55 protein-coding genes, 1 other RNA gene and 4 other annotated features (2 of these 60 cut by a window edge) are annotated in these 57,671 nt (G+C 37.3%); of the genes, 8 read left to right on the top strand and 48 right to left on the bottom strand.

The features are described from left to right. The 8 genes from alaS to cymR form a co-directional block, all read right to left on the bottom strand. Nucleotides 1-2,255, bottom strand: partial view of an alanine--tRNA ligase gene (gene alaS / locus KGF86_RS04640; protein WP_211741265.1) — the 5' portion only. The gene continues 388 nt to the left of window position 1, outside the view; the window shows 2,255 of its 2,643 coding nt (coding positions 1-2,255); its start codon is at nt 2,253-2,255; the stop codon falls past the left edge of the window. Between the two features lie 129 nt (nt 2,256-2,384). Beyond that, nucleotides 2,385-2,588 (bottom strand) — a binding site (T-box leader). Nucleotides 2,589-2,630: 42 nt separating this feature from the next. Then, nucleotides 2,631-3,698: an AI-2E family transporter gene (locus KGF86_RS04635; RefSeq protein ID WP_186870327.1), complete on the bottom strand. Its 1,068-nt coding sequence runs from the start codon at nt 3,696-3,698 to the stop codon at nt 2,631-2,633. 45 nt (nt 3,699-3,743) lie between these two features. Beyond that, nucleotides 3,744-3,938 (bottom strand): hypothetical protein, encoded by a 195-nt coding sequence (locus KGF86_RS04630; protein ID WP_211741264.1) that lies wholly within the window; start codon nt 3,936-3,938, stop codon nt 3,744-3,746. A 74-nt stretch (nt 3,939-4,012) separates the two neighbouring features. Next, nucleotides 4,013-6,337 (bottom strand): SF1B family DNA helicase RecD2, encoded by a 2,325-nt coding sequence (gene recD2, locus KGF86_RS04625; protein WP_186870325.1) that lies wholly within the window; start codon nt 6,335-6,337, stop codon nt 4,013-4,015. Nucleotides 6,338-6,366: 29 nt separating this feature from the next. Then, on the bottom strand, nt 6,367-7,023 hold the full coding sequence (locus KGF86_RS04620; RefSeq protein WP_211741263.1) for a tetratricopeptide repeat protein: 657 nt from the start codon (nt 7,021-7,023) through the stop codon (nt 6,367-6,369). An 11-nt stretch (nt 7,024-7,034) separates the two neighbouring features. Continuing rightward, nucleotides 7,035-8,147: a tRNA 2-thiouridine(34) synthase MnmA gene (mnmA, locus tag KGF86_RS04615; RefSeq protein ID WP_186870323.1), complete on the bottom strand. Its 1,113-nt coding sequence runs from the start codon at nt 8,145-8,147 to the stop codon at nt 7,035-7,037. Between the two features lie 10 nt (nt 8,148-8,157). Then, nucleotides 8,158-9,300, bottom strand: a complete 1,143-nt coding sequence (locus tag KGF86_RS04610; protein WP_211741262.1) for a cysteine desulfurase family protein — start codon at nt 9,298-9,300, stop codon at nt 8,158-8,160. 26 nt (nt 9,301-9,326) lie between these two features. After that, nucleotides 9,327-9,746 (bottom strand): cysteine metabolism transcriptional regulator CymR, encoded by a 420-nt coding sequence (gene cymR, locus KGF86_RS04605; RefSeq protein WP_211741261.1) that lies wholly within the window; start codon nt 9,744-9,746, stop codon nt 9,327-9,329. A 181-nt stretch (nt 9,747-9,927) separates the two neighbouring features. Between cymR and KGF86_RS04600 the strand changes: the two genes are divergently transcribed. Together KGF86_RS04600 and KGF86_RS04595 are read left to right on the top strand one after the other, a co-directional pair. Continuing rightward, complete coding sequence (locus KGF86_RS04600) at nt 9,928-11,211, top strand: replication-associated recombination protein A (RefSeq protein ID WP_211741260.1); 1,284 nt, start codon at nt 9,928-9,930, stop codon at nt 11,209-11,211. A gap of 256 nt (nt 11,212-11,467) precedes the next feature. Beyond that, nucleotides 11,468-12,133, top strand: a complete 666-nt coding sequence (locus KGF86_RS04595; RefSeq protein WP_211741259.1) for an RsfA family transcriptional regulator — start codon at nt 11,468-11,470, stop codon at nt 12,131-12,133. 151 nt (nt 12,134-12,284) lie between these two features. Here the strand turns inward: KGF86_RS04595 and KGF86_RS04590 are convergent, their stop codons facing one another. From KGF86_RS04590 to KGF86_RS04565, 6 genes are all read right to left on the bottom strand, one after another. Further along, nucleotides 12,285-13,148, bottom strand: coding sequence for a PP2C family serine/threonine-protein phosphatase (locus KGF86_RS04590; protein ID WP_343221421.1), 864 nt, complete (start codon nt 13,146-13,148; stop codon nt 12,285-12,287). Then, complete coding sequence (locus KGF86_RS04585) at nt 13,115-13,555, bottom strand: HIT family protein (RefSeq protein WP_186870318.1); 441 nt, start codon at nt 13,553-13,555, stop codon at nt 13,115-13,117. Before KGF86_RS04585 ends, KGF86_RS04590 begins: the two co-directional genes overlap by 34 nt. 232 nt (nt 13,556-13,787) lie before the next feature. Beyond that, a non-coding RNA gene (gene ssrS, locus KGF86_RS04580) (6S RNA) lies at nt 13,788-13,977 on the bottom strand. 125 nt (nt 13,978-14,102) lie between these two features. After that, a complete protein-coding gene (gene aspS / locus KGF86_RS04575; protein ID WP_186870317.1) occupies nt 14,103-15,866 on the bottom strand; it encodes an aspartate--tRNA ligase in 1,764 nt (587 codons plus the stop codon). 1 nt (nt 15,867) lies between these two features. Continuing rightward, nucleotides 15,868-17,148 (bottom strand): histidine--tRNA ligase, encoded by a 1,281-nt coding sequence (gene hisS / locus KGF86_RS04570; protein ID WP_211741258.1) that lies wholly within the window; start codon nt 17,146-17,148, stop codon nt 15,868-15,870. A gap of 140 nt (nt 17,149-17,288) precedes the next feature. Continuing rightward, nucleotides 17,289-17,513: a binding site (T-box leader), on the bottom strand. Between the two features lie 56 nt (nt 17,514-17,569). Continuing rightward, a complete protein-coding gene (locus KGF86_RS04565; protein WP_186870315.1) occupies nt 17,570-17,743 on the bottom strand; it encodes a hypothetical protein in 174 nt (57 codons plus the stop codon). A 107-nt stretch (nt 17,744-17,850) separates the two neighbouring features. Here KGF86_RS04565 and KGF86_RS04560 point away from each other — a divergent pair, with 107 nt between their 5' ends. Further along, nucleotides 17,851-18,912, top strand: coding sequence for an N-acetylmuramoyl-L-alanine amidase family protein (locus tag KGF86_RS04560; RefSeq protein WP_211741257.1), 1,062 nt, complete (start codon nt 17,851-17,853; stop codon nt 18,910-18,912). A 291-nt stretch (nt 18,913-19,203) separates the two neighbouring features. Here KGF86_RS04560 and dtd read toward each other — a convergent pair whose 3' ends face one another. The 7 genes from dtd to KGF86_RS04525 form a co-directional block, all read right to left on the bottom strand. Further along, nucleotides 19,204-19,650 carry a D-aminoacyl-tRNA deacylase gene (gene dtd, locus KGF86_RS04555; RefSeq protein WP_211741256.1) on the bottom strand — a complete coding sequence of 149 codons (447 nt, stop codon included), beginning with the start codon at nt 19,648-19,650 and terminating at the stop codon, nt 19,204-19,206. 219 nt (nt 19,651-19,869) lie between these two features. Then, complete coding sequence (locus KGF86_RS04550; protein ID WP_186870312.1) at nt 19,870-22,068, bottom strand: RelA/SpoT family protein; 2,199 nt, start codon at nt 22,066-22,068, stop codon at nt 19,870-19,872. 234 nt (nt 22,069-22,302) lie between these two features. Then, a complete protein-coding gene (locus tag KGF86_RS04545; protein WP_186870311.1) occupies nt 22,303-22,815 on the bottom strand; it encodes an adenine phosphoribosyltransferase in 513 nt (170 codons plus the stop codon). Then, nucleotides 22,805-25,141, bottom strand: coding sequence for a single-stranded-DNA-specific exonuclease RecJ (recJ, locus tag KGF86_RS04540; RefSeq protein ID WP_211741255.1), 2,337 nt, complete (start codon nt 25,139-25,141; stop codon nt 22,805-22,807). Before recJ ends, KGF86_RS04545 begins: the two co-directional genes overlap by 11 nt. Before the next feature lie 65 nt (nt 25,142-25,206). Further along, nucleotides 25,207-25,536, bottom strand: coding sequence for a lipopolysaccharide assembly protein LapA domain-containing protein (locus tag KGF86_RS04535; RefSeq protein WP_186870309.1), 330 nt, complete (start codon nt 25,534-25,536; stop codon nt 25,207-25,209). Nucleotides 25,537-25,626: 90 nt separating this feature from the next. Then, nucleotides 25,627-27,885, bottom strand: coding sequence for a protein translocase subunit SecDF (gene secDF, locus KGF86_RS04530; protein ID WP_211741254.1), 2,259 nt, complete (start codon nt 27,883-27,885; stop codon nt 25,627-25,629). Nucleotides 27,886-27,938: 53 nt separating this feature from the next. Then, nucleotides 27,939-28,226 (bottom strand): post-transcriptional regulator, encoded by a 288-nt coding sequence (locus KGF86_RS04525; RefSeq protein WP_186870307.1) that lies wholly within the window; start codon nt 28,224-28,226, stop codon nt 27,939-27,941. Between the two features lie 120 nt (nt 28,227-28,346). On the opposite strand from KGF86_RS04525, the gene spoVB reads away from it, so the two are divergent. Both spoVB and KGF86_RS04515 read left to right on the top strand, forming a co-directional pair. Next, nucleotides 28,347-29,903, top strand: a complete 1,557-nt coding sequence (gene spoVB, locus KGF86_RS04520) for a stage V sporulation protein B (RefSeq protein WP_211741581.1) — start codon at nt 28,347-28,349, stop codon at nt 29,901-29,903. 122 nt (nt 29,904-30,025) lie between these two features. Continuing rightward, nucleotides 30,026-30,403: a TIGR04086 family membrane protein gene (locus KGF86_RS04515; RefSeq protein ID WP_186870305.1), complete on the top strand. Its 378-nt coding sequence runs from the start codon at nt 30,026-30,028 to the stop codon at nt 30,401-30,403. An 82-nt stretch (nt 30,404-30,485) separates the two neighbouring features. Here the strand turns inward: KGF86_RS04515 and yajC are convergent, their stop codons facing one another. From yajC to KGF86_RS04395, 24 genes are all read right to left on the bottom strand, one after another. Then, nucleotides 30,486-30,746, bottom strand: coding sequence for a preprotein translocase subunit YajC (yajC, locus tag KGF86_RS04510; RefSeq protein WP_186870304.1), 261 nt, complete (start codon nt 30,744-30,746; stop codon nt 30,486-30,488). Between the two features lie 59 nt (nt 30,747-30,805). Next, on the bottom strand, nt 30,806-31,948 hold the full coding sequence (gene tgt / locus KGF86_RS04505) for a tRNA guanosine(34) transglycosylase Tgt (RefSeq protein ID WP_211741253.1): 1,143 nt from the start codon (nt 31,946-31,948) through the stop codon (nt 30,806-30,808). 15 nt (nt 31,949-31,963) lie between these two features. After that, nucleotides 31,964-32,992: a tRNA preQ1(34) S-adenosylmethionine ribosyltransferase-isomerase QueA gene (gene queA, locus KGF86_RS04500; RefSeq protein ID WP_211741252.1), complete on the bottom strand. Its 1,029-nt coding sequence runs from the start codon at nt 32,990-32,992 to the stop codon at nt 31,964-31,966. Nucleotides 32,993-33,013: 21 nt separating this feature from the next. Continuing rightward, entirely contained in the window at nt 33,014-33,205 is a 192-nt protein-coding gene (locus KGF86_RS04495; protein ID WP_211741580.1) for a DUF2905 domain-containing protein, read from the bottom strand. Nucleotides 33,206-33,207: 2 nt separating this feature from the next. Further along, a complete protein-coding gene (gene ruvB / locus KGF86_RS04490) occupies nt 33,208-34,212 on the bottom strand; it encodes a Holliday junction branch migration DNA helicase RuvB (protein ID WP_186870300.1) in 1,005 nt (334 codons plus the stop codon). 15 nt (nt 34,213-34,227) lie between these two features. Then, the gene (gene ruvA, locus KGF86_RS04485; RefSeq protein ID WP_186870299.1) at nt 34,228-34,842 is read right to left on the bottom strand and encodes a Holliday junction branch migration protein RuvA; all 615 of its coding nucleotides are present in this window, start codon (nt 34,840-34,842) and stop codon (nt 34,228-34,230) included. Between the two features lie 176 nt (nt 34,843-35,018). Beyond that, a complete protein-coding gene (locus KGF86_RS04480; RefSeq protein ID WP_211741251.1) occupies nt 35,019-35,576 on the bottom strand; it encodes a YhcN/YlaJ family sporulation lipoprotein in 558 nt (185 codons plus the stop codon). A 119-nt stretch (nt 35,577-35,695) separates the two neighbouring features. Then, nucleotides 35,696-36,652 carry a phosphotransferase gene (locus tag KGF86_RS04475; RefSeq protein ID WP_186870297.1) on the bottom strand — a complete coding sequence of 319 codons (957 nt, stop codon included), beginning with the start codon at nt 36,650-36,652 and terminating at the stop codon, nt 35,696-35,698. Next, nucleotides 36,649-37,848, bottom strand: coding sequence for a SafA/ExsA family spore coat assembly protein (safA, locus tag KGF86_RS04470; protein ID WP_211741250.1), 1,200 nt, complete (start codon nt 37,846-37,848; stop codon nt 36,649-36,651). The genes KGF86_RS04475 and safA overlap by 4 nt, the downstream gene beginning before the upstream one ends. Before the next feature lie 228 nt (nt 37,849-38,076). Continuing rightward, on the bottom strand, nt 38,077-39,357 hold the full coding sequence (gene obgE / locus KGF86_RS04465) for a GTPase ObgE (protein WP_186870295.1): 1,281 nt from the start codon (nt 39,355-39,357) through the stop codon (nt 38,077-38,079). A 14-nt stretch (nt 39,358-39,371) separates the two neighbouring features. Beyond that, nucleotides 39,372-39,914, bottom strand: coding sequence for a Spo0B domain-containing protein (locus tag KGF86_RS04460; protein WP_211741249.1), 543 nt, complete (start codon nt 39,912-39,914; stop codon nt 39,372-39,374). 125 nt (nt 39,915-40,039) lie between these two features. Continuing rightward, the gene (rpmA, locus tag KGF86_RS04455; RefSeq protein ID WP_010098994.1) at nt 40,040-40,330 is read right to left on the bottom strand and encodes a 50S ribosomal protein L27; all 291 of its coding nucleotides are present in this window, start codon (nt 40,328-40,330) and stop codon (nt 40,040-40,042) included. Between the two features lie 11 nt (nt 40,331-40,341). After that, nucleotides 40,342-40,671 carry a ribosomal-processing cysteine protease Prp gene (locus KGF86_RS04450; RefSeq protein ID WP_186870293.1) on the bottom strand — a complete coding sequence of 110 codons (330 nt, stop codon included), beginning with the start codon at nt 40,669-40,671 and terminating at the stop codon, nt 40,342-40,344. Nucleotides 40,672-40,681: 10 nt separating this feature from the next. Next, complete coding sequence (rplU, locus tag KGF86_RS04445) at nt 40,682-40,990, bottom strand: 50S ribosomal protein L21 (protein WP_186870292.1); 309 nt, start codon at nt 40,988-40,990, stop codon at nt 40,682-40,684. A gap of 13 nt (nt 40,991-41,003) precedes the next feature. Next, nucleotides 41,004-41,079 (bottom strand) — a sequence feature (ribosomal protein L21 leader region). Nucleotides 41,080-41,139: 60 nt separating this feature from the next. Further along, complete coding sequence (locus KGF86_RS04440; RefSeq protein ID WP_211741248.1) at nt 41,140-42,006, bottom strand: site-2 protease family protein; 867 nt, start codon at nt 42,004-42,006, stop codon at nt 41,140-41,142. Beyond that, nucleotides 41,993-42,763, bottom strand: coding sequence for a M23 family metallopeptidase (locus KGF86_RS04435; RefSeq protein ID WP_211741247.1), 771 nt, complete (start codon nt 42,761-42,763; stop codon nt 41,993-41,995). Before KGF86_RS04435 ends, KGF86_RS04440 begins: the two co-directional genes overlap by 14 nt. Nucleotides 42,764-43,155: 392 nt before the next feature. Further along, nucleotides 43,156-43,953, bottom strand: coding sequence for a septum site-determining protein MinD (gene minD / locus KGF86_RS04430; RefSeq protein ID WP_211741246.1), 798 nt, complete (start codon nt 43,951-43,953; stop codon nt 43,156-43,158). Then, nucleotides 43,946-44,638, bottom strand: a complete 693-nt coding sequence (gene minC / locus KGF86_RS04425; RefSeq protein WP_425516472.1) for a septum site-determining protein MinC — start codon at nt 44,636-44,638, stop codon at nt 43,946-43,948. The genes minD and minC overlap by 8 nt, the downstream gene beginning before the upstream one ends. Nucleotides 44,639-44,707: 69 nt before the next feature. Next, the gene (gene mreD, locus KGF86_RS04420) at nt 44,708-45,229 is read right to left on the bottom strand and encodes a rod shape-determining protein MreD (RefSeq protein ID WP_186870288.1); all 522 of its coding nucleotides are present in this window, start codon (nt 45,227-45,229) and stop codon (nt 44,708-44,710) included. Further along, nucleotides 45,226-46,104 carry a rod shape-determining protein MreC gene (gene mreC / locus KGF86_RS04415; protein WP_186870287.1) on the bottom strand — a complete coding sequence of 293 codons (879 nt, stop codon included), beginning with the start codon at nt 46,102-46,104 and terminating at the stop codon, nt 45,226-45,228. Before mreC ends, mreD begins: the two co-directional genes overlap by 4 nt. Before the next feature lie 12 nt (nt 46,105-46,116). Next, entirely contained in the window at nt 46,117-47,160 is a 1,044-nt protein-coding gene (locus tag KGF86_RS04410) for a rod shape-determining protein (RefSeq protein WP_281413761.1), read from the bottom strand. Between the two features lie 236 nt (nt 47,161-47,396). Continuing rightward, a complete protein-coding gene (radC, locus tag KGF86_RS04405) occupies nt 47,397-48,068 on the bottom strand; it encodes a RadC family protein (protein WP_186870343.1) in 672 nt (223 codons plus the stop codon). A gap of 195 nt (nt 48,069-48,263) precedes the next feature. Next, nucleotides 48,264-49,172: an SPOR domain-containing protein gene (locus KGF86_RS04400; RefSeq protein WP_211741245.1), complete on the bottom strand. Its 909-nt coding sequence runs from the start codon at nt 49,170-49,172 to the stop codon at nt 48,264-48,266. 117 nt (nt 49,173-49,289) lie between these two features. Further along, the gene (locus KGF86_RS04395) at nt 49,290-50,567 is read right to left on the bottom strand and encodes a bifunctional folylpolyglutamate synthase/dihydrofolate synthase (protein ID WP_186870284.1); all 1,278 of its coding nucleotides are present in this window, start codon (nt 50,565-50,567) and stop codon (nt 49,290-49,292) included. Between the two features lie 62 nt (nt 50,568-50,629). On the opposite strand from KGF86_RS04395, the gene KGF86_RS04390 reads away from it, so the two are divergent. Together KGF86_RS04390 and KGF86_RS04385 are read left to right on the top strand one after the other, a co-directional pair. Beyond that, complete coding sequence (locus KGF86_RS04390) at nt 50,630-51,529, top strand: ATP-grasp domain-containing protein (RefSeq protein WP_211741244.1); 900 nt, start codon at nt 50,630-50,632, stop codon at nt 51,527-51,529. Beyond that, nucleotides 51,522-52,385 (top strand): ATP-grasp domain-containing protein, encoded by an 864-nt coding sequence (locus KGF86_RS04385; RefSeq protein ID WP_211741243.1) that lies wholly within the window; start codon nt 51,522-51,524, stop codon nt 52,383-52,385. The genes KGF86_RS04390 and KGF86_RS04385 overlap by 8 nt, the downstream gene beginning before the upstream one ends. A gap of 29 nt (nt 52,386-52,414) precedes the next feature. Here KGF86_RS04385 and KGF86_RS04380 read toward each other — a convergent pair whose 3' ends face one another. Continuing rightward, nucleotides 52,415-55,057, bottom strand: a complete 2,643-nt coding sequence (locus KGF86_RS04380) for a valine--tRNA ligase (RefSeq protein ID WP_211741242.1) — start codon at nt 55,055-55,057, stop codon at nt 52,415-52,417. Nucleotides 55,058-55,187: 130 nt separating this feature from the next. Continuing rightward, nucleotides 55,188-55,416, bottom strand: a binding site (T-box leader). 139 nt (nt 55,417-55,555) lie between these two features. Between KGF86_RS04380 and KGF86_RS04375 the strand changes: the two genes are divergently transcribed. Next, nucleotides 55,556-55,744 carry a hypothetical protein gene (locus KGF86_RS04375; protein WP_186870280.1) on the top strand — a complete coding sequence of 63 codons (189 nt, stop codon included), beginning with the start codon at nt 55,556-55,558 and terminating at the stop codon, nt 55,742-55,744. On the opposite strand, the gene KGF86_RS04370 is transcribed toward KGF86_RS04375, so the two are convergent. Continuing rightward, complete coding sequence (locus KGF86_RS04370) at nt 55,741-56,760, bottom strand: phosphotransferase (protein WP_186870279.1); 1,020 nt, start codon at nt 56,758-56,760, stop codon at nt 55,741-55,743. The two genes, KGF86_RS04375 and KGF86_RS04370, sit on opposite strands and share 4 nt — an antisense overlap. 68 nt (nt 56,761-56,828) lie before the next feature. Continuing rightward, nucleotides 56,829-57,671: the 3' portion of a stage VI sporulation protein D gene (spoVID, locus tag KGF86_RS04365; RefSeq protein WP_211741241.1), read on the bottom strand. 180 nt of this gene lie beyond the right edge of the window; the window shows 843 of its 1,023 coding nt (coding positions 181-1,023); its start codon lies beyond the right edge, outside the window — the gene reads right to left on this strand; the stop codon is at nt 56,829-56,831.

Raw genomic sequence — 57,671 nt, 5'->3', positions numbered from 1 at the left:
CTTAATGATTCATTTTCTTTTTGTAATGTTTTGATCTCTTGGAATAGTGCCTCGACACGTTCTGGTACTTTCTCATCTTTCGTTTTCACTAATTGAGCTGTATTTTGGAGAAGATTTACCTTCTCTGACAAGAATTGATAAGCAAATTTACTTGTTACTGCTTCAATACGGCGCGTACCTGCACCAATTCCACCTTCTGAAACGATTTTAAATAGACCTATTTCTGAAGTGTTTCCAACGTGTATACCACCACATAATTCAAGACTGTAATCACCAATACGAACAACTCGGACAACCTCACCATATTTTTCTCCAAATAAAGCCATGGCTCCCATTTCTTTTGCTTCTTTTAGACTCTTATAGCTAATATCTAAAGGAATGGAATCCCAAATTTTTTCATTAACAATTTTTTCAATTTGGTTTAACTCTTCTATAGAAACTGCATTAAAGTGAGAGAAGTCAAATCGTAGTCGATCAGATGCAACTAAAGAGCCGGCTTGATTGACATGTGTTCCAAGTACATCTTTTAACGCTTGGTGAAGTAAATGGGTTGCTGTATGGTTCTTAATCACTAAGTTTCTGGATTCAGAATCCACCATCGCTTTAACAAGATCACCAACACGTAGTTCACCATCTTCTACAACAGCACGGTGAATGTTTTGTGATTTAGGTGACTTTTGTACATGTTTCACAGAAGCATTCCCATTACTGCTACTGATTATTCCATGGTCTGCAATTTGACCGCCACTTTCCGCGTAAAATGGCGTTTCTTGTAGGAAAATCAATACTTCTTCATCTTTCTTAGCACGCTCTACTAATTCTCCATCCTTCAATAATGCCACTATCTTCGTATCGGATTCTAAACTATCATATCCGATAAATTCACTCTCCACGTCTAATTTACTAAGCACTTCATCTTGAACATGCATAGAATCTACCTTTTGTCGAGCGTTTCTAGCGCGTTCACGCTGTTTTTCCATTTCTCTATCATATCCAGCTTCGTCTATACTAAATCCTAATTGTTCCACATATTCTGCTGTTAATTCTTTAGGAAAACCATACGTATCATAAAGTCGGAATACTTCCTCACCTGGGAAAACAGTTGAACCTTTCCCTTTTTCTTTCTCAATAATAGTAGTTAGGATATCTAGCCCTTCATTCAAGGTTTCATGGAAGCGTTCTTCTTCTACTTTGATAATATTTTGTATAAAGTCATGTTGCTGTAGGACAGTAGGATAGAAATCTTTCATGATTTCTCCAACCGTTTTAACTAATTCGTACATAAATGGTTTTTCGATTCCAATTTCTTTCGCAAATCGAACTGCTCGACGTATTAGTCTTCTTAATACATAGCCTCTTCCATCATTTGATGGTAGTGCCCCATCACTAATAGCAAAACTTACCGTTCTGATATGGTCAGCAATTACTTTATACGCTGTATCACTCGTTTTCGCTACCCCATACTTTACATTTGCTAATTGCTCTGTTTTCTTAATAATTGGCATGAATAAATCTGTTTCAAAGTTAGTTGGTACATCTTGAATTACGGAGACAATACGTTCTAATCCCATTCCTGTATCGATATTCTTCTTAGGAAGTGGTGTATACGTATCATCTGGATTATGATTGAATTGTGAGAATACTAAGTTCCACACCTCTAAGTATCGGTCGTTCTCCCCACCGGGATATAATTCTGGATCATTTGGATCTTTGCCATAGCTTTCTCCACGATCATAGAAGATTTCAGTATTCGGACCACTTGGACCCTCACCGATATCCCAGAAGTTTTCTTCTAAACGAATGATTCGTTCTTTCGGCAGCTTAATATCGTTTAACCACATTTCATACGCTTCATCATCTTCCGGGTGAACAGTTACAGATAGCTTATCTGGATCTAAGCCTAACCATTTTTCACTCGTTAAAAATTCCCATGCGAATGCAATGGCTTCTTTTTTAAAATAATCTCCAATAGAGAAGTTCCCTAACATTTCAAAGAATGTATGGTGTCTTGCTGTATACCCTACATTTTCAATGTCATTTGTACGGATTGATTTTTGAGCGTTAACAATCCGGGGATTTTCTGGAATGACACGACCATCAAAATATTTCTTTAATGTCGCTACCCCACTATTTATCCATAATAATGTTGGATCATCTTGTGGGACTAGTGAAGCACTTGGTTCCACTCTGTGGCCTTTTTCTTGGAAGAAGTCCAAATACATTTGTCTAATTTGAGCAGATGTTAAATTTTTCATCTATATCCTCCTTTTAAAATTATTCATAATTGATTTTTCGGGTGTCCAATGCATATTAGCACGCTACAGTTCATTTACATGCTATAAGTAGAAAATACACCAATAAAAAAATCTCCTCTCTGCAATATTTGCAGGGACGAGATTATTCGCGGTACCACCCTAATTATGGACATTACTATCCATCACTTAAGCATGATAACGGTATGAAACCGACGGGGATTAGCCGTACTCAGGTTTAGCTTTCCATGGTTCTAATTTAAGATTTCTTACAGCCTAGGAAACCTCTCTCTAGAAAATCGAGTGCCATGTACTCAGAACCTTCATCGTATTAAATAATTATTGATAGCGATATTATAGATAACTTTACCTAAAAAGTCAATTTTCTCTAATCATAATCCAAGTATGTTTCATAATGACCCGCAATATCGTAAATGCAGGTACCGCCACTACCATTCCTAAGACGCCACCAATTTTACCACCTAGTAATAAAGCGAAAATGATGACAACCGGATGAATTCTTGTACTTCTACCAACGATGTATGGGGAGAGTAAATTACTCTCAATTAATTGAATAACAAATACACCAATAACGATGAACAGGACCATTTTTCCCGAAACGGTTAAACCAATTAATACCGCCGGAACTGCTCCTATAATTGGTCCAAAATATGGTATGAAATTCATAATGCCCATAAATATAGCAAGTAGCAAGGCATAATTCAATCCCAAAAATTGAAACACAATATATGACGCTATGGCAACAAATAGACTAACTAATAATTGCCCACGCAAATATCCACCTAAGCCTTCATCAATGGCATGGACAAGATTACTAGAATTATCGCGATACTTAGACGGTATAAATCGTTTGACATATCCTTTGATTTTCTCATAATCCTTTAAGAAATAAAAAACTAATACCGGAATAACCGTTAACAAAACAATAAAATCGATAATTTTGGTTACGCCTCCAACTAACTTACCTATCCATCCGTCAAGACTCGATTCAATCGACAGAATAGTCTCTTCAATCCTATCATGGACGGTTTCCGGTAAAAATGAGGTAGAAGCATAAACTTGATAGATAAGATCTTGATACATAGCTATCAACTGTGGTAAATACGCATTTAAATCCCGTAATTGTGCCACAGCTGCAGGATAGACACGATAAATTAAATAACCAAGTCCACCGAAAAATAGAATGTATATCAATAAAATTGCAATACTTCTAGGAATATTGTATTGATGAATTTTCTGGACAATAGGATACAGTAAATAGGCGATTAAACTGGCAATCAAAAAGGGTGCTGCTACATGCAACAGGAAGGAGAAGAACGCCTTATAATAAGGAAAAAGCTTTACAAGCAAATAAATAAATAAAAATACAAATATCCCTGTCACGATATAATAAAGAAAATGAATCGGTTTTTTTTGAGAAAACATCTGGTACACCCCTTTAGTCAGGAATTTTTGTTCAAAACTAAAGGATTACCATTCTAGTTTTCTTTCTTTTTCTGTAAATAAATCATTGAGCGAGCTTAAACTTCCATCCGCTTCAACTTGATGCACGGTTAATTCATTACCTGATACAGACATTTCTACAAAACAATTCCAGCAATAGTACTGCTGTGAACCAATTTTTCCTATATCTTTACTACTACAATTCGGGCATCGCATTAACATAAATACTAATCTCTCCTGGAAATAATTTATAAGTATTATGTTATGCTTTCCCTTTTTCTCCAAAATATACCTACTTACATGAAATCATAAGGGGAAATGTCGTATTCCTCTTCTACTGTATCCCCACTTGAAACTTGTACGTCTCCTAATCTTTCGATTAACTGTTCTTGCAAGGATGTATACCGTTTATTCGTATCCTTCGTCTGAATTCCTCGTAAAAAGGCTTGTTTCTCACCACATACTATAAGTGATTTCTGTCCTCTTGTAATTGCAGTGTATAATAGATTCTTCCGTAACATACGGTTATACGTGGACACAACAGGTAATATAACAATAGGAAACTCACTTCCTTGGGATTTATGGATAGAGATACAATATGCCAGCATTAAGTTGTCATAGTCTTTTCGCTCATAGACGACTTCCCGTTCATCAAATGACACCACTAATTGCTCCACATTCTCTGTATTTTCATTTTCTCTGAAAATAGCAACTACCTCACCAATATCCCCATTATACACATGATCTTCTGGTTGATTGACTAATTGGATTACTTTATCTCCAATTCGAAATAGGGTGTCATGATGCCTAACTTCACGCTTACCTTTTCCTTTTGGATTAATTAATGCTTGTAAGGCATTGTTAATGATAGTAATTCCTGCCTGGGACTTATACATAGGTGCTAATACTTGAATATCTCGAACATCAAGTCCTTTATTCATCGCCTTCTCAAACACCTTGGTAATGACGTCTACGACTTGATGCTCCCGACATGCAATAAAACTAAAATCTTTATCATTCGTTAAGCTATCCACTGAGCACGTATCATTCTTTATACTATGAGCTAATTGGATTATCTTTGAACCTTCTTTTTGCCGATAAACTTCATGTAGGCTTACTTTTGGAATATGATTATTTTCCAACAAATCGGTTAACACCTGTCCCGGACCAACAGATGGAAGTTGATCTTCATCTCCAACGATTAGTACTTGCATATCCGTAGGGATGGCTTTAAATAGATTATTAGCTAACCATATGTCTACCATAGAAAACTCATCAATTATGAGATACTTTCCGTTCAAAGGCTCATGCTCGTTCTTCTCAAAGCCTTCACTACCATTCCAACCTAGGAGGCGGTGTATCGTAAGAGCTGGAAGACCTGTCGATTCATTTAATCGTTTTGCTGCTCTCCCTGTTGGTGCAGCAAGGACAAAAGGAAAGTCCTTCTTATGCTCATAGTCTGCTGTTTCTACCGAAAGATTATGAACAGCCGCATATGCCTTAATAATCCCTTTAATAACGGTAGTCTTACCAGTTCCAGGACCACCTGTAAGAATCATCAGTTTTGATTTTAGTGCCTGTTCGATAGCAGCAAACTGTTCCTTTCCATAGCTAAGGATTTCTTCCTCTTCAATTTTGCCGATAATCTTCATTAAATCAGCTAGCGTAGTAGCTTCATCCATCTGAGAAGAAATTAATCGTTTAACACTAGAGGCAAATCCATCTTCTGCATAATATAAAGACGGTAGATACACTTTGCCTTTATATAGGATTACATTCTTTTCCTTATTTAACTTTTCTATCGTACTTTTGATTTCGTCCTCTGTTAGGACATACTCCTGATTACTTAATAACGCACTGACCTCATCAAGGCATTGGTTTAATGGCAAGAATGCATGACCATCCTGCACACTTCTTTGCAATATATAAATACATCCAGCTCCAATTCGATTTGGACTGGATAGAGATAATCCATTCTTCTTTGCAATCTCATCTGCTGTATGAAATCCGAAACCCTCCACATCAAATACTAAGCGGTATGGATCATCTTCTAATAACTCTATCGTTTCATCCTTATATTGTTCATAGACTTTCTGCGCCATTTTAAGACCAATATTATACTTTGCTAAGTAAACTACTACATGTTCAAAGCCTTGATTCTCTTGTAATGTCTTGACAATCGTATTAGCAGCTTCTTTCTTTAACCCTGGGACGGAATCTAAAACAGAAGGATTGTTTAATATAGAAGAAACAGCAGATTCTCCTAAATGGTCAACAACCTTCTTAGCAGTTCTTTTTCCGATTCCATAGAACATATCACTAGCTAAATAAGCGATTAGTCCTTCCTTTGTATCTGGAATAAATGTTTGATAGGAAATAACACTATATTGCTGTCCATATTTAGGATGCTTTTCAAGTTGACCAATAAACCGATACACAGTCCCTTCCTGCAATTGGGAAAAGTAGCCTTTTATGACAATTTCTTTCTCATCATAGTTTAGATTAGTATCTAGTATTTTTACCTTGGCAATGGAAAAATGCTCTACATCATTATGAAAAATTGTATAGAGAAGCTCTCCCTTTATATATTCTTCGATTTCCACAGGTTGAAGTTGGTCCATACTAAATACCTCACATTCCCATACCGCAATTAATTTATTGCTTCCTCTGCTACCCGCTTTCCATTCGCTGCTAGCACATGATTCGGATTATATTTTAGTGCTTCATCAAAATATGCTACTGCACTAGTTACGTCTTCTTCGAATAATGAAATGACGCCTAAGTTATATAAAGCATCACTGTGGCTTTCATTTAATTCTAACACCGTTTCGAAAACCTTTTTAGCATCCGATAACAATTCACTCTGTGCTAAAGCAAGTCCATACTGAAACACGACCTCCTCATCTTGAGGTGTTATTTCCTTGGCTCTTAAAAGATACGGCAAAGCTAATTTAAATTGCTGTTGGTTTTGATGAGACATTCCGAGCATAAAATATACGTCTGCTTCTTCTAATCCCAATTTAATCGCTTCAAGAAAGTTCTGCTGTGCTTTTGGAAAATCTTCCATTTCAAAATAAGCATTTCCAATCCCATAATAGGCTGTAGCGGTTGTATCATCTAACGATAAAGCCTTTTGAAAGAAATTAATGGCACTTTCATGCTCACCAATATGCAATAATAAATTACCAAAGTTTATAAACCCAACCGGATCATTAGGATTTTCTTCGATATATTCATTAAATAGATTAGCTGCTTCTTCATATTTACTTTCTTTCATTAATTCGACTGCTTCTGCAATTTTACTCATTGTCGTACTCCCTATCCAACATAATCTAATACGTTGTTTTGTTTCTTTACTTTGTCTATTGTTCCACCACCAAGACATACCTCACCATCGTAGAATACAACAGCTTGGCCTGGTGTAATAGCGCGTTGACTCTCATCAAATACTACCTTTAAGTCACCGTTATCCAATACATGTACGGTTACCCCACTGTCTTCTTGACGATAGCGGAATTTTGCCGTACACGTAAAGGTTTTCTCAACTGTATCAGGATTAATCCAATTAACATCTGTCGCTAGTAGTTCATCAGAATATAGATATTCATTACTAAAGCCTTGTTCCACATAAAGAATATTTTTCTTTAGATTCTTACCAACAACAAACCATGGATCACCTGAACCACCGATTCCTAGTCCTTGACGTTGACCAATCGTATAATACATCAATCCATCATGCTTTCCCTTCACCTCTCCATCAAGGGTTTGCATTTCACCAGGTTGTGCAGGTAAATATTCACTAAGAAATTCTTTAAAGTTACGCTCACCGATGAAACAAATTCCAGTGCTATCTTTTTTCGTAGCAGTAGCTAAGCCGTGTTCTTTGGCAATTTCACGCACTTTAGATTTTGGTAAGTGACCTAGTGGAAACATAACTTTTTCTAAAATATCACTAGTTAATTGATTTAGGAAATATGTTTGATCTTTATTTGAATCTACCCCGCGTAACATTTCATACTTTCCATTATGTTCACGAACTTGAGCATAATGTCCAGTAGCTAAATAATCCGCTCCTAAATCTAGTGCATAATCTAAAAATGCTTTAAACTTAATTTCCTTATTACACATTACATCTGGGTTAGGTGTGCGCCCTGCTTTATATTCATCTAAGAAATACGTAAACACTTTATCCCAGTATTGCTTTTCAAAGTTAACTGAATAATACGGGATATCCAATTGATTACATACACGAACAACATCTTCAAAATCTTCTGTTGCGGTACAGACACCAAATTCATCGGTATCGTCCCAGTTTTTCATAAAAATACCGACTACATCATACCCCTGTTCCTTTAATAGTAGTGCAGCTACTGATGAATCGACTCCACCACTCATTCCTACAACAACACGTATATCTTTATTTTCTTTCATTATGAACACCCTACTTTACTAATCGTTTTATAATTTTGGCAACACGATGTGCTGCTTCTTCGACATTTTCACTAGTATTGGCAGCTCCAAAGCTAAATCGAATCGAGTTAGTTGTGCATGGGTTATTTTCACCATAAATCGCTGTTAATACATGTGAGGGTTCCACCGAACCTGCTGTACAAGCACTTCCGCTAGATGCTGCTACTCCAGCTAAATCAAAATTAGCAAGTAACTTTTCTACATTACCACCTGGAAAGCTTACGTTCACAATCGAAGCAATGGTGCTGTTTATATCCCCATTCACACTAAAATTAATGCCTTGTTCTTTCAATACCTGTAAAAACTGTTCCTTATATGCTGCATACTTAGTATTACGAATTTCTCTTTCTCTAATCATTACTTCTACTGCAGTCTGAAAACCGACAACGCCAACAACATTCTCAGTCCCTGGACGGCGTTTTCGCTCTTGCTCGCCACCGAATTGCAAGGCATTTAATTTAATCCCTTCTCTGACATATAAAAAGCCAATTCCTTTTGGACCGTTTATTTTATGTGCGGAGACAGATAATAAATCCACACCAAGCTCTTGTACGTTTATCTCTATTGTGCCATAGGCTTGGACAGCGTCGGTATGGAAATATGCTGGATGATCCTTTAACAATCCCCCGACTTCCTTAATTGGTTGGATGATTCCCGTTTCATTATTCACATACATAATCGAAACAAGAATCGTGTCATCTCTTAAAGCTTTTTTAAGGTCATTAACGGAAATCTTCCCCTCCTCATTAACAGGAAGATATGTTACCTCAAAGCCTTCTTTTTCTAAATACTCAGCAGTGTGCAATGTTGCATGATGCTCCATAGCCGTCGTAATGATGTGTTTTCCTTTATGCTGGTTCGCTTTTGCTGTTCCAATTAAGGCAAGATTATCTGCCTCGGTTCCGCCACTAGTAAAAATAATTTCTTTTTCATTAGCATGGATACTTCCAGCAAGAACTCGCCTACCTTCATCTAATAATTGCCTCGCCTTTCTGCCAAACAAATGGACACTCGAAGGATTTCCAAACACATCTTCATAAACCGGTACCATTGCATCAATTACTCTTTTATCCATAGGTGTAGTTGCAGCATGATCTAAATATATATGTTCCATTACGCTCGTCCTTTCTAGTCATAAAATCAAATGTAAAACATATATCCTTCTAATGGGTCATCTTTCTCATGGTTGACCAAATCTTCCAATGTAGTCTTATCTAAGACATCTTTAACAGCCTCTGTAACACGCTTCCATAATGCCTGCTTGGCTGGTTCCTCATCTTCGATTCCCTCTACTAAGACAATCGGTCCCTCTAGTACTCGAATGATATCCCCTGCACTAATCTCTTTTGGATCCTTTGGTAAGATATATCCGCCATACGCTCCTCGAATACTCTTAATGAGTCCGGCATTTCTAAGTGGTGCAGCCAGTTGCTCTAGGTAATGTTCTGACAAATTATTTTCTTTTGCAATTGTTTTTAATGGAATTGGGCCTTCTCCATAATTACGTGCTAGCTCCAGCATAATTGTCAGCCCATAACGTCCTTTAGTTGAAATTTTCATTTACAATAACTCCTCTGATCCTTACCGTTTTTCCTATTACTTCTATATTAACTATACCATTATCATCTTAAACTTTAAAATACATGGTATTATAGCATGAAGTTAGTCTTCTTGCATTTTTTTCGAATCAAGCTTAGGCTAAGATTACCAAACTATTATAATTTATAAAAGGACGATGAAGATGAAACATCAACCACTAGCCTATCGACTAAGACCTAATCATATAAGTGAAATCATTGGACAAGAACATTTAGTTGGGGAAGGAAAAATCATAAACCGAATGGTAAAGGCGGAGAAGCTGGCATCGATGATTCTTTATGGGCCTCCGGGTACTGGTAAAACATCGATGGCAACAGCGATAGCAAAGACGCTTAAACTTCAAGTTAGAAAATTAAATGCAGTCATTGATAAAAAGAAAGATATGGAAATTGTTATAGAAGAAGCAAAAATGTCCGGTTCCATGGTATTAATCCTAGATGAGGTACATCGTTTGGATAAGGGAAAGCAAGATTTCCTACTTCCTCATTTGGAGAGCAACTTAATAACATTAATAGGCTGTACGACGAGTAATCCCTACCATGCAATTAACCCTGCCATTAGAAGTCGTTGCCACATATTTGAATTACATGCCCTAACACCATTGGATGTAAAAAAAGCAATCCAAAGAGCACTAACTGATCCAGACAATGGATATGGTAATGAAGATGTTACCCTTACTGATGAAGCGCTAGAACACTTTTCACAAAGTTCTGGTGGCGATATGCGCTCTGCTTTAAATGGATTAGAGTTAGCTGTGGCATCAACACCGTCAAATGAAGATGGTGAAATTGTTATCCATATTGACATAGCAGAGGAATGTATGCAACGCAAGAGCTTTTCCCACGATAAAGACGGGGATGCTCATTATGATGTATTATCAGCTTTCCAAAAGTCGATTCGTGGTAGCGACGTTGATGCGGCATTACATTACTTAGGTAGATTAATTGAAGCTGGTGACTTAGATTCAATCGCTAGAAGAATGATCGTTATTGCCTACGAAGATATAGGACTAGCCAATCCGCAAGCAGGTCCTCGTGCAGTTGCGGCAGTAGAGGCGGCAGAAAGATTAGGCTTCCCAGAAGCAAGAATTCCGCTTGCAGTTGCAATTGTTGAACTATGTTTATCGCCGAAATCAAATACAGCATATCAGGCTCTCGATGCTGCAATTGCTGATATTCGCAGTGGTAAAAGCGGTGATATTCCAAAGCATTTAAAAGATGCTCATTATCAAGGAGCGTCCAGTCTAGGTAGAGGTGTAGACTATAAATACCCACATGATTATCCTGGCGGTTGGGTTTATCAACAATATTTACCTGATACAATAAAAAACAAACAATACTACACGCCAAAGGAAACCGGAAAATTTGAACAAGCTATGAAACAAGTGTATGAGAAGATACTAAAAGAGAAAAAGAGTCATAATTAAAGAGGTATAAGCTAGGCATCCTTAATTGATGCCTAGTTTTTTTATACATCTCCATATAACAATCCGTTAAAAATTATATCCTCCTAACGTATAAAAAAATCATCTCCCGTCTAGACTATGTAAAAGGAAATAATGTCCTAAAAGTCAATTCTAAAACTGTCTATCTAATGAACTGACTTTTTGACTTAGAAAATTTACTAGTTAAAAAATCTATTGTTTTGATTAGGTAGTTATGGAAAAAGGAGATGAAACATACATGACAAAAGTTAGACAGGATGCATGGTCACACGAGGACGACTTACTACTTGCAGAAACTGTACTGCGTCATATTCGTGAAGGAAGCACACAATTAAATGCCTTTGAGGAAGTCGGAGACAAGCTTAATCGCACATCAGCAGCTTGTGGCTTTAGATGGAATGCTGAAATCCGAAAAAAATATATTAATGCGATTGATTTAGCTAAAAGGCAACGTAAAGAGAAAAAACGAGCCATTGAGAAAGCGAAGAAGGCGAATAGAGCACCAGTTATTGCCTTTCAACAAAACTATGAAACCCCTGTAACAGAAGATACTAGTAGAGAATCAGAATATACTACACCATCGGCTATTACATTGGAAACAGTAATTCAATTTTTGAACCAACTCAAAAAAGACTATTATGCTTCCAATCAATCAAAAGTATCTCTTGACCAAGCACAGAAAGAGAATGCTTTACTAAAAGAACAGATTAATAAACTTGAAAAGGAACTCACGGAGACGAAACAAGAGCTATCTACTATTCAAGAAGATTATAAAGTATTCGTCCAAATCATGGACCGAGCAAGAAAGATGACGGTATTAGAAGACCAAGGCTCGTTTAAAGCTCCTGCTTTCCGTATGGACAAGAATGGTAACCTTGAGCAAATTGCCCAGGGATCTAACTAAGCAACATATAACCCAGTCGATATAAGATTTGTTTGTAATAAAAGCATAGTAGATATAGAAAAATCCGAACTACTTATCACGATTCTATTAGAAGAATTTGAATTAGTTCGGTTTTTTCTTTTTGCGCTTTTTACCCCAAAAGAAACTAGGCTTAGCTTTGTTCCACATCTACTTCATCACTAGGTCTTGTCACAGCTGAATCGACCGTGACCTCCCAAGTAATAATCGTGGTGCTATCTCTAACATTATGATGTTGTATTGTTTGCAGTATTTTTTGAATGCCTTTATGATTGGAATGTTTACTCATCATTCGATAGATATCTACAGGAGATGCAAATGGATCATTAGGGCACTCAATTAATCCATCAGTCGTTAAAAAAATTCGATTTAACCCTTTTCTTAGTTCTCTGACACCACTACTATAACAGGGAACAGATTGCTCAAATGTATTAACTTTCCCTATCCATTCATAAAAATGCCGTTGGTTAACTTGATATTGACCTAATTCGGCAAGCTCCGGATGAAATACATAGCAAAGACAATCCCCAACAGAAAACCACCATAGATACTTCTCTTTTCTTAATACAAGTAAACACGCCGTCTCTCCTTTAACTTTCCGACATGCTCTGAGAAATGCCCCATCCATAAACATATTAACTATGGTATGCTCTATATCCTTTATCCCTTTAATAGATGGGTCATTGCATAGATCTTGTATATGACTTTTATTGGCATTTATTTGATTCATCACTAATTCTGCACTTTCCGCTGAATGATGGGCATCTAATAAAACAGCAAACTCCCAACATTTATTTTGATCAGTCCATACGAGACATCCATCCTCATTTTTATATTGACCTGCAGAAGAAATTCCACCGAAGTTCCCTATTACGACATGACTAAGTTGCTGAACATTAATCTGATCTACATAATCTATTTGACTTCCTATCCAGGTGTATTCCTTTATCCTACCCTCCATCATTACTTCTCCAGATACGCTTTTATTTTTTTGCACAGCTGAATCACCTCTTCGTTATCACCAAAAGGTGCTTCCTTCCAATCGTAAACCGCCATTGGTCCCCAATAATTTTCAGGCGTATTTGGATAACGTGCAACTAGATGCATATGAAGGTGTGGAACGCTATTTCCCGAAACTAGTGAGTAAACATGCTCTGCCCCAACACTTTGAACTAAAGCTTTACTGACACGTGCCATCATAACCCCAAATACTTTTGCTTCCTCTATCGTCAAATCAGCAAGGGTTGGAGCATGTCGCTTCAAATCAATCATAATATGACCTAGATAATTCGGTTTTCCATTTTGATCGATATGTCCAACATACACGACATCATCCTCATAGATGGTTACGCCCGAAGTAGAAATTTCCCCCGTATGTTTAGCACAAATAAAACAATCTTCCATTTCCATCCCCCCCATTATGAATACCATTTCCTAAACTTCGCTCACCTGTTAATCATAAATTAATTCTATTTATTAATAATGTTTCGAAAATACTATATGAAATTATCTAAAAAGTCAACACTTCCTTAAAGTATTACGTTCATGATTGTAGTATCCAGATATAACGATTATTCCAAACCGCAAAAAAATAAGACTAGCTTCTCTGCTAGCCTTACCTATTATTTATGTATACATCAATCCCAATAATGCCGCCTATAGTAAGTTTTGATCCCCGCTACGAGCAGGTGGGTGCCTTGTTTCGTATTTTATACGTCCTCTCGTTAGTCGAAAACGAGGCATGTATGCCACACGAAAACTGCTAAGCTCCCTATATAAAACTGTTCGGTCAAAACATATGATATAGGCAAACATATCAGGATTGATTCACTTTCGTAATGCATTACGTTTGTAAAAATATATTAACATACGTATTCCACGTATTCAATATCCCTTTATATGAAGTATTCATTACAATTGTTACAAAATTTAAACATTATCAACAATAAAGTTATTTATTTTCATTTAGCTGAATAGATAATTCAGTTAACTGTGCTTTACTCACTTCACTTGGAGCTTCTGTTAGCAAGTCTGATGCTGATGCAGTTTTCGGGAATAGTATCGTATCTCTTAGGTTACTTCTACCTGTTAGAAGCATAACAATACGATCCAGCCCTAACGCAATCCCCCCATGTGGCGGTGCACCATATTCCAAGGCTTCCAGTAAGAAACCAAATTGTTCTTGTGCTTCTTCTTCTGTAAACCCTAGCACCTTAAACATTTCATTTTGTTGTTCACGTTTATAAATACGAATAGAACCTCCACCCAATTCATATCCATTCAGAACTAAATCATAAGCATTTGCACGAACACTTGCTGGATCAGTTGCCAGCTTTTCAACATCTTCCTCAAACGGCATCGTGAATGGATGGTGGGCTGCAAAGTAACGGCCAAGTTCTTCATCATATTCTAATAATGGCCAATCGGTAATCCATAGGAAGTTATACTTACTTTCATCTATTAGACCAAGCTCTTTACCAAGCTTAAGGCGTAAAGCTCCTAGGCTATCGTATACAACAGAGGTCTTATCCGCAACGAATAATAGTAAATCCCCATCTTCTGCATTTGCTAGCTCTAGTAAGCCTTGTTTTTCTTCCTCTGAAATAAACTTAGCAATTGGTCCTTTTAATTCCCCATCTTCTACCTTGAGCCAAGCAAGTCCCTTAGCTCCATAGACATTGACGAACTCAGTAAGTTTATCAATATCCTTTCTGGAGAAATTAGTAGCTTCTCCTTTGACATTTAATAATGCAACCTTTCCACCCCGCTCGATTGCACCTTGGAATACTTTAAAGCTAGAATTGGCTAGTAGATCCGAAACATGAATAAGTTCTAAGCCAAAGCGTGTATCTGGTTTATCAGAACCGTAACGCTCCATTGCTTCCTTGTATGGCATTCTTGGTAATGGTAATGGAATATCAACCTGATTGACTTCTTTCATCACCTTCTGCATCATTTTCTCTGTCATTGTCATGATTTCATCACTTGTCATAAAGGAGGTCTCAATATCAATTTGAGTAAATTCTGGTTGTCTGTCAGCACGTAAATCTTCATCACGGAAGCAACGAGCAATTTGATAGTATTTTTCAAAGCCACTCATCATAATCAATTGTTTAAACAATTGTGGTGACTGTGGTAATGCATAGAATTCGCCTGGATGTACACGACTAGGAACTAAGTAATCACGGGCTCCTTCTGGTGTACTCTTCGTTAAAATCGGTGTTTCCATTTCTAGGAATCCATCATCGTTTAAGAAGTTACGCACAACCTGTGTGATTTGATGGCGCTTTTTAAAGGTCTCTTGTAATGCTCCACGACGTAGGTCCATATAACGATACTTCAGACGTAAATCTTCTGACACATCTGTATCATCTTGTATGAGAAAAGGAGGGTTTTTCGACTTATTTAATATGGAAACCTCTGTAGCGATAACCTCTAGAGTACCAGTCTCCATATGGGGATTTATCGTGCTCTCGTCACGAAGCACCACCTTCCCTTTTACTTCAATAACGTATTCACTACGAACGGATTCTGCAATTGTTAAGGCATCTTCGTAATCAGGATTAAAAACTACCTGTACAATGCCAGATTTATCACGGAGATCAATAAATATCAGACCACCTAGATCACGGCGTTTTTGAACCCATCCTTTTAGTAGAATTACCTTTTCAACATCTTTTTCTTGTATCGTTCCTGCTAGTATTCTTTCGCTCATCCTATTTTCCTCCTAAAAGCTTTTCCTTCATTGTGAGAGTTAATTGATCTAAAGGAATCTCTACTTGTTCACCAGTAGCCATTTCTTTTACATTTATGACATTCTTTTCAAGCTCCTCTTCACCTAAAACTAACACATATTTAGCCTTGTATCGGTCGGCCGCTTTAAATTGAGCTTTAATTTTTCTACCTTGGTAGTCTTGATCGACTTGGATACCATGTTGACGTAATTCATGTGTAATACGAACTACTTCCGATTTTGGCTCTTCTCCCATCGATACGATAAAGCAATCTAACGCTTCTTCTAACGGAATTTCAACATTTTCGGCTTCTAATGCCATTAATAGTCTTTCAATTCCCATTCCAAACCCAATACCTGGTGTAGCTGGACCACCTAGCTGTTCTACTAGTCCATTGTATCTACCCCCACCAGCAAGTGTTGTAATGGCTCCGAAACCTTCCGCCTCACTCATAATTTCAAATGCCGTGTGATTATAGTAATCCAAGCCTCTTACAAGATTAGGATCAACTTCATATTCAATTCCCATCAATTCAAGATATTTTTTAACCTTTTCAAAGTATTCAACCGAATCTTCATTCAGATAATCTAGAATAGAAGGTGCTGTTTTCATGGATGGGTGGTCTCTGTCGACTTTACAATCTAGAATTCTCATTGGATTTTGCTCTAATCGAGACTGACAATCTTCACACAGTTCTTCCTTGTATGGAGTAAAGTGTTTAATTAGTGCATCGCGATGCCTCTTTCTACTCTCAACATCACCTAACGAATTAATTACTAGTTTTAAAGATGTTAATCCCAGTGACCGATATACAGTCATCGCTAAATCAATCACTTCTGCATCAACCGCTGGATCTGCACTTCCTAATACTTCTACCCCAAACTGATTCAACTGACGCATTCTGCCTGCCTGAGGTCGTTCATAACGGAACATTTGCATAAAGTAGTATAGTTTTACAGGTTGATTAGCCTCCCCGTACAACTTGTTCTGTACAAAAGCTCTCGTTACAGCAGCTGTACCTTCTGGGCGAAGTGTAAGACTTCTACCGCCACGGTCTTCAAAGGTATACATCTCCTTTTGCACAATATCAGTTGAGTCTCCTACCCCACGTGAAAATACTTCTGTATGTTCAAATACCGGTGTACGAATTTCTTCGTAATGGTATTTATCACAGATCCCCTTTATTTTATTCTCAACAAACTGCCATTTTTTAGCATCCTTTGGTAGAACATCTACCGTACCTCTAGGCGCTTTAATATTCATTCTTTTATCCTCCTAAAACGATTATGAATTCCAAAGTCATGTAATGGTTAACTTTTCTCTTATTTCATATCCACGGTGTATGTATGATTCACTTGATCCTTGTTGCTATAAAAGTATACAAAAAACTCCCGTCCCTATAAAAAAGGGACGAGAGTTACCCGCGTTGCCACCCTAGTTGACGCAATTCCATTGCATCCTCTTTTCACAGTTAACGCCTGCAAAACGTCTATATTTACTAGTCATAACGTTCAATATAGATCCTCAGGATTGTCTTTCACTAGGTTGCCATGCAAAATGCTTCCAGCCAAAGGCATTTTGTCTCTGCTCACGCAAGTACTAGTTACTTTTTCCTTCATAGGATATTTCTTGTTCGTTCAAGATACTTGAATGAATATTATCATAATGTTTTGCTTCCTGATTGTCAAGAGCGATTAATCTTTTTCTTTAATGCTTTTACCTCTCCTAGTGATATCCCTAACTCCTGTGCTATTTCCATATGTCCAGAGGACTGTTCCATTTCGATAAACTTATGCAAGTTTACACCAAAAATATCTCGATTATTATGGGAACTCCAATGCTTTTCAGTCATTCGCAATTAGATCGCCTCCTTTTTCATAAGACTAGTTTTGCCTAATTCGACAATATTTATTAAAATAGAAAAAGAAATGTCATGTGGTTTACGAATTATTAGGAGGAAATCTATTGGGCTATAAAAAAACAATTGGAATTACACTTTGCCTACTACTGATTACATGGTGCTTTCCAGTAACAGCTAGTACAAAAGAGGTCATTGTTAACGAAAATTATTTAAATCTACGAAGTGGTCCTGGTACGGATTACGATAAACTAGGACAAGTCCATCAAAATGAACAATACCCCATTGTCGGTCAAGAAGGGGATTGGGTTGAGATTCAACTTGATGGATATACTGCTTGGATTTCGACGGATTATGTAACTATTCAAGAAGATTCGTCTGAACAAGAAGTGAAAGATGTTGGGCTTGATCATTCTGTTGAACAGACTTCCATTACCATCCCATTTGAGAAAACTCATATTAGAAATGGTCCGTCATCTGATGATGAAATTGTCTATTTTGCTGAAGAAGGGGAAACTCTTTCTGTAACCGGCAAAACGGATAATTGGTTAAAAGTGGAAAATGACACGATAGAAGGGTATGTATTATCAGACTTAGTTAAAGATGAAATCAAGGAAACGAGCGAAGGATTAAAAGGAAAAACAATCGTTCTAGATCCAGGTCATGGTGGATTTGATTCAGGTGCTATTAGTCCTACAAATGTACAAGAAAAGGACTTAGCCTATAAAACAGCAGATATTCTAGCTCAGGAATTAACGATGTTAGGTGCTATCGTTATAACTACTAGAGAGGAGGATACATTTGCCTCATTAGCAAGTCGGGCAACGCTTTCTAACACGGTTAATGCTGATGCTTTCATAAGTTTACACTATAATAGTGTACCCGATCTTCCTACAGTCACCGGCATAAGTACCTATTATTCCCATGAGCAGTATGCAGAATTAGCACGTTATATTCAGCAAGAGATTATTAAAGAATCAGGTGACAGAGATCGTGGTGCGGAATTTGGTGATTTCCAAGTAATTAGACAAAATCTGATGCCTGCTGTACTTATTGAACTAGGGTTCATGTCCAATCCTGAAATGGATACTCTAATGACGACAAATGCCTATCAGAAAAAACTCGTTTCTGGTATTGTAAATGGATTACAGCGTTATTTTTCTAATTAAGTAGAGGCTGGGACAACAGAATTTATCCTAAAAGCAAAACCGAATGATGAGCAAGGACCCTGCTCCGGAAATATACTTGCGGTTACTTCCAGCACAGGGGCGACATCTGCTCGAAAAGGCCAAAGCAGTGGTCTACCTTGCCACCGGGCGGCTGGTGAGCCTCCTCGTACTACTTCTTTAGGGGTCTCAAGCTTGCCCTGTCCTCCCGCAGGAGTCTACGTATATTTCCGGAGCTAGTATTGAATATCATTCGGTGTTACCTTTAATTCTTTTTGTTACGCCCCTGTCTCGTTATCTATTTTTACTATCTAAAATTAAAGTTACAGGACCAACATTGGTAAGTGTAACATTCATCATTGCTCCGAATCTACCTACCTCTACCTTTATTCCCTCTTGACGAAGCATTTCATTGAACTTCTCGTAAAGCTCATTTGCTTGCTGTGGCTTCGCTGCTTGCATGAAGTTTGGTCTTCTGCCCTTTCTAGTATCGCCATAAAGGGTGAATTGGGAAATCGATAAAATTTCGCCATTTACATCTTTTAATGATAAATTCATTTTTTCTTGTTCATCTTCAAATACACGTAGGTTGACCATTTTATTTGCTAGATATTGTGCATCCTCTACTGTATCTTCATGGGTAACTCCAATTAACACGACAAAACCATTATCGATTTTGCCAACTATCTCATCTTTTACGGTAACACGTGCATCTCTAGCACGTTGAATAATAGCCCTCATGTTTCAAATCTCCTTTTACTAGTACTATAGAGGTTGAGTTAGAAATGTTTATGATAAAGGAAAAACCGAATAATTAGCAAGCCACCGCTCCGTGGATGGTTAGTAGACTGGAGGTTCATCCAAGGTCTGGATCCTTGCCTTTCGTCTACCTATCTTTACGGAGCTAGTGTGATGCCTTATTCGGGTTTACATCTCTAACTTTTTAGTTTTGTGCCAGTTTCATTGTAGTGTACGTGTAACTGCATAAACATCTTTGATCTGCTTAATCCGTTCCACAATTTTTCTTAAATGATTCGTATTATGAATCAAAATCGTAATTTGAATAACAGCCATTTTATTACGATCAGACCTGCCATTTACATGGGTAATATTTGTTTTCGACTCATTCACTGCTTGTAATACTTCATTTAATAAGCCTCTACGATCATAACCTGAGATTTCTAGATCCACATGATATTGCTTTTGTGTTTGATCTTCTTCCCATTCCACATGTAGATGTCGTTCTCTTGCTTCCTCTGTTTGTACATTTGGACAGTCAGTTCGATGGACGGATACGCCTCGACCTTTTGTAATATACCCAATTATTTCATCACCAGGGACAGGATTACAGCATTTGGATAGACGTACAAGTAGATTATCAATGCCTTCTACAATCACACCAGAGTCTTTCTTATGTTTTTTAAATTCCTTATACTCTGTTTTTGTCCCTTCTAATGTTTTGGCAAGGTCTTCTTCTTTTTGGCGAGATTGACGTATTTTTTCCGTTAATCTTGTTGCGACAAGCGCTGCAGTAATACCCTGATAACCTACAGCGGCATATAAATCTTCCTCAGAAACAAAGTTAAATCGTTCGTAAACGCGTTTTAAATTCTCTTCTGTCAATGCTTCTTTCGGCTCGATATCAAATGCCCGAATCTCTTTTTCGACTAAGTCCTTACCCTTTGCTACGTTTTCTTCACGGCGTTGCTTCTTGAAAAATTGTCTAATTTTATTCTTTGCCTGTGATGTTTGGGTGATCTTTAACCAATCTTGAGAAGGTCCATAGGAATGTTTCGAAGTTAGTACTTCGATTATGTCGCCATTTTTTAATTTGTAGTCTAATGGCTCCATTTTCCCGTTAATTTTTGCCCCGATTGTCTGATTACCGATTTCCGTATGAATTCGGTAAGCAAAGTCAAGTGGAACAGAACCAGATGGTAGTTCTATTACATCTCCTTTAGGCGTAAAGACATAGACCATATCGGAAAATAAATCCACTTTCAGAGATTCAACGAATTCCTCCGCATCATGCGTCTCATTCTGCCATTCTAAAATTTCACGGAACCACGTTAACTTCTCTTCAAAGGATTTCTTATCTCGGTTAAGTTGCTTACCTTCCTTATACGCCCAGTGAGCAGCAATCCCGTACTCGGCAATCTCATGCATTTCCTTCGTTCTTATTTGTACTTCTAAAGGATCTCCTTTAGGACCAATTACCGTTGTATGCAAGGATTGGTATAAGTTTTGCTTTGGCATTGCAATATAATCTTTAAATCTACCAGGCATTGGCTTCCAACACGTATGAATAATTCCTAATACCGCATAACAATCTTTAATGCTGTTGACTAAAATACGAACTGCCAATAAATCATAGATCTCATTAAACTGTTTGTTTTGTTTTATCATCTTCTGATAAATACTATACAAATGTTTCGGTCTACCTGAGATTTCTGCTTCTATATTTATTTCTTCTAACTGTTTATTTACTTCTTGAATAACTTCATCAATGTAAGATTCTCGTTGTTCCCGCTTTTGCTTCATTAACTGAACAATTCGGTAATATTGTTGGGGATTTAAGTAACGTAATGAGATATCCTCTAGCTCCCATTTAATCGCAGAAATTCCTAAACGATGTGCTAATGGAGCAAAGATTTCTATCGTTTCATTCGCTTTGATACGTTGCTTTTCAGGTGGTAAGAACTTTAAAGTTCTCATATTATGCAATCTATCCGCTAGCTTAATTAATATAACACGTATATCTTTCGCCATAGCGACAAACATTTTTCGGTGATTTTCAGCTTGTTGGGCTTCTTTTGACTTGTATTTGATTTTACCTAGCTTTGTAACCCCATCAACAAGCATGGCAACTTCCTTATTAAATTGTTCTTCTATTTCTTCTAATGTTATTTCGGTATCCTCTACAACATCATGCAAGAATCCACCCGCAACCGTCACTGGATCCATTTTTAAATCTACTAATATGCCAGCAACTTGAATAGGGTGTATGATATACGCTTCTCCTGATTTACGATACTGGTCCCTATGTGCTTCTTCTGCGTACGTATAAGCACGCATAATAAACGCAACATCGTCCTCCGATAAATACGTGCTAGCTTTTTCTTGTAATTGTTCAATTGTTATAATGTCATTTTTCGCCATATTATCACCTTTAATTGTAGAAGATACTTTCTTTCTAGTATCAAAAAAATTTATTAAAATGTAAAGAAAAAATACCTTTACATTTTCTGGTAACTCACCTAGTCATGTTCTCAATATCACTTATCATTAGTAGAACATTTTAGAACTTGTATTAAGCAAGCTGTCGTTACGAGCTAATCCTTTTCCGAATTACAAGAGGTCTGATGAAGGATTTCTCCACCAGACCTACAAAAATTAATATTTCATTAAGGATAGGACATCATATCCTTTAAGTTTATCCAAACCATTTAAATACGATAATTCGATTAGGAAGGCACAGCCAACAACAATTCCACCTAATTCTTCCACTAATTTAATTGTTGCTTCAATAGTACCACCTGTTGCTAATAAATCATCGGTAATTAGAACACGTTGACCTGGTTTAATAGCATCCTTATGAATGGTTAAGACATTTTGTCCATATTCTAAACCATAGTCTACTTTAATAACCTCACGTGGAAGCTTACCTTCTTTTCTAACCGGTGCAAATCCAACTTCAAGTGCATAGGAAACAGGACAACCAACAATAAAACCTCTAGCTTCAGGTCCTACCACTAAATCAATTTGTTTATCCCTAGCAAATTCTACAATCTCATTTACTGCAGATTTAAATGCTTTTCCATTATCCATTAATGGCGTAATATCTTTAAATTCGATACCTTCTTTTGGCCAATCGTGTACAATTTTAATATATTTTTTATAATCCATGGGTCATTTCCTCCTTAGGTTTATCCATCAGTCCCATACAATCTTCAAACCATCTTGTTAATTCTTCATACGTTGCGTAATAAAGCATTTTTTCAATTTCTGTTTGCTTCACACGTTCCTGATAGATGTGTGCTTCTTGTAAATCCTTTTTTTGTGGCGATGAATTTAATGCAATAATTCCATTACTAATATTAACAAATTCAAGCTCAGAAAACACCTTTAACATAAACATAATTGAATCCTTAGTCCAGCCCTTAGCATTTATAATGGCTTGTAAGTCTTTACGGATATTCAGTTCTTTTCTCTTCCATATTAACGAATATAACCATTTAAAATCTTCTCTTGAGGGAAAACTAGATAAGTATACACTATTTTCTATATAAAAACACGCATGAATGACGCAAGGCTTAACTTTATTCACGATTTTTCTCAATTCATCTAGATCTGCCGGTAGATCAAAGAGATGAAGTACATCTATCTCCTCATGATAAGTCAGTGCTTCTTTATATGTTAACGGCATGATTCCTTCTGGAAAATCATGGTTATTAGAAAAATTCTCATTATACAATAGCATATGTCTATCAAACTGATTAAGGAAATTCGTTATGTCTACTTGTTTTTTTCCTCGGTGATCAAATAATTGCCAATGATCAATTCGCATATCTTCCACGACGAGTTGTGGCTTACGAATGCCATTCCATTCATTCATACCTAGTTCTCCGACTACGGATAGCGTGGCTTTGGGCGAAATATAATGATATAATTCTCCCATTCCAAACGCGATTCCTTCTAAAGAGCTTCCGTTTTCCTTAAATAGCAGTTTCAAATGTTTTTTCATATTACCTAATTGACGGACTTCATTAGGCTTTGCTTCAATCCGAAATTTAGGCTTTGGATTCGCCATTCCAAATGGTGCTAGCTTACCTATCTCATCAATTAATGTTTCACTAATATCCGATAACGTAAGCGTTTTGCTAATGAGGACCTCTTGCTTAAAGTCTTCACTCGTTAATTCCTGTTGAATCAAATGGTCTAGTTCTTTTTCTAGTATTCTCACATTTTCAATTGGTAATGTCATCCCAGCTGCTTGTGCATGCCCACCAAAGTGAGTGAACACTTCTTTAAATTTCATACAGCTTTGAAATAAATCAAAGGCAGGGATGCTCCTTGCTGAACCCTTAGCAGTACCATTTTCTTCGTTGATTGACAGTACAATTGCCGGTCGGTCATACTTTCTTACTAGTCTAGATGCAACAATACCCAGAACCCCTTCATTCCAGCCTTGTTTTGCAACGACAATAACCCCTTTTTCTGGGTCAATTGTTTCAAGTTGCTCCACTTCTTTTACAATAGATGCAACAATTTGTTGTCGCTCTTGATTTAGTTGCCCTACTTGTTCTGCTAATTCCTCGGCTTCTTCCGGAATATCGGTTAAAAGTAGCTGAACAGCTAAATCAGCATCTTGTAATCGCCCTACCGCATTTAGCCTTGGTCCAATTAAGAATCCGATGTCTTCTTCTGTCGTATTCCCTTCAATCTTACATTGCTTCTTTAAGGCAATTAAACCTTCCCGCTTTGTAACGGATAGCTTCCGTAACCCATAATAAGTTAATATCCGATTTTCTCCAACCAAAGGAACTAAATCTGCAACCGTACCAATGACAACTAAATCTAATAAATGCTCTGGGAAATAACCTAGTAAGCTTTGTGCAAATTTAAAGGCTACTCCTGCTCCAGCTAATTCCTTAAAGGAATATTGTGGAGAACATTTTGGATGTATGATAGCAAAAGCATCCGGTAATGCTTCTTGTGGTTCATGGTGGTCGGTAATGATTAAATCGATACCTAGTTCCTTCGCTACTTCTGCTTCATAAACAGAGGCAATACCGGTATCGACTGTAATAATAAGTTTATATCCATTTTCACAAGCCTCTCTGAAGGCAGCTTCATTAGGACCATATCCTTCTGTAAAACGATTCGGTATATAGAAATTGCAATTAGCACCTAGTTCTTCTAATGCTTTAATAAGTATCGTTGTCGAGCTAACCCCATCCGCATCATAATCACCAAATACAAGAATTTTTTCATTGGCGCGAATGGCTTGATGGACTCGTTCTGTAGCAATATCCATGGAAGCTAACTTCATAGGACTAATCAAGTTATCAATAGATGGCATTAAGAACTCTTGCGCTTCTTCATATGATTGAATACCACGCTGTACTAATAACTCTTTTATCACGGGGGATAATTCTATTGAGTCATCCATCCACTGGTCTTGATATTCATCTGTACGCACAAATTTCCATTTTGACTTGCTTTGTAGCATATATTCACCCCTGACTAATCTATTATACACAAATAGAGTCAGGGGTAGCAATGAGAATTTATCGTTTAGTCTTCTCGTTTGACATCAATTGCTTTAGAAGCTTGTGTGCCTCCATTCGTTTCAGCTACATTCTTGTCTTCTACTAGTTGAGATAATGCTGCATTCTTCCTTCTTATTACTTTTATCTCTTTTTGAAGCTTAAACATTCTTACCATACCGACAGCAGCCGTAATAATTCCCCCCATTAAAACAGAGAAAAGTATTACTAAAATTAATGGTGATTCTACTTGCCAAAAAAAATAGGTAACCTGTACAGGACTAACATTCATTACAGCAAATATAGCAACCAGTATAACAAAAATAATCGCTACAATCACATACGTTTGTCCCCTCACAATGATTCCTCCTAGTCTGTTTTCGCTACCCTTTATTTTATACAAGTAGAAAAAAACAATCCCTCTGCAACTTGCAAAGGGATTGTTTCGTTAAACCTGTGGTCCTTCCACACGTTTTTTCTTTCTAAAGTCGACTGGCTTATCCTTGATATTCTTTCCTCGCCATACTAACCATAATTGTGTTGCTAGGAATAAAGATGAGTAGGTACCTGCAATGATTCCAATGAGTAAGGCAATACCAAACCCACGAATCGGCTCTGCACCTAAAATTAAAAATGCGACTATAGCAATTAATGTTGTAATATTAGTATTTATCGTTCTAGTCATCGTTTGAACAATACTTCGATTAACAATACTGGAAAGCTCCTTAAAGGATTTTATCACCCGATTTGATTGTGCAGCATTTTCACGAATTCGATCAAATGTAACAATGGTGGAGTTGATTGCATATCCGACTATCGTTAGGATTGCAGCAACGATAGTAACATCAAATTCAATCTTGAAAATACTAAATACCATTAACATAATAAATACATCATGGAGTAATGTTAGGATCGCCATAACTGCAAAGTAGAACTCAAAGCGGAATGCAACATAAATAATCATTCCTACAGCAGCAATTGCAAGGGCATAAATGGCATTTTTCACTAATTCTTGCCCAACTATTGGCGAAACAACACTAACACCGGGCTCTACATTATATTTATCATGAAAATAAGTGGTCAGTTCACCAATTTTATCTTCTGGTATCACATCCTGGTAGCGAATTACTGCAATTTCATTATTTTCACCAGAAAGTATGATAGATCTTGCCTCTAATCCTAGTGCTTCTAAATCTGACTCAATTTCTGTTTCACTTAACGGTTCATCCGCCATAATCTGCACTCTAGAACCACTTGTAAAGTCAATTCCAGGAGTTAATCTAAATATACCAAAAGCAATTACACCAATAACCGTTAATATAATCGTGATAACAAAAAACTTCTTACGATTATCCACTACATTCCATTCTTTACCTAAGAATGTTGCTGGAACTTCACTATTATCACGGATATCTTTTATATCTGATTTCTTTACGCCAAACCAACCTGGGTTATTTTTGAAGAATTTAACTTTAATCCATAATTGGAGGAGTAATTTAGTTCCATACACTGCCGTTAAAAAGCTTACTACGATACTAATAATCAACATCGTCGCAAACCCTTTTACAGAACTAGTACCAAAAATAAATAGTACTGCCGCCGCTAGTAGTGTTGTAATATTAGCATCTAGAATTGCCCGTAAGGAGTTACTTGTCCCTTTTTTGAAGGCTGCCTGTAACGATTTACCTTCTCGTAATTCTTCCTTAATACGTTCAAAGGTAATAACATTGGCATCTACTGCCATACCTACCCCTAATATCAATGCTGCTATACCAGGTAATGTTAGTACACCTCGTAGACTTTCAAATATAGCAAGTACTAAGAATATATAAGCACTTAATGATATAACAGAAATAAAACCTGGAAAGCGATATACTGCTATCATAAACACAAATATAATACTGATTCCAACTATTGCAGCAAGTATGGTTTGATCTAAAGCTTGCTGACCAAACTGTGCTCCTACAGAAGTAGAGAATATCTCCACTAAATTAACTGGCAGAGAACCAGAATTAATAATGCTCGCCAAATATTGTGCCTCTTCAACAGTAAAGTTTCCGGTGATCATAACATTACCGCCAGGAATTGGTTCATTTACGGATGGTGCTGAGACAAATTTTGGTTCTTCTTTTAATGCTTCATCTTCAAAAGAATCCCCCTCTTCATAATCCATCCATATAACTAGTAAATTTTCACCTGGGCTTTCTTGCGATAACTCTCGCGTTACCTGGGCAAATTTACTTGCATCCTTTACTTGCAGGGTAACAATAGGCTGATTCGTATCTGGGTGGAAATCTTGCTTAGCACTTCCCTCCTTCACATCAGATCCATCTAGCAATACCGTATCATGGACATCGCGAAAGGTCAGTCTAGCTGAGGTTGCTAACATTTCACGGGCTTGTGTTTGATTTTCAACACCAGCTAATTGAACGCGAATACGGTCTTCTCCTTCGATATCAATTACCGCTTCACTTATCCCTAACTTATTTACCCGATCATTTAATAATTGAACTGTAGCTTCCAATAAGCTCCGATCGACTTCCTGGGTTTCATCAATTGGTTCTACTGTATAAAGGACCTCAAAGCCCCCTTGCAAATCCAGTCCAAGATTAATGCTTTTCGTAACACTTGGTGTAAATAATCCAATAATAAGTCCTAATGCAATAACAATTAGGAAAAAGGATGCAATCCGTCCTTTATTTTTCATAATAAAAAGTTCCTCCCTTTTATGTATCAAACACATATGTAACGCTTAGGGGTTTAGCTATTGCCAGTTAAGGCAGCGATCGAAACCATCAAATCATCATCTTGGTACGCATCTATGGTCAAATAGCTCATATATGTACTCGAGCTAAGGTGTAGTATATCTTGGACAACTTCATAAAGTCTTTTCTCTGGATTGCCTTTCCACACTTTCTTCATCAGGCATTTCCAAATATCTTCTTCTGTTGCTCGAGAATACCCCATCATTTGAAATTCTTGCGTCTTACTTTCCAAAGCTGGTCTTAACTCCTGCTTCCATGCTTCAACAGTCTTCCTTATCTCCAAGACCTTCACCTTCCTAGAAAGATTGTAATAAGATTGTACAAGTTGTCATGCTTGGCTACACCAATCGCATATATATCATTGTATATGAAATTTTATTATTTGAGAAGGCAGGTCGTCGATGTGTCTAAACAAACTTTTCTCCAAGGGACACTCATCTTAATAGCAGCAGGCATGATTACTCGTTTTCTAGGCTTTATTAATCGTCTTGTAGTTGCCAGACTTATGGGAGAAGAAGGTGTAGGGCTATATATGATGGCCCTTCCTACTCTATTCTTAGTCATGACGCTTACACAACTTGGACTGCCTGTTGCTATATCAAAACGTGTAGCAGAAGCAGATGCACAGCAAGATCATGCGAAAATAAAACGAATATTAGTAGTTTCGATTATTATTACCTCCATTTCTAGTATTATCTTTACAACAGTAATGATCTTTGCAGCACCTTTTATCGCCACTACATTATTAACAGATGAACGTACACTTTATCCGTTAATCGCAGTTGGCCCGATCATTCCTATTGTGGCGGTTTCATCCGTTTTACGCGGTTATTTTCAAGGGAAACAAAACATGAAACCACAGAGCTATTCACAGGTTATTGAACAAATCGTACGTATTAGCTGTGTTGCCTTATTTGTACATTTACTACTGCCTTATGGAATAGAGTACGCCGCTGCAGGAGCCATGATTAGTGTTATTTTAGGCGAATTTGCTTCCCTACTCTATATGATATATCAGTTTAAACGCAAAAAAACAATTCGTATACGGCATCGTTTTTTTGCCTATGTAAAAGCAAGCAAGCAAACCGTGAAAGAGTTATTCTCTATTGCTCTACCGAGTACTGGTAGCAAAATGATTAGTTCATTCTCTTATTTTCTTGAACCCATTATTGTAACGAACAGTCTAGCTCTCGCAGGTATATCAGGTGCATTAGCTACAAAGCAGTACGGAGAATTAACTGGGTTTGTTTTACCGCTTCTGTTTTTACCAACCTTTATTACCCAGTCATTATCTATAGCACTCGTTCCCAATATCTCAGAAGCAGATGCAAGGCAAAATACTAGCCTTATACACTATCGCATCCATCAATCCATTCGGATATCATTTGCTTCGGGAGCAATTGCTACGGTCGTATTAACGATTTTTGCCGTTCCAATCCTATCTTTTATGTATGGTACAGCTAATGCAAGCAATATTCTTATATTTATGGCACCATTCTATATTTTACTTTATATCCAGTCACCATTACAAGCTGCGCTTCAGGCATTAGACTTAGCCAAGGCAGCAATGTGGAATAGCTTAATAGGTGCTGTAGTAAAATTCATTGTTCTATTTATTCTAGCCTCAAATGAAAGCTTTGGCATCATGGGAGTTGCAATCGCCATGTCAGTCGGTGTCATTCTCATAACGTTATTACATTTAGCCTCCTTACGTCAGGCTATTAATTTCTACATTCCAATCAAAGACATCGCAAAAATGATTGTCTTAATTCTCGCAACTTGGTTTACTGGTAAGTTACTTTATGACTTTTATATAAATTACGATCCAAACCTATTTCTATTTGGACTATCATTGATTGCCTTATCAGCTATCTATGTCATCTTACTATTTATTTTGCGATTTATCACGAAGGAAGAACTAGAACAAATTCCATTTTTACAAAAATGGATTAAGTCATAATTTTGACAAGGGAGTGCACTAGTGCATTTCGTTGATAGTAAATAAATCTATAAAAAACTCGTCTACTTTTCAACGGACAAGAATATGAATACTATAAAAGGACTTTTGTGAGGGGGATTCTCATGCGAAATCAACAATTTACAGCGTTACTTTACGGATGGATTGTTGTACTTGGATTAATTCTTGTTTCTAGTATGGCATTGGCTCTATTATTAAGATTCTCTACTTTTAATGAACCTGCAACAGATTGGGTAACACTTGTTATCGGATTAATCTCCTTATTTATTGGTGGGGCTGTTGCCGGGGCGAAAGGAAAACAGAAAGGGTGGATAATCGGAGCGATTACCGGATTAGGATTTACGGTGTTCACTTTCCTAGTTCAATACCTCGGATATCAAGTTGGCTTCAACTTACAACAAACCATCCATCATTTCTTTTATATTTTAGCAGCGCTATTCGGTGGGGCTGTCGGTGTCAATATTACTTCCAATCAGGAGTAGAAGACCATTGCTTAATTAAACACATGCTACTAGATTCTAAAATAAAAGAGACTAACCCAGGTCAGTCTCTTTTACTTTTTGATTATACAGTTTTAACTTCACGAATCGCAGAACGATCATATGTAAGTTTAGAACCGTCTCCCGCTTGTAATACTACCGTGTCTTCATCTAAAGCATGAATCACGCCATGAAAACCACCTATCGTCACAACAGAATCACCTTTTTTAAGTTCAGACTGCATTAGCCTTACTTGTTTCTGACGCTTTTGTTGCGGACGAATCAGCAAGAAATAGAAAATTACAAACATAGCTATTAAGGGTAATAACGTAATTAAACTCTCCATATACTTGTCCCTCCTTTCCAATACATTCGTTTAAAAAATCATGATTTTCTAAACGCTCATTAAAAATTCTTGGCATCCGGTTTATTTAATCCGTATTGCTCGAAGAATTCTTCTTTAAAGTCACCAAGTCGATCTTCGCGTATAGCTTGTCGTACTTGCTCCATTAATTTTAACAGAAAATATAAGTTATGATAAGTAGTAAGTCTAAAACCAAATGTTTCATTACATTTTATTAGATGTCTGATGTAGGCACGAGTATAATTTCGGCAAACATGACAGTCACAGTTCTCATCAATTGGACCGAAATCGCGTGCATATTTGGCATTCCTCACTACTAACCTTCCTGATGATGTCATACATGTACCATTACGGGCAATTCGAGTCGGCAATACACAATCAAACATATCAATCCCACGTATTGCACCGTCTATCAAGGAATCTGGTGAACCAACCCCCATTAGGTATCGTGGTTTATTACTAGGCATTAATGGTGTCGTAAACTCTAATACTCGATTCATAACATCTTTCGGTTCCCCAACCGAAAGTCCCCCAACGGCATAGCCAGGTAAATCAAGCGAAATTAAGTCCTGTGCACTCTGTTTACGCAAATCTTCATACTCTCCACCTTGAATAATCCCGAATAACCCTTGAACATCTGGTCTGGCATGAGCGGCTAAACATCTCTCTGCCCATCTAGAAGTTCTTTCCACAGATTGCTTCATATATTCATGTGTTGCTGGGTATGGTGGACATTCATCAAATGCCATCATAATATCAGAGCCTAAATCATTTTGAATTTGCATCGCTTTTTCTGGGGATAGGAATAGCTTTTCACCATTTAGGTGGTTACGGAAATGTACACCCTCTTCCGTAATTTTTCGCATATCACTCAAACTAAATACCTGGAAACCACCTGAATCGGTTAGGATTGCGCCATCCCAATTCATAAACTTATGCAGTCCACCAGCTTCTTTGATGATATCTTCACCCGGGCGCAACCACAAATGGTACGTATTCGATAGAATAATATTCGCTCCCATCGACTCTAAATCCTCAGGACTCATTGTTTTTACAGTCGCGAGAGTTCCTACCGGCATAAATGTCGGCGTTTCAAATGAACCATGTGGTGTATGAACGACTCCAAGTCTTGCTCCTGTTTGTTTATCTGTTTTAATTAATTCATAACGTATCGGTGTTGTCATCGTATCTTTCCTCTTCTACATAATTAACATCGCATCGCCAAAACTAAAGAAGCGATATTTTTCTTTAACTGCCTCATGATAAGCTTTCAGTATAAAATCTCGATCAGCAAACGCGCTGACTAACATAATTAACGTTGATTTTGGCAGATGGAAATTTGTTATTAATCCATCAATTGCCTTAAATTCAAACCCCGGGTATATAAATATATCCGTCCAACCACTGGATTCAACAAATTGTCCATTATTATCACGTGTAATGGTCTCTAGTGTTCTTGTTGAGGTTGTACCAACCGAAATGATTCTACCACCATTTTCTCGTACCCGAGTCAGTGTTTCTGCAGTCTCACGTGACATCACATAAAACTCAGAATGCATTTTATGCTCATCAATATTATCTACAGATACGGGTCTAAATGTTCCAAGTCCGACATGAAGTGTAATAAAAGCAATCGTGACACCCATTTCTTTTATCTCTTCTAGTAATTCAGTAGTAAAATGTAATCCTGCTGTTGGAGCCGCTGCTGACCCTTTTTCTTTAGCATATACGGTTTGGTAACGTTCTTTTTCTGGTAATTGCTCTTTTATATACGGTGGTAAAGGCATTTCCCCTAGCTCCTCCAACACCTCATAAAAGATCCCCTCATAGTCAAATTGTAATATACGGCCACCATGTTCTAAAGAACCTGTACATGTTGCCCGTAACTTGCCCTCACCAAAGGTCAGGGCACTACCTTCTTTAATGCGTTTAGCAGGCTTAGCTAGAACTTCCCAAGAATCCCCTTCTAGTTGTTTGAGCAGCAGAATCTCTACTTTTCCTCCCGTATCCTCTTTTACACCATATAATCTTGCAGGTAAGACACGCGTATCATTTAATACTAAGCAATCCCCTGCTTTTAAATATTGCTTAATATCTGAGAACTGTTTATGTGCTATTTCCTTCGTATCTTTATTTAAAACCATTAATCTAGATGCACTTCGCTCGCGCAATGGTGTCTGTGCGATTAATTCTTCTGGTAAATCAAAATCAAAATCTTCTATATTCATGGTGTTTCTCCTTTAAACAGATTAACGAAATCGTCCTAAAATAAAAAATAGTAATGATAAGATAATGCTTACTATAATAGATGTCATGATTGGAAAGTAAAAGGTAACATTTCCTTTTTTAAACGAAATATCACCAGGTAACCTACCAATAAATGTCCATATTAGCCCTATAACAACCAATATAATTCCAATTATAATAAATATCTTACCGATATTCACGTTTCATCATTCACTTTCATACCAAAATGTTGATATGCCTTTGGTGTGACAACTCTCCCTCTCGGAGTTCGCTGAATAAAACCAATCTGTAATAAATAGGGTTCATACACATCCTCAATGGTTTGTGACTCTTCACCAATGGTTGCTGCAATCGTGTCTAACCCAACTGGCCCTCCTTGAAACCCTTCGATAATGCCTTTTAAAAGTTTATGATCAATATGGTCTAATCCTTGATCATCCACTTGTAGCATTCCGAGGGCTACATCAGTTGTTTCTACACTTATTTCCGCTTCACCTTTTACTTGGGATATATCCCGAATCCTACGTAAAAGTCGATTGGCAATACGAGGTGTCCCTCTGGAACGTCGGGCAATTTCTATCGCAGCCTCTTTTACTATCTTCGTATCAAAGATTTCTGCTGTCCGTTCTACAATCGCTCGTAAATCCTTTGTTTCATAGTATTCCAACCTTGAAAGAACGCCAAAACGATCACGTAAAGGGGCCGAAAGTAAACCTGCCCTCGTAGTTGCACCAACTAGTGTGAAAGGTGGTAAATCAATTCTTACCGACCGGGCACTTGGTCCTGTCCCGATAACAATATCAATAAAGAAATCTTCCATAGCGGAATATAATACTTCTTCCACTGCTCGTGGCAATCGATGAACCTCATCAATAAATAAGACATCACCAACCTCTAAGGAAGTGAGAATTGCTGCCAGGTCGCCTGCACGATCAATTGCAGGTCCTGATGTTGAACGAAAGTTAACACCCATCTCATTCGCAATAATAGCAGCTAATGTCGTTTTACCGAGCCCTGGTGGTCCATATAACAACACATGATCCAATGGCTCATTACGCATCTTAGCCGCTTGGATAAAGATTGTTAAGTTTTCCTTTACCTTGTCCTGACCGATGTACTGATTTAGTGTTGTGGGGCGAAGACTAAGTTCAACATAGGATTCTTCCTCATGTAATTCACCTGTAACCATTCTCTCATCCATTACATTGCCCCCTTCCTACTTTTTCATAAGTAAGCTTAATGCTTTTCTAATAATTTCATCTGTATTAGTTATATCAGTTAGAGATTTTTTCAATGCTGGTAAGATTAATTTAATTTCTTTATCCATATACCCCAATGCTTTTAAAGCCTCGATAGCCTCATTTAATTCATCAGAAGAAAGGCTAGTAGAAGTCGTTTTATTTTCTACCTCGACATCAGAAATAGTGAAGTTCGCAGTTAGTTTACCTTTTAGATCTAAAATAATTTGTCTGGCTGTTTTTTTACCAACACCAGGGAAACTAGTTAGGAATTTATCATCCTCACGTTCCACTGCGGCAACAAAATCAGGAATATTAACCCCCGCAAGAATAGCTAAAGCACCTTTAGGGCCGATTCCTGAAACCGATAGTAGTCTAGTGAATAAATATTTCTGGTCCTCATTTTTAAAACCAAATAAAATATGCGCATCTTCCCGAACATGGAAAAAAGTATGTATTTGAAATTCCTTGTTTAAAGAATCTTGAAAGGCAAATGGATTTGGACAAACCACTTCATAGCCAACCCCATTAACATCAATTATAATTGCTTCATCTTGTATGGAAACTAAATTTCCTCTTAAGTACGAAATCATACTATCTTCTCCCCACTATAAATCCTTTTCCTATTCTAACACAATTTCTACTAACCAGCATACACAAGAGCCCATGAATAGAGCTGTCACAGTTGCCGAAATATTACCAAAAGAAGAAAATAAAAAAGCCTGACAAAGATTTCTCTCTGTAGGCCGAGAATTACTTATCCTGACTTTTATTCGTTTCCATAAAAATCATTTATATTATTTTCCACTTCTTCTTCAAGTTGAGTTGGGTTAGGGTTACTATTTAGGTTACGTCTACGATCCCACCAGGTTGACTCTGAGTATACAACAATTTCTTTATCTGAGACAATTTGCTTAACTTCTTCCTCGATATTATCTGCTAAATTTGGGTAATATTTATTTCCCGTCATGATTGCAACAATAATTCGATCATCCGTCTCTGCCACCTGTGCTTGAACAATTTCTTTTCTTTCTGATAAATATTCTGAAATCTGTAACGTCCTTTCGCTCGTGAAACGATCCTCATTTTCAGCTGCTAAATTTTTATCACCTTCGTTAACATATTCTTGTTCACTTTGTGGATAGCCACCTAATTCTCCAATTGTTTTCTCCTGGTTATTTATTCGTTCTTTTTGTTCCTGAGGTGTTTCATAATTAATTGGTTGGATTGAATTATTGGTCGTATCATTCATTCCTTCTTCTGTTTCATTACCACAAGCAGCCATTAGTATTAAACCCACGAATGCAAGAAGTAATTTCCTACGCATAATAAAACCTCCCTTACAGCTAGTTTGCTACTAGAGAGGTTATTTAGAAGCGGATATACTATCCTTTTTATATAATTTATGGAAATAGATTTATACCGATAACAAGACCATATATCCCTCTACCCAATAATCCGCTTCGACTCCGTTAGAAATTCTTTACGATTTATCCATTCTTGTTCCATGGATTGTAAATACATTTCCACACTAATCCGCCGTTTTCTCGTTAAAAAATGTAACCATTCCCGTAACATATCACTTGGAATAAAAGTTGTCATTAAGTACCGTTCCACTGCTTCTTCTCTTACCATATTATAAGATAATAAAGTGTCTACTTCCCAATTAATAGCAGGTAAAAAACGTTGTGCTAGTTGGATGTAATCGTAATCCTGAAATGTACATTGTAATAAATCGAAATCAATGATAAATGTGTTGTCATGATGAATAAAATTATGTGATGCAACATCCCCATGAACCCAGGTTCCGTTTCTTTCTGCCATTAATTGTTCTTTGTACCATGGATAATTGGAGACCTTTTCTAAATAGTGCTTCATCGATACCGTTATATCCTGAAATAAGTTTAAATACCGATATTTTTCAAAAAGTTGCTTGGTTTCTATAAATTTCATTAGTCTTGCATGCCATCGTTTTACAAATAATTGTTTTCTAACCATATTTTTCACATAGATTTGATTGGCTGCAGCATGAAAATGTTTTAATGTATTCACTGCTTTTTGCCTATCACTCTCTACTTGATAATTTAATTTTCTACCGGAAACATAAGGTGAAATCGTCCAATAATAATTTGTTCCCGTTGAGATTTCCTTTTTTCCATTCGGATAGCGTAAAAATGGTACAATTTCCTTAGATTGAACACGTTCAAAAAATTCCCATTGTTGTTTTAGATTCATGACATTGGAATGACCTTTTAAGACATATTTATCTCCTGAGTTTGTTTCGATTAAATAAATATTACGTTTAATTGGATGAATCTTTCTCGCTTCAATACTCCCCTCCCAATATAAAAAAGAAGAGAGACGATTGATTCGTTGATCGTCTCTACTTGATTGTTTACTCAATCCGCTGACTCTTCCTCATTATCCGCTCTTAATTCACCGAATCCGGGAGGGGTAGGAAAACCATTTTCAGGAAAACCCGACATAAATGGATACGTCGTATTCGGTTCCATTTGTGGCATATTAGCTTGCCCTTGGAACATACTTGTGTCAAATTGTGGCATCATCGGTTGGCCTTGGCCCTGCATCACATTTGAATCGAATTGCGGCATCATCGACTGATCTTGGCCTTGCATCATATTTGGATCGAATTGTGGCATCATCGGCTGACCTTGGCCTTGCATCATATTTGGATCGAATTGTGGCATCATCGGCTGACCTTGGCCTTGCATCATATTTGGATCGAATTGTGGCATCATCGGCTGACCTTGGCCTTGCATCATATTCGGATCGAATTGTGGCATCATCGGCTGACCTTGGCCTTGCATCATATTCGGATCGAATTGTGGCATCATCGGCTGACCTTGGTACATAGCAGGATCAAATGGGGATACATCACCCATTGGTGGGATTTTTGGAGCGCCGCAACCACAATCACCCGTTACATCTTCCACCATTGGCATTTGTTGTGGATAAACCATGTGTGCTGGTAAAGGTACTGGATGAATTGGAACCACCGGATGCATTCCCCAGCAAGGATTGATAGGATAACAAGGAATCATCTGAAGCGGTTGATGCATCGGTTGTGAAATCGGTTGATAGCTTATCGGCTGTTGTTTCGGTTTAGCATGATGTACTTCTTTCTCTGATGATTCTTTACTCTCAGAGCTTTCATCAATATTAAAGGTCATATTATACGTTGTATGCTTTTCCTGTTCGATTTTCGGAGCTTGCATTAGTGGCATCGTCATTTGTGGAATTTGCGGCATCTGAGGCATTGGAAGTTCGGGTTTTACGACCATTTCAGGTTTCTCATCATCTTCTTTAATAACTGGAAGTGGTTTAGGACTGATATCCTTAAACGGTGTCTCTACTTGTTTTTCTTTCTTGACCTCTTTTTTCACTTCCTTCACTTCTTTTACGGGTGCCTCTTTCTTTACTGTTTTAGCATTAGTTGGAATACGTATTTTCATACCAGGCATAATCATATCTGGACTAGAAATATGTGAATTTGCAGCTTTTAATGCTTCAAAATCAACTCCATATTTTTTAGACAGCTCCCACATTGTATCTCCCTTTTGTACAATATGAATTTTCAATGTTCAACGAACTCCTTTCACTTCTCGAATTCTGGGCTAATCACTCTATATCAAGATATGCAACTTAAATGGAAATGTTGAACTTTATTCGAAAAGAATGAAAATCATCTGAGTTCTGATTGTTTATGATCGTAGTCCTTAACGATTATTTCCATATCTACTCCTGACGGCAAGGATTTTTTTACTTACCTATCAGGCAAAAAAAGCCATTCTCTAGGGAGAATGACTCTAGTCAACAAATTCAAATTCGAATTGTAATATACGTATTGTGTCGCCGTCTTCTGCTCCTTTTTTACGAAGTTCTTCATCTACTCCCATGGAACGCATTTGACGTGCGAAACGACGAATTGCCTCTTCACGATTAAAATCTGTCATCTTAAATAATTTTTCAATTTTTGGACCTGAAACAACAAAGGCACCATCATCCTCTCGAGTAATGGTAAATCCTTTATCTTCTTTTTGATAACGATAAACAACCTTTTCTTCCGTTTCCTCCAGTTGTGGAGCATACTTCGGTATTGTTTCTAGAAGGTCTGCTACGGCATATAAAATATCTCTTAAGCCATCCTTCGTAAGAGCAGATACTGGATATACAGGAACATCTTCACCAAGCTGTTCTTTAAATTTCTCTAAATTCTCCTCCGCACCCGGCATATCCATTTTGTTTGCCGCAATAACCTGTGGTCTTGTCATTAGTTTTTCATCATATTCCTTCAGTTCTGTATTAATCTTTACATAATCTTCAAAAGGATCTCTTCCTTCTGTTCCTGCCATATCAATAACATGGATAATTACTCTTGTTCGCTCCACATGGCGTAAAAATTGATGCCCTAATCCTATTCCTTGGTGGGCTCCTTCAATTAATCCAGGTAAATCTGCTAAGACAAAGCTTCTTTGATCTCCAGTATCAACAACTCCTAAATTAGGAGCTAATGTAGTAAAGTGATAATCAGCGATTTTTGGTTTAGCTGCACTTACAACGGATAAGAATGTAGATTTTCCAACACTTGGAAATCCAACAAGTCCCACATCTGCAATAAGCTTTAATTCCACTTTTATGTTTTTCTCTTCACCAGGCTCACCATTTTCCGCAAAATCTGGAGCTGGATTTCTTGGCGTTGCAAAACGAGAATTCCCTCTACCACCTCTACCACCTTTGGCAATGACAGCCTCTTGCCCATGAATGGTTAAGTCGGCAATGACTTGATCGGTATCCTCATCCATTATGGTTGTTCCTGGTGGTACTGACACAATTAATGGTGCTGCATTTTTACCATGTTGGTTCTTGCTCATCCCATTTTCGCCACGTTTTGCTTTAAAATGACGGTTGTAACGTAAATCCATTAATGTATTTAATCCTTCATCTACCTTAAAGATGACGTCACCACCATTCCCGCCATCTCCACCCGCTGGTCCACCCAACGGTACATATTTCTCTCTACGATAAGCGACAAGACCATTACCACCATCTCCAGCCTTTACGTAGACACTGACTTGATCGACAAACATATTACTCACCTCATCTATTCAAGCGAGGATAGCGAAAAACTAAACCTAACACTAGATTCCAGTTCCTCTGCTTGTATCCACACATTATTTAGCTTTTTAGCCATTCCATTTTGCCATCTTTCCGAGTTAATTGGCGGACCACTGAGTGTCACAACCAACTTAATGAAAGAATCCTCTTCAATAAGCTGTAATACACCATTTATTATTTCTAATTTATCCGCTAAAATGTAATCAACTATTGTATTTCCGATATCCGTTAACACCTTATCATAGGCTTGTAGATTTCTATTACTTGTACCTATTTCATATGTAAATTGGATATGATTATGTTGTAAATTCGTCTGTATTAACCATAATGCAAAGTTAGGGCAACTATTATTCATCAATAATCGCTCACGATTTAACCCCTCAATTATCTCGTCTACCTTTACTTTTACTTTATCCACCTTACCCATACTTAAGTATCCATGCACGATTTGTAAATCATTCATTAAATCATGCCTTTGTAATCGTAATAATTGAATCACTTCATTAGCGTCCACATTATCCTCCCCCATTATGTAGAATTATAGCAGAAAATGGGCATTCGTACATTAAATGGAGAGCAAGATGGATAAGATGCTTATTTATATCTAATAAAAAAACCCCAACCATCTAAAATGATTGGAGTTTGTATGTCATATTATGCTTCTTGAGCAACTGGGTATACACTAACTTTTTTGCGGTCACGACCATAGCGTTCGAATTTTACAACACCGTCGATTTTAGCATAAAGTGTGTCATCACCACCACGGCCAACGTTTTCACCTGGATAGATTTTTGTACCGCGTTGACGGTAAAGAATAGATCCACCAGTTACGAATTGACCATCAGCACGTTTAGCACCAAGACGTTTGGACTCAGAGTCACGACCGTTCTTTGTACTACCTACACCCTTTTTAGATGCGAAGAACTGTAAATCTAGACGTAGCATTAGAGCACCTCCTATTTACTTTGTATCATTATAAACTGACTATAATCACGTTCAATCGTTTGAAGTGATACAATCATACCTTCGAACAAAAGTTGTACGTTATCCATTATTTCTGACGGAACAGAATCTGGAATCGATACGCGAAGATAACCACCTTCACTACCTTGTTCAATTGCTAAATCGATATCTGTTAATTCCAAAACAGCATTTACTGCTCCAAATGAAACCGCAGATACCCCAGCACAAACCAAATCATATCCGTAGGGTCCACTCTCTGCATGTCCAGATAATTCAAAGGTTTTTATTTGATTATTATCTCGGTATACAGTTATTTTTATCATAACAAGACCCTTATTGGTTAATTTTTTCGATTACTAATTTAGTATAAGGCTGACGATGACCTTGCTTCTTATGATAGTTTTTCTTAGGCTTGAACTTGAATACAGTGACTTTCTTTTGACGACCATGTTTTTCAACTTTAGCCGTAACAGTAGCACCTTCAACATAAGGAGAACCAACTTGAACGTTTTCCCCACCTACGAAAAGAACTTTGTCAAAAGTAACAGTTTCATCCACGTCTGCTGTAACTTTTTCAACGTAAATTACTTGGCCTTCTTCAACTTTAACTTGCTTACCACCTGTTTCGATAATAGCGTACATAACTGCACCTCCTTAATTAACTCAGACTCGCCATACAGGTAAACTATTATAGTTTTTCCATGACCTGTTCTGTGCGGTTGTAGCAACGGGTGCTACGATGAATAACATAAAAATGTTATCATGTATGCTTATCTTTGTCAAGAAACTTTCTATATCGTTGTATATGTCGCCACTTCACCGACCGTTTTATTGTAGTTTTGATCATAAAAATAGCTTTTTAAGCATTCCGTTTCATCAATTGCTAGTCTTTGATTATCAGGCATTTGTATGTAAATAGCGTGCTTTACATCTCGCTTAAACTGCGAGAACACATCCATAAGCGTATACTGGAATGGCACTGTTATTGGGCTTACTGATTTTATCCAGTTGTTCCCTTTATACCGATTTAAGAGAAAACGAATGAAAACAAAATGTCTCTTCTTCCAATCGGCTCTGTTTTCTAAAAGTAAAAATACCATAATTAATAAGGCACTGAGTGTAAATGGGAAAAATAATAACTGAATTACAATAATTACCAAACAGATTATAATAGAAGAAACTAATGCCGTATTATACGCGCGTTGAAACGAGTACCTTTGGGATAGCAAAAAAAATAATAGCTTTCCTCCATCCAGTGGCCATATCGGTAGCAAATTAAACACTAGAATTGTAGTATTATAAAATATGATCGTATCAATGATTGAACTTGGTAGCAAAGAAAAAAAGGATGAAAAAAACATGAGAACATAAATAACCAAATGTTGAATGGGACCTGCTATCGTCACAAGAAATTCTTCTTTTACAGGTCTACTGCCTTGTTCATCCGTATCCATTACACCCCCAAAAACCCATAACATGACTTGCTTAATTCGCCAATTAAAGTAGGAAGCTGCCATATAATGACCTAATTCATGTAATAAAACAATCATTAAAATGATAAACATTTCTACAAATGTACCAGTTAAAAAGGAAATAATAATAAAAACTAATAATAATGGATGAATGTGTATAGGCGGTATCAGTTTACGGATTGTCATCAACTTCTATCACCTGAACAGGATCAACATATTCATTGTCTTTTTCAATCGCAAAATATACCATTTCATTATCCGCTGTAGGTGTAAACTCCCCAAGCCTATGCTGGCTATTTACAACTTGATACAGATGAACATCAATGGAACTTAAGAAACCATATGTTGAAGTGGATCCATCGGCATGCTGAATAATTACTGTTTTATCGGTATCTTGTTTTTTCCCCGCAAATATAACAACACCTTCACTTAATGCAGCGACAGCTGTAGTTTCTTGAGGCGCAATCATAATTCCTTTACCATTAGATTGAAAAGTCTCCATCACATTTCCAGAGACTGGTAATACGAGTGCTGCTTCTTCCACTTCCTCTTTATCGCTAGGCGAGAAAGCAAGAGGAGTACCAAAAGAATCTTTATACCATTTATAAACACTAGCAAAAGGAAAATCCTCAGTCAGCACATTGCTCGTCCATTCTCGTGGTTTATCAAAAAATTCCGCATCATTTTGCCATATAATGGCGATAGAGAAAAACAACATGACAGAAAAAATACCTTTTAACATAATACCTGTGATAGCATTACTTCTTGTCTGATTAGAGGATGAAGGATCAATAAAGTTTGGATAAAACCCATGTCTTTCTTCATCCTGTGGTAAAGAAGGTATGATGGTACTCATTTTATTAGGATTTGATTTGGTTGGGATTCCTCGTGATTTTTTCCGTTCATTGATTGATTTTCTAACATCTTTTATTTCTTTCTTCATTCGTCCTCATTCCTTCATTCATCGTTTATACAATTGTATGAAGGGCTAGGACAAGATATGATTGTCCGAACTTAATTTAGTCTGATGAGAGAAACAAGCTTTACACGAATACTTGGATTTACTGCTCAATCAAAAAAGAGGATGGAACAAAACGAAAACAAAGGGTAATAAAAAGCGAACAATCACCACATTAGCCCCGGAAATATACGGAGACTTCTGTAGGAGGAAAGGCATCGGTGAGACCCCAGGGGAGCTTTAGCTCTGAGGAGGCTCACCAGCCGCCCACGGAAAGCGGAGTATATTTCCGGGGCGGGTTTGATGCGGTAACTTTCATGTTCGGTTTATCCTATGTTAAAAATAGTTTTGTTCCATCCTCTTTCATCTTCTTACTACTAGCTCCTAATGCCAAAGAACTTTTTAACTTTCTTGAACATACCTGTTTCGTCTTCTAGTGATTGTAATGGTACAGATTCTCCTAGAATTCTTCTTGCAATATTTCGGTATGCTATAGAAGCTTTTGTGTTTGGTTGGAATGCAACTGGTTCTCCGTGATTGGATGCTTTAATAACTTCATCGTCATCTAAAACAATTCCAATTAGATCAATCGATAAAATTTGTACGATTTCATCGATTTCAAGCATATCGCCATTCTTCATCATATGCTTACGTATTCTGTTAATGATTAAGGAAGGTGGGTCCATATCCTCTTTTTCTAGTAGACCGATGATTCTATCGGCATCACGAACACTAGATTTCTCAGGCGTTGTCACCACAATAGCTTTATCTGCCCCTGCTACAGCATTTTGATATCCTTGCTCAATACCAGCAGGGCAATCAATAATGATATAATCATATTCTGTTTTTAATTCCTTCACAATTTCACGCATGCCTTCTGGCGTAACAGCTGTCTTATCACTAGTTTGTGCAGCAGGAAGTAGTGATAAATAATCAAAACGCTTGTCCTTAATCAATGCTTGTTTTAATTTGCAACGGCCTTGAATAACATCTACTATGTCGTATACAATGCGATTTTCAAGTCCCATTACCACATCTAGATTTCGCAGTCCGATATCGGTATCAATTAAGCAAACCTTTTTATCCATTAATGCTAGTGCAGTACCTAAATTTGCGGTAGTAGTCGTTTTCCCAACCCCACCTTTACCAGATGTTATAACAATTGCCTCACCCATTGATTATTCTCCTTTCGAATCCACTTAAACGTTTGCGTTTATGTGTTAAAACTTGCAATCTATCAATGATTATTTTGTCTTTTTCTGTATCGATGAGACCACATTCCATATATACACCGTCTGATTGGTAATCTGGTGCACGACTTATGTAATCAGCTATACGGAGTTGACTTGGATTCATATAAGAAGCAGTTATAATGGCATTATGGTCACCATTTACACCTGCATGAGCAATCCCATGCAGACTACCCATAATATATATATTTCCTGTAGAAACAACTTTCCCACCAGGATTTACATCCCCTATTAATAGTACATCACCGCTTACTTCGAGAACTTGTCCAGACCGAACAATTCGATTGTAAACCTTAATTTCTGTATCCTCGAGCATGGCAAGTGCTTCATCCCTAAGAATGACATTCGATTCTATGGTTTGAACAGTAAATTGTTTCTTTTCGGTAATAATGTTTTCTAGTTGTTCCCTTTGATCATCATATAAGTAACGATTTCCAAGGTTAATTGTTACGGGTACAACCTGTTCATCCTTTTTGGAATGATTAACAGATAATTTTTCTTGTAATTCCCTACACGCTTCTTCAAATGAACAACGATCATCAATAAATAGTGTAAGCCCGTCTCTCGTGCCTTTTATCGTAACATACTGTTTTGGTTTCATGTCTTGCAACGCTTTCACCTCATTAGTGCTTTCAAATCTTTACGTGTAGGTATAATGGAATAACAACTATCTAATCTATCATGTTTTATCCGTTTTCCATTTTACAAGTCGTTTTGCAAATAATGGATAAATAATGAGTAGGAAAATAGAATTCGCCAAAATAGATGGTAATAATCGTAACATGATGTAATCCAACCATTCTGCACTCATGATTCCGATAACATAATAGATAAGATTTATCATCAACTCTGCAATTGTTATACTTATTATACCAAACAATAACGTTGAATAAATATTACTATGCAACATATTTCGTAGTTCAAGAATGATGTACATAGTAACACCATAGGTGAACATATATACACCCAATATGCCAGTATAGGCAATATCAAATAAAAGCCCAAAAATTAAAGCATACATAATAGAATAGTAAGAATCCCCGCGGTCATAAAAGGTGGCAATTAACACTAAGAACATTAAAATCCAATGTGGTGTAATCATGATGTCACCGTCAAGGAGACTACTCGGCAAAATATCTAATGCCACACCTTCTAAGACGAGGATTAACAGTAGAATAAGGGGTAGGAATATACGTCTCATTCCTCCTCCCCCTCTGCTTCATCCTCATCATCTTGACCTAATAACCGTTCCACTACTACCACATGATTAATTTCATACATATTCGCTGCAGGCTCTACTAATGCAGTTCGCGTTAACCCATATTGATCTGGAACAACCTCTTTCACGGTGCCGATTGGTAGTCCAGCAGGGAATACGCCACCCATACCAGAAGATACAACTAATTCGCCTTCTTCAATGTCCTGGTCAGAATCCTCAATGATTTTAAATAACAGTGAATTTGTTTCCTTATCATAGGACTCAATTAGACCAAAAATACCCTTTCCACCTTCTCTTGATACCGTTGCAGATATTCGGTTAAATTCATCAAAACCGGTTAGCAATTGGACCGTTGAAGTTGCTGGTGCAACACTTTGTACCTTTCCAATCATGCCCTCTGCAGTAATAACAGCCATATTCACTTTTACACCATCTGATTTCCCTTTATTGATCGTTAGCTGCTCAATCCATCTTTCAGGGGACCTCGCTGTTACTGTTGCATGAATAGGGTTATAGGAACGTATGGAATCTTCTTTATCGAGCAACGCTCTCAGTTCTTCATTTTCATCTTTAATCTCTTGTACTTCATAGATTAGCCCTTTGTATTGTGCTAATCTTTCTCTTAAGATTTGATTCTCCTCATACGTATTTCGAATATCATCTATATTTTCAAAGATACCTGCTACGTATTTTACAGGTGTTGATATGACATTCTGAGCAACACCAATAACATCACTTACAAATTGTTCTGCTGTAGTTAAATTTACCCTATCCCTTATTGAGAACCCAACTAAGGCAACTAGGACAATGATCCCAATAAGAATAATAAATAATCTTTTTTTACGAAAAAATGACATGAAAACACCTACTTATTCTACTGTAGGACGAGAAGATACATTTGGTTGTCCTTTAAAATGCTGAATATATTCCAACGATTTTCCAGTGCCGATAACAACACTATCCAAAGGGTTATCAGCGACAAACACTGGCATCTTAGTCTCATCACTAATTTTTTTATCAAGGTTACGCAATAATGCTCCTCCACCAGATAACACGATTCCACGATCCATAATATCGGCTGCTAGTTCAGGAGGCGTTTTTTCCAACGTGATTTTCACTGCATCAACAATAGCATCTACTGTATCCTGAAGGGCCTCCGAGACTTCACTACCAGTAATAGTTATCGTTTTCGGTAATCCAGTAAGTAAATCTCTACCACGGATATCCATTTCCTCATCCGCTATCGTTTCATCATTTGCTGAACCAAGGTCTAGCTTGATTTGCTCTGCTGTTCTTTCACCAATCATTAAACTATACGTCTTCCGAATATGATTCACAATAGAGGTATCCATATTGTCACCAGCATTGCGAATAGATTCCGAGGATACAATCCCTCCAAGTGATATCACAGCAACCTCCGTTGTGCCACCGCCTATATCAACTATCATGCTACCTGTTGGCTCCCATACAGGTAGTCCTGCGCCAATTGCAGCTGCAAACGGCTCTGCAATCGGAAAGGCTTCTTTGGCACCAGCCTGTTTCGTAGCGTCAATAACTGCTCGCTCTTCCACCATTGTAATACCAGAAGGTACACAGATCATTACATTTGGCTTCTTAGCGAATGAAGAACGACTTCTCATTGCTCGTTTTATATAGTATTGCATCATAGCAGCGGTAGTATCATAATCTGCTATAACTCCATCCTTCATTGGTCTAATAACGGAAATACTACCAGGATTTCTGCCTAACATATTCTTAGCAGCATTACCTACTGCCTCTATTTCACCTGTATCCACATTCTTAGCAACCACAGATGGTTCTCGTAAGATTACACCTTTTCCTTTAACAAATACCAATGTATTTGCAGTACCTAAATCAATCCCTAAATCTTGAGAAAATCCAAAGATACCCAATAAAATCTTCCTCTCCAGTATCATGTAAGTTTTTCTTTCTATGCCTGACAGTTCTCTTATATTTTATGTGGTGGACCGTATAATATAATCAAATATGCCATAATGATAGTATGGAAATATGTAACTGCGTCCAACTCTTTCCAATCTCAAGAAGCGCCACTTTCAACTAAATATGAAAATGGCGCTCATACTTTATCTATTTAATTATACGAAAAAACTATAAAAATTGATAGTACTTATACGTATCCTTTTTCCTTTAACGAGACAAATTTATGATCACCTATAATTAAATGGTCTAGTAATTCAATCCCAATCATTTTTCCTGATTCTACTAATCGTTTCGTTACATGGATATCTTCTTGTGATGGAGTTGGATCTCCAGAGGGGTGATTATGGGCTACAATAATCGAAGCTGCAGACCGTTTCACAGCCTCGCGAAACACCTCACGAGGATGAACTATAGAGGCATTTAAGGACCCGATGAAGATGGTCTGACGATGAATAATTTGATTTTTTGTATCCAAGAAGATGGTAACAAAATGCTCTTGATTAAGGTGTCGCATCTCTTCCATAATGTAATCGGCACCATCCTCTGGAGAACGTATGACATAACGTTCATTTGGTTTATATTGACTTAGTCGCTTACCTAGCTCCAGTGCGGATAAAATTAAAACACCTTTCGCACTACCAATCCCCTTAATTGCTGTTAATTCCTCGATAGTAGCATCTTTTAATAGCTTTAATCCTTCAAAATGCATGAGTAACCGATTAGCAAGGGTCATAACAGACTCTTCTTTAGTCCCGCTTCCTAATAAAATGGCTATTAATTCTTGATTGGAGAGGTGACTTGCTCCTAATGCTAATAGTCTTTCCCTTGGTCGATCCCCTTTAGGAACATCCTTTATCATGATTGATGAAGCTTTCAAACTATTTCCTCCTTTCGTCTAGCAATAGAATAGCTTAAGATTCTACCTCTTACAAATAGACAAGAGAGAAATTTTTCACTTATGTTAATCCATAAAATAATAAAAAGCAGAGCGGAAAAAACATTTTCCACCCTGCTTCGTTTGTCATCAGCTTATTTTAGCATTTTTATCCTTCTACTATTGCCCCGTTGATACTACACTATCTAAAGAATTCCAGAGGTTCAGTAGAACTATTTCCGTATTTTCTTTTGAGGTTAACAGTTCCTCCATTTGTGTAACAAAGCTATTTAGTTCAGTAGATCCTTTTGGGGCCTGTTCGATTAATGCATTCCATGTCTCCTCGTCCAAGCTACCATTCTCCAAGGAAAGATTCCATTGTTCCTGGAAAGAGACGACCCAGTCATATTCTTCTTTCGTTAAGGCTACCTCTTTTTCACTAGTCTGCCAATCCTTTGCATATACTTCTATTCCTTTTTCTTTTAAGGAATTAATATCACTTTGTAAATCTTCTTTCGAGCGTCTCATCGTTACCAGAAGATAAAATTGATTGTCCTTTTCCCAAATGACAGGGGCATATCCTTGCTCTACAAACTTCCCAGATTCTGCTTCCGCATTCGCAATAGATGAAAAAACACCACCTTGTAAAACGAAGGCAGACATGGAATCTAACATATAATGTGACGTGTCAACCTTAGAAGCATTACCTTGATTATCATCCTTACCTTTCTCTTCTCCTTCTATAGGCATAGCAACAGCAGGAGTACCATTCAAATTATTATCAAAATTAACGATAATCTTTAACAAAACAAAGCCCATAATAGAACCTATTGTTAAGGCAGAAATAATTGCGATAATAATTGGCTTAAACATATGAAAAGTCGTTTGTTTCTTCGCCGTAGAACTGGATATGGTTGATGTATCATAGTTCCTAGCAAAGGTATGAATTTGATTATGACTAGATTCTTCAGTAGCAGCTATCTCTTCACTTACGTTTTTCTTATTGACATGGATATGTCCTGACTTATTAGTATTTTCCCTTTTCCCCTTACCATCTAATCTTACTACTACTTGTTTTTTAGCTGACATTTGCTGCTCCCCCACTTTGCTAGATTCGTTGTTTCAACTCTAGCATATGCAAACTAAAAAGTAAGGAGAATCTTGTCACACAAGGAACAGTTTATTTCAACATAAACCGGAATAACTTTACAAGGTTTGCTTTTTCACATAGGCTCTTACCAGTCCAATGAAATGTAAGGAACCCGCAAAGAAATACATCTCATCACGTTCTTCTATCTCTTTCCATTCTTCTTGCCATTTTATTTGGCGTACTTTTTCTACTGGTACCATCTCCCATAGATTATCAGCAGGTTCCGCACGAGGATGGTCAAAGGAAGTTACCATAATGGTATCAAAATGCGGCAAAGCCAGATGAAGCATTTTCTTTAATTCCTTATCTTTAAATCCAGCAAATATAAGTTTCTTCCGCTTCGTTCGGTATAGATCATTCACCGTATGAAGAAATGCCTCCATACCCTTTGGATTATGTGCCCCATCTAGAATCACAATAGGATTATCGAGTATTTTTTCGAACCGACCTGGTAAATGGGCTGTTTTGATGCCTTGATATACGTTGTCCCAATTTAAGTCTACTCCACATTTTTCAATAATAACTAATGCCATGAGAGCTGTTGCCGCATTTATAATTTGGTGTTTCCCTTTCATTTGTATTTCCATTTCTAGCTTTGTTCCTTGATAACACCATTCAAAAAACTGCCGATTTTCGTCTATAAATGTCCTTTTGTAAAAGAAGTCTCGATTTAATTTATACATATTGGCATATTTCTTTCTTGCTTCTTTTTCAAATATCGGCATACAACTCTCCTCTATCGCCCCTATAACGACAGGTGTATGACCTTTTATAATGCCTGCTTTATGAAAGGCAATTTCCTCCAGAGTATCTCCTAAAAAGGTAGCATGGTCCATCGCAATATTTGTTATAATAGACAGCATAGGTTGGATACAATTGGTGGAATCTTCCCTTCCCCCCATACCAGCCTCGATAATTGCAATATCAACCGTTTCACTAAAGTACATATAGGCAATAGTAGTGATAATCTCAAATTCCGTGGCGTGCATTTCTACTAAATCTAATTCTTCTATGGATGGCAGTAACTGGTTAAACAGCGTTATAAACCGGTCATCCGGGATGGGTAGATCATTAATGAATATATGACCTGTTAGCCCTGTCAAGCTAGGTGAAGTAAAAATTCCGACACGATAATTATTTTCTATTAATGCTGCTTTTAAATAGGTTAAAGTTGAACCTTTCCCATTTGTACCAGCAATATGGATAGCTTTTATTTTTTGCTGGGGATTATGTTGGGATTCTAATAACGCCATCATTCGATCAAGACCCGGTTTTATACCTAGGGTTCTACGTTCAGCAAAAAATACTTCTATTTGGTCAATACTATGAAACATACAATCACCACTTATCTATCAATTAGAAATAAGTATAGCATAGGAAGAAAGGAAATCGAACATTGAATAAAATTGGTTGGATTATTTATAATGGTAATTTACCTGGAAATAAATTTTTAGACTTTGCCCAGATGCTACACGAAGCAGCTAAGGAGCAAAACACGAAAACATATATCATGCAAAATAATAATTTATTATCATCATTAAGTACTAATAGACTGGAGCTTCTAACAGAATATGAAGTACCCGATTTTGTTATTTTTACGGATAAGGATATCTATTTAGCAAGGCAACTAGAATTAATTGGTATACCTGTGTTTAATCGCTCAGAGGTAATTGAAACAAGTGATGATAAGATCGCCACTTACCAAGTATTAGCTAATCATAACCTGCCAATACCAAGGACCATCATTGCACCGAAAGTTTATACAAATCGCGAGGAAAAATACCTTCCGAACCTAGACCATGTTATCAATCAATTAGGTCTACCTATGATTGTGAAGGAAGCTTTTGGCTCATTTGGTGAACAGGTTTATCTTATCCATACAAAGGACGAGCTGGAAGAAAAGGTGAATGAACTTTATGGAAAAGCCTTTATGTTTCAAGAGTTTATACAGTCTAGTAAAGGTAGGGACCTAAGACTACAAGTGGTTGGAGATAGAGTAGTTGCTGCGATGAAGCGATTTTCTGCCGAAGATTTTCGAGCCAACATTACTAGTGGTGGCATCATGGAAGCTTATGAACCATCCGAGAAGGCCAAGGAAATTGCCATCTCCGCATCAAAAGCAATTGGAGCAGACTTTAGTGGTGTTGATTTATTATTTGGGGAGAATGATGATTATATCATTTGTGAAATAAATTCTAACGCACACATTCGGAACCTCTATGATTGTACAGGGATTAATGCGGCAAACGAAATAGTAGAGCATATACTAAAGAAGTTGAGGGATTCACGTGGCTAATGGCTGGTTACTATATAGTGAAGAAGATGCTGTAGCGAACAAAGCGTACATCGAATGGTTTATCGATGAAGCAGATAAGCAAGAATTGACATTACGATTAATCTTAAGGGAAAAACTCCAAATAGGAATATTGCAAAATGAGTATGGCCTTTTATTAGATGGCCGTAAAACTGAAATTCCTGAATTCGCAGTGGTTCGAACCGTTGAACCGCTGCTTAATAAGCAGTTAGAACAGTTAAATGTACACGTATTTAACTCCTCCTACGTTTCGGAAATCAGTAATCATAAAGCAAAAACCTATTTAGAAGTTTCCCGTCTTGGTATCCCGATGGTAGATACAGTCTTTCTAAATGGTAAAAATGTTACTAATGAAATCCCTTTCCCTCTGCCATTTGTGATAAAAGAGGCGGCTGGTAGAGGTGGCAGACAAGTGTATTTTATCCAAGAAAAAGAAGAGTGGGACGTATTTTTAACCATGTGTAAACCTATCGATTACGTGATCCAATCAACTGATGTACAACTTGGAAAGGATCTAAGAGTCTTTGTTGTCGATAAGGAAATTGTAGGGGCTGTTTTAAGGGAAAGCAATACAGATTTTCGAGCTAACTTTACATTAGGTGGTTCGGCAAGCTTATACCAATTAAACGAAGTAGAAAAAGCGCTTATCATGAAAATTATCGATCATTTTGATTTCGGTATGGTCGGAATTGATTTCTTAATAGGTCGGAGTGGAGAGCTACTATTTAATGAAATAGAAGATGTTGTCGGCTCAAGGACCCTTAGTACGGTTAGTAACATGAATATACTAGAAAAATATATTATTTATATAAAACAACAATTAAAACAGGGTTCTTAGATTTTTCTAAGAACCCTGCTTGATGTTTATTATGATTTTAGTTCAGCTAATCGTGCTTGTACTGCTGTCTGTTTCTCTAAATAATCCTGTTCCTTTTTCTTCTCTTCTTCCACTACCGCAGCTGGTGCCTTAGCGACAAAGCCTTGATTGGAAAGCTTCTTCTGAACTCGTTCCACTTCTTTATTCCACTTTTCTAGTTCTTTCTCTAATCGGGCAATCTCTTTATCGAAATCAATTAGCCCTTCTAATGGTAAGAAGATTTCAGCGCCAGTAATAACTGCTGTCATTGCTTTTTCAGGAGCATCGACTTTAGATGCAATAACAAGCTCGCTAGGGTTACAGAATCGTTCTAGATAGCCACGATTATGTTCAAGTTCTTTGACGATTGCCTCATCCTTCGCTTGAATTAACAGGCTAATTTGCTTCGACATTGGTGTATCGACTTCGGCACGGATATTACGTACAGCCTTAATAATCGACACAAGACGCTTCATTTCTTCTGATGCCTTTTCATCATGGAAGTCTTCCTGAACCTTAGGCCATTCAGCAATCGTAATTGATTCCCCTTGATGTGGTAGCTTCTGCCATATTTCTTCGGTAATGAATGGCATGAATGGGTGTAGTAGACGCATAGTCTGATCTAGCACATAGGCTAATACAGACTGTGTCGTCTTCTTCGCCTGGTCATCTTCCCCATATAATGGAAGCTTAGCCATCTCAATATACCAATCACACAATTCATCCCAAATAAAGTTATGAAGATGTCTTCCTGCTTCACCAAACTCATACTTATCAGTGTTACGTGTTACTTGTTCGATGGTTTCATTTAATCTTGTTAGAATCCATTTATCTGCTAAAGATAGCTCACCAGTTAAATCAATATCTTCATACGTAAAACCTTCTAAATTCATTAGAGAGAAACGTGATGCATTCCAGATTTTATTGGCAAAATTCCAGGTTGATTCTACTTTTTCCCAATAGAAACGCATATCCTGGCCTGGTGATGTCCCTGTTAATAAGAAATAACGTAGTGAATCTGCACCATATTTCTCGATGACATCCATTGGATCTACACCATTCCCAAGTGACTTACTGAACTTTCTACCTTCTGAATCACGGATTAATCCATGGAGTAATACATCTTTAAATGGTCGTTTTCCAGTGAACTCTTTCGATTGAAATGCCATACGAGCTACCCAGAAAAAGATAATATCATAACCAGTAATTAAAACATCTGTAGGGAAATAACGTTTAAAATCCTCAGCCTCTTCATTTGGCCAACCCATTGTAGAGAACGGCCATAGTGCGCTGGAGAACCATGTGTCTAATACATCCTCATCTTGCTCCCAGTTTTCTATATCACTAGGCGCTTCTTTTCCAACGTATAATTCCCCTGTTTCTTTATGATACCATGCTGGAATACGATGTCCCCACCATAATTGACGACTAATACACCAGTCACGAATATTTTCCATCCAGTTTAAATATGTTCGTTCAAAGCGTTCTGGAACAAAGTTAATTCGTTCCTCGGTATTTTGCATTTCTAATACAGAATCAGCAAGTGGCTGCATTTTTACAAACCATTGTGTAGATAAATACGGTTCAACAACTGCCCCACTACGTTCTGAATGTCCGACTTGATGAACATGTTCTTCAATTTTGAAAAGGACGCTCATATCCTGTAGGTCTTTTACTATTTGCTTACGGCATTCAAAACGGTCCATGCCTTCATATTTGCCTGCGTTTTCATTCATGGTGCCATCTTCATTCATTACGAGTACACGCTCAAGATTATGACGATTTCCTATTTCAAAATCATTAGGATCATGAGCTGGAGTAATTTTAACTGCACCAGACCCAAATTCCATATCAACATATTCATCAGCAATAATCTGGATTTCACGTCCAACAATCGGAAGAACAACTGTTTTACCAATTAGGTGTTGATAGCGTTCATCCTTCGGGTTTACGGCAACCGCAGTATCACCAAGCATCGTTTCTGGTCTTGTCGTCGCAATTTCAATTGTTTCATCACTATCTTTAATTGGATATTTCATATGATAGAAATTGCCGTTTACTTCTTTATAAATAACTTCAATGTCTGATAGAGCCGTTTTCGTTACTGGATCCCAGTTAATGATGTATTTACCACGATAAATTAGTCCTTTTTCATATAGCTTTACAAACACTTCCTTAACAGCTTCTGATAAGCCTTCATCGAGTGTAAAGCGTTCTCTTGAATAATCTAACCCTAGACCTAATTTTTCCCACTGAGATCTTATAAAGGACGCGTATTCTTCCTTCCAATCCCAAGCTTTTTGTAGGAATTTTTCTCGACCAAGTTCATAACGGTTTGTGCCTTCTTCTTTCAGTCGTGCTTCTACTTTCGCCTGTGTCGCAATCCCTGCATGGTCCATACCTGGTAACCATAGTACATCATAGCCTTGCATCCGTTTCATACGGGAAATGGTATCTTGCATTGTTGTATCCCATGCATGACCAAGGTGTAGGCGACCCGTTACGTTAGGCGGTGGAATTACGATAGAAAATGGTTCTTTTTCTGGATCTCCGGTTGCTTCAAAGTATTTCCCATCTAGCCAAAACCTGTAGCGGTCTTGCTCTACTGCTTGTGGGTCGTATTTCGGTGGTAGAGTTGTGTTGTTTTCTTGCATTAATATCAGCCTCCTTTAAAGTTAAGGGTAATGTGATTTCCTTAGCCACTTAAAAAAACAATAATGATTAGGCCTTTATCAAAATGAAATCAAAGATTTACCCGAAATAAAAAAAACCTCTTCATCCTAAATAAAGGACGAAAAGGGTTGAATTTCCGTGGTACCACCTTTGTTTACAGGTAATGTATCCCTGTACACTCATTGTTTGATATCGGTTATGAACCGGCAAGCTCCTACTACTAATTCAGAGTTGCTGCATCAAGGGCGACCTTCCAAAACGTTTACCTAGAAAACTCTCACCACTGTTTTCCTCTCTTTGAGGTAACTATTCTGTACTCTTCCCTCTCATATGCTTTCGTATATGATTATTTTCTTATTTTAGCCAATTTTAATCCTAAAATCAACTATTATTTAGATAATGGCACGAAGTAGCTTGGTTTATACATATAGTATTAAAAAAAGAAGTATTTGGTGCATTCTTTATGGAGGTGATGACATATGGCAAGATATTATCGTTACCGATTACCACCATGGGCTAGAAAGTGCTTAATTATTGCAGAACAGATTACACTACCGATACTTATTTTCCAATTAATCCGAACTATTTTTCTCCCAACAACTTTTGATGTCTTACTAACTTTATTGTTAGCAGGAATTTATATTGCTTTTTATTTGAAGTGGATTTAATCCTCACTGCTACTTTCATCCAGTGGTACCATTTCAAATTCCTCCTCCACAAATAAAGAAAAACGTATCCCAAACATTAATTGACGATGATATCGCTGTAGCTTTACTACTAATTCCATCGTGCTGTTAGAAGATTTATCTTCCACATACGTATCGATGGCGCTTATATATTCTGAAGGATCAAGTAAATAAAGCGCTAATAGTGTTAGTTCGCGATTTTCCAACTGGTTTTCATCTGTATATAGCTTAAATTGTTCCAACAAAGGCCCTACCTCTGTATCATGGTAAAAGGTTTTATGCTTCCATAATAAAGTCAAATCTATAATGGGGTGGTTATAAGTTGCCTTCTCCCAGTTAATGAAATAAATCTGATTCCCATGAAGAACATGGGAATCTTTCACATTTCCATGACAGAGACATACTTGCCACTCTGCTAATTCTTCAAGAGATTCTAAGTATTGATTCAGTCGCTTCTCTACGATAAAAAAGACTTGCACAAGGTCACGGTACTGTGTACAAACTAATAGTTCGACCGGTGACATAAAATGTTTCGATTCAAAATTTTCTACATGAACTAGTAGCTTCTTTCTTAGCTCCATTATTTGTTTTTTATAGACGAGAAAATTTTCCCGTGCATTTTCCAATTCTTTCTCGTTTAACTGCAGTGTTTTCCTCGTTTTTGCATGAATATATCCAAGATGTTGATATACTTTTCCAATAGAAGGATGTCGATTACTTGTTTCGATCCAGGGGGTTAAATAATAGATATCCTCTCCATCCTTCGTAAATAGTTCTCCTTTTTGGTTTACATATACTGGTACGATATGTTGTATATTCTGGGCATGTGCCATATGGTAGATGTCTAACCATAATGGAACTCTTTCTTCTTGTAGATTACTTCTCTTTAATGCATATTTCTGTTTATTACCTTGAATATGATATAGACGTTCGGTTACTTTTTCTATATCAACAGGAAAGACATGATACGATTCTAGAATTCGCCGAACATTCTCCAAGAGCTTCACCACCTATAAAGTATCCCATTAATATACCCCTTGATTTTTGACCAAGGGGTATACGTTGTTCATTTATTTTTCACAGGAATATAAAGTAATTGACCTTCTGTAATATCATCATCCTCTAATCGATTTTGGTTACGGATATGAAGCGTTGTTGTTTCATATCGTTCAGCCAGGGATTCTAATGTATCTTTTTCCTGAACAATGCACAGCCTTACTTTTGCGTATTGTTCTTCCCCACCTCGGAACATATCGGCTAGATAGGTCAAATCTGCTTTTTCAGTCCTACTTTCATCAGAATCATCCAGACTATAAGTCTCTTCCTCCGAGGATGATGGTTCATGCAATTCCTCTTCCACCTCTATTTCTGGCTCTTGGTTTTTATTAAAGAATTCGTCAAAGGTTTGTGTTTTTTGCATGAACTTCCATCTATCATCTTCAATAGAATCATTTATTTCTTCTTGCGACAAGGTTGGAAGTGGCTCTGGCGAATCTTCTATGTAGGTGGAAGATTCGTCTTCATGTTTTACATCAAATTCAAAAACCTCTTCCTCATTTCTTGCTAGAGCAGGTTCTTCTTCTTGAAGTGCTTCTGTAGTAGGCTCTTCGTCTGCTTCTACTTCTACTGCTGCTTCTGCCTCCTCCTCTTCTACTTGATTACGTATACCATGAATTTCAATAGTGGAACGCAAATACAAGTGATCTGATTCTGGTAATTCATAATCAAACTCCGAGATGAAAACAGTTACATCATCTAAATTTTCCACTCGATAGGATGGGACAGTGATTTCAACAGGAAAACGATGCCTAAATTCAGCAACACCATACTCTGCGTCAGTAACCCTTTCCATATAACGCTTTGAATCATACCCGTCTAGGTACGACTCCGTGCTCTCACCTATGGTTTG

This window comes from Ornithinibacillus massiliensis, assembly GCF_018310345.1.
GTDB classification, from domain to species: Bacteria; Bacillota; Bacilli; order Bacillales; family Amphibacillaceae; genus Ornithinibacillus; species Ornithinibacillus massiliensis.
Note: the sequence above shows the minus strand (reverse complement) of the source record. Positions and strands in the feature narration are given on the sequence as shown.

What these genes read in the sequence shown, in the direction of transcription:
- KGF86_RS04635 (WP_186870327.1), bottom strand. Translation starts at nt 3,698, where the DNA reads ATGTTTTCTCAAAAAAAACCGATTCATTTTCTTTATTATATCGTGACA.
- KGF86_RS04630 (WP_211741264.1), bottom strand. Translation starts at nt 3,938, where the DNA reads ATGTTAATGCGATGCCCGAATTGTAGTAGTAAAGATATAGGAAAAATT.
- recD2 (WP_186870325.1), bottom strand. Translation starts at nt 6,337, where the DNA reads ATGGACCAACTTCAACCTGTGGAAATCGAAGAATATATAAAGGGAGAG.
- KGF86_RS04620 (WP_211741263.1), bottom strand. Translation starts at nt 7,023, where the DNA reads ATGAGTAAAATTGCAGAAGCAGTCGAATTAATGAAAGAAAGTAAATAT.
- mnmA (WP_186870323.1), bottom strand. Translation starts at nt 8,147, where the DNA reads ATGAAAGAAAATAAAGATATACGTGTTGTTGTAGGAATGAGTGGTGGA.
- KGF86_RS04610 (WP_211741262.1), bottom strand. Translation starts at nt 9,300, where the DNA reads ATGGAACATATATATTTAGATCATGCTGCAACTACACCTATGGATAAA.
- cymR (WP_211741261.1), bottom strand. Translation starts at nt 9,746, where the DNA reads ATGAAAATTTCAACTAAAGGACGTTATGGGCTGACAATTATGCTGGAG.
- KGF86_RS04600 (WP_211741260.1), top strand. Translation starts at nt 9,928, where the DNA reads ATGAAACATCAACCACTAGCCTATCGACTAAGACCTAATCATATAAGT.
- KGF86_RS04595 (WP_211741259.1), top strand. Translation starts at nt 11,468, where the DNA reads ATGACAAAAGTTAGACAGGATGCATGGTCACACGAGGACGACTTACTA.
- KGF86_RS04585 (WP_186870318.1), bottom strand. Translation starts at nt 13,555, where the DNA reads ATGGAAGATTGTTTTATTTGTGCTAAACATACGGGGGAAATTTCTACT.
- aspS (WP_186870317.1), bottom strand. Translation starts at nt 15,866, where the DNA reads ATGAGCGAAAGAATACTAGCAGGAACGATACAAGAAAAAGATGTTGAA.
- hisS (WP_211741258.1), bottom strand. Translation starts at nt 17,148, where the DNA reads ATGAATATTAAAGCGCCTAGAGGTACGGTAGATGTTCTACCAAAGGAT.
- dtd (WP_211741256.1), bottom strand. Translation starts at nt 19,650, where the DNA reads ATGAGGGCTATTATTCAACGTGCTAGAGATGCACGTGTTACCGTAAAA.
- KGF86_RS04550 (WP_186870312.1), bottom strand. Translation starts at nt 22,068, where the DNA reads ATGGCGAAAAATGACATTATAACAATTGAACAATTACAAGAAAAAGCT.
- KGF86_RS04545 (WP_186870311.1), bottom strand. Translation starts at nt 22,815, where the DNA reads ATGGATTATAAAAAATATATTAAAATTGTACACGATTGGCCAAAAGAA.
- recJ (WP_211741255.1), bottom strand. Translation starts at nt 25,141, where the DNA reads ATGCTACAAAGCAAGTCAAAATGGAAATTTGTGCGTACAGATGAATAT.
- secDF (WP_211741254.1), bottom strand. Translation starts at nt 27,885, where the DNA reads ATGAAAAATAAAGGACGGATTGCATCCTTTTTCCTAATTGTTATTGCA.
- KGF86_RS04515 (WP_186870305.1), top strand. Translation starts at nt 30,026, where the DNA reads ATGCGAAATCAACAATTTACAGCGTTACTTTACGGATGGATTGTTGTA.
- yajC (WP_186870304.1), bottom strand. Translation starts at nt 30,746, where the DNA reads ATGGAGAGTTTAATTACGTTATTACCCTTAATAGCTATGTTTGTAATT.
- tgt (WP_211741253.1), bottom strand. Translation starts at nt 31,948, where the DNA reads ATGACAACACCGATACGTTATGAATTAATTAAAACAGATAAACAAACA.
- queA (WP_211741252.1), bottom strand. Translation starts at nt 32,992, where the DNA reads ATGAATATAGAAGATTTTGATTTTGATTTACCAGAAGAATTAATCGCA.
- ruvB (WP_186870300.1), bottom strand. Translation starts at nt 34,212, where the DNA reads ATGGATGAGAGAATGGTTACAGGTGAATTACATGAGGAAGAATCCTAT.
- ruvA (WP_186870299.1), bottom strand. Translation starts at nt 34,842, where the DNA reads ATGATTTCGTACTTAAGAGGAAATTTAGTTTCCATACAAGATGAAGCA.
- KGF86_RS04480 (WP_211741251.1), bottom strand. Translation starts at nt 35,576, where the DNA reads ATGCGTAGGAAATTACTTCTTGCATTCGTGGGTTTAATACTAATGGCT.
- obgE (WP_186870295.1), bottom strand. Translation starts at nt 39,357, where the DNA reads ATGTTTGTCGATCAAGTCAGTGTCTACGTAAAGGCTGGAGATGGTGGT.
- KGF86_RS04460 (WP_211741249.1), bottom strand. Translation starts at nt 39,914, where the DNA reads ATGGGGGAGGATAATGTGGACGCTAATGAAGTGATTCAATTATTACGA.
- rpmA (WP_010098994.1), bottom strand. Translation starts at nt 40,330, where the DNA reads ATGCTACGTCTAGATTTACAGTTCTTCGCATCTAAAAAGGGTGTAGGT.
- KGF86_RS04450 (WP_186870293.1), bottom strand. Translation starts at nt 40,671, where the DNA reads ATGATAAAAATAACTGTATACCGAGATAATAATCAAATAAAAACCTTT.
- rplU (WP_186870292.1), bottom strand. Translation starts at nt 40,990, where the DNA reads ATGTACGCTATTATCGAAACAGGTGGTAAGCAAGTTAAAGTTGAAGAA.
- KGF86_RS04440 (WP_211741248.1), bottom strand. Translation starts at nt 42,006, where the DNA reads ATGACAATCCGTAAACTGATACCGCCTATACACATTCATCCATTATTA.
- KGF86_RS04435 (WP_211741247.1), bottom strand. Translation starts at nt 42,763, where the DNA reads ATGAAGAAAGAAATAAAAGATGTTAGAAAATCAATCAATGAACGGAAA.
- minD (WP_211741246.1), bottom strand. Translation starts at nt 43,953, where the DNA reads ATGGGTGAGGCAATTGTTATAACATCTGGTAAAGGTGGGGTTGGGAAA.
- mreD (WP_186870288.1), bottom strand. Translation starts at nt 45,229, where the DNA reads ATGAGACGTATATTCCTACCCCTTATTCTACTGTTAATCCTCGTCTTA.
- mreC (WP_186870287.1), bottom strand. Translation starts at nt 46,104, where the DNA reads ATGTCATTTTTTCGTAAAAAAAGATTATTTATTATTCTTATTGGGATC.
- radC (WP_186870343.1), bottom strand. Translation starts at nt 48,068, where the DNA reads ATGATAAAGGATGTTCCTAAAGGGGATCGACCAAGGGAAAGACTATTA.
- KGF86_RS04400 (WP_211741245.1), bottom strand. Translation starts at nt 49,172, where the DNA reads ATGTCAGCTAAAAAACAAGTAGTAGTAAGATTAGATGGTAAGGGGAAA.
- KGF86_RS04395 (WP_186870284.1), bottom strand. Translation starts at nt 50,567, where the DNA reads ATGTTTCATAGTATTGACCAAATAGAAGTATTTTTTGCTGAACGTAGA.
- KGF86_RS04380 (WP_211741242.1), bottom strand. Translation starts at nt 55,057, where the DNA reads ATGCAAGAAAACAACACAACTCTACCACCGAAATACGACCCACAAGCA.
- KGF86_RS04375 (WP_186870280.1), top strand. Translation starts at nt 55,556, where the DNA reads ATGGCAAGATATTATCGTTACCGATTACCACCATGGGCTAGAAAGTGC.